The sequence below is a fragment of the Micromonospora sp. CB01531 genome (genome assembly GCF_001905095.1).
Taxonomy (GTDB): domain Bacteria; phylum Actinomycetota; class Actinomycetes; order Mycobacteriales; family Micromonosporaceae; genus Micromonospora.
In genome coordinates this window covers 1-57,671 of sequence record NZ_LWLS01000056.1, presented here as the reverse complement: position 1 = coordinate 57,671, position 57,671 = coordinate 1, and the positions used below count along the sequence as shown (strand labels likewise).

At 70.9% G+C, this 57,671-nt stretch carries 42 protein-coding genes and 3 pseudogenes; 35 read left to right on the top strand and 10 right to left on the bottom strand.

Annotated elements, in window-relative coordinates; genetic code table 11:
- The first annotated feature begins 132 nt into the window (after positions 1-132).
- From A6A27_RS08540 to A6A27_RS08500, 9 genes are read left to right on the top strand one after another with little or no spacing between them, the layout of a single operon-like run.
- Entirely contained in the window at positions 133-1,497 is a 1,365-nt protein-coding gene (locus tag A6A27_RS08540) for an alpha/beta fold hydrolase (RefSeq protein ID WP_083672501.1), read from the top strand.
- On the top strand, positions 1,418-2,815 hold the full coding sequence (locus A6A27_RS08535) for an aminopeptidase P family protein (protein ID WP_198940240.1): 1,398 nt from the start codon (positions 1,418-1,420) through the stop codon (positions 2,813-2,815). Before A6A27_RS08540 ends, A6A27_RS08535 begins: the two co-directional genes overlap by 80 nt.
- Positions 2,816-2,862: 47 nt before the next feature.
- Entirely contained in the window at positions 2,863-3,768 is a 906-nt protein-coding gene (locus tag A6A27_RS08530; protein WP_073833999.1) for a dihydrodipicolinate synthase family protein, read from the top strand.
- Complete coding sequence (locus A6A27_RS08525) at positions 3,765-4,766, top strand: proline racemase family protein (RefSeq protein ID WP_073833998.1); 1,002 nt, start codon at positions 3,765-3,767, stop codon at positions 4,764-4,766. The genes A6A27_RS08530 and A6A27_RS08525 overlap by 4 nt, the downstream gene beginning before the upstream one ends.
- Positions 4,763-5,446 (top strand): GntR family transcriptional regulator, encoded by a 684-nt coding sequence (locus A6A27_RS08520; protein ID WP_073833997.1) that lies wholly within the window; start codon positions 4,763-4,765, stop codon positions 5,444-5,446. The genes A6A27_RS08525 and A6A27_RS08520 overlap by 4 nt, the downstream gene beginning before the upstream one ends.
- Positions 5,443-6,603 (top strand): NAD(P)/FAD-dependent oxidoreductase, encoded by a 1,161-nt coding sequence (locus tag A6A27_RS08515; RefSeq protein ID WP_073833996.1) that lies wholly within the window; start codon positions 5,443-5,445, stop codon positions 6,601-6,603. Before A6A27_RS08520 ends, A6A27_RS08515 begins: the two co-directional genes overlap by 4 nt.
- Positions 6,600-6,905 (top strand): (2Fe-2S)-binding protein, encoded by a 306-nt coding sequence (locus tag A6A27_RS08510; protein ID WP_073833995.1) that lies wholly within the window; start codon positions 6,600-6,602, stop codon positions 6,903-6,905. Before A6A27_RS08515 ends, A6A27_RS08510 begins: the two co-directional genes overlap by 4 nt.
- Positions 6,889-8,382, top strand: coding sequence for an FAD/NAD(P)-dependent oxidoreductase (locus A6A27_RS08505; protein WP_073833994.1), 1,494 nt, complete (start codon positions 6,889-6,891; stop codon positions 8,380-8,382). The genes A6A27_RS08510 and A6A27_RS08505 overlap by 17 nt, the downstream gene beginning before the upstream one ends.
- Positions 8,375-9,904: an aldehyde dehydrogenase (NADP(+)) gene (locus A6A27_RS08500; protein WP_241825159.1), complete on the top strand. Its 1,530-nt coding sequence runs from the start codon at positions 8,375-8,377 to the stop codon at positions 9,902-9,904. The genes A6A27_RS08505 and A6A27_RS08500 overlap by 8 nt, the downstream gene beginning before the upstream one ends.
- 75 nt (positions 9,905-9,979) lie before the next feature.
- Here the strand turns inward: A6A27_RS08500 and A6A27_RS08495 are convergent, their stop codons facing one another.
- Positions 9,980-11,350 carry a CBM96 family carbohydrate-binding protein gene (locus tag A6A27_RS08495; RefSeq protein ID WP_073833993.1) on the bottom strand — a complete coding sequence of 457 codons (1,371 nt, stop codon included), beginning with the start codon at positions 11,348-11,350 and terminating at the stop codon, positions 9,980-9,982.
- Positions 11,351-11,690: 340 nt separating this feature from the next.
- Here A6A27_RS08495 and A6A27_RS08490 point away from each other — a divergent pair, with 340 nt between their 5' ends.
- Together A6A27_RS08490 and A6A27_RS08485 are read left to right on the top strand one after the other, a co-directional pair.
- A complete protein-coding gene (locus A6A27_RS08490) occupies positions 11,691-12,536 on the top strand; it encodes an SGNH/GDSL hydrolase family protein (protein WP_073833992.1) in 846 nt (281 codons plus the stop codon).
- A gap of 299 nt (positions 12,537-12,835) precedes the next feature.
- Positions 12,836-13,714 (top strand): serine hydrolase, encoded by an 879-nt coding sequence (locus tag A6A27_RS08485; RefSeq protein ID WP_241825158.1) that lies wholly within the window; start codon positions 12,836-12,838, stop codon positions 13,712-13,714.
- 53 nt (positions 13,715-13,767) lie between these two features.
- On the opposite strand, the gene A6A27_RS08480 is transcribed toward A6A27_RS08485, so the two are convergent.
- Positions 13,768-14,940, bottom strand: a complete 1,173-nt coding sequence (locus A6A27_RS08480; protein WP_073833990.1) for an ROK family transcriptional regulator — start codon at positions 14,938-14,940, stop codon at positions 13,768-13,770.
- Positions 14,941-15,072: 132 nt separating this feature from the next.
- Between A6A27_RS08480 and A6A27_RS08475 the strand changes: the two genes are divergently transcribed.
- The 7 genes from A6A27_RS08475 to A6A27_RS08445 all read left to right on the top strand — a co-directional run bounded on the left by A6A27_RS08475 (position 15,073) and on the right by A6A27_RS08445 (position 27,902).
- Positions 15,073-16,203, top strand: coding sequence for a Gfo/Idh/MocA family protein (locus tag A6A27_RS08475; RefSeq protein ID WP_073833989.1), 1,131 nt, complete (start codon positions 15,073-15,075; stop codon positions 16,201-16,203).
- A complete protein-coding gene (locus A6A27_RS08470) occupies positions 16,200-17,702 on the top strand; it encodes a sugar ABC transporter ATP-binding protein (protein WP_073833988.1) in 1,503 nt (500 codons plus the stop codon). The genes A6A27_RS08475 and A6A27_RS08470 overlap by 4 nt, the downstream gene beginning before the upstream one ends.
- Positions 17,699-18,724, top strand: a complete 1,026-nt coding sequence (locus tag A6A27_RS08465) for an ABC transporter permease (RefSeq protein ID WP_241825157.1) — start codon at positions 17,699-17,701, stop codon at positions 18,722-18,724. Before A6A27_RS08470 ends, A6A27_RS08465 begins: the two co-directional genes overlap by 4 nt.
- Positions 18,721-19,734, top strand: coding sequence for an ABC transporter permease (locus A6A27_RS08460; protein WP_073833987.1), 1,014 nt, complete (start codon positions 18,721-18,723; stop codon positions 19,732-19,734). Before A6A27_RS08465 ends, A6A27_RS08460 begins: the two co-directional genes overlap by 4 nt.
- A gap of 32 nt (positions 19,735-19,766) precedes the next feature.
- Complete coding sequence (locus tag A6A27_RS08455; RefSeq protein WP_073833986.1) at positions 19,767-20,942, top strand: substrate-binding domain-containing protein; 1,176 nt, start codon at positions 19,767-19,769, stop codon at positions 20,940-20,942.
- Complete coding sequence (locus tag A6A27_RS08450) at positions 20,939-21,790, top strand: sugar phosphate isomerase/epimerase family protein (protein WP_241825155.1); 852 nt, start codon at positions 20,939-20,941, stop codon at positions 21,788-21,790. The genes A6A27_RS08455 and A6A27_RS08450 overlap by 4 nt, the downstream gene beginning before the upstream one ends.
- A gap of 100 nt (positions 21,791-21,890) precedes the next feature.
- Positions 21,891-27,902, top strand: a complete 6,012-nt coding sequence (locus tag A6A27_RS08445; RefSeq protein WP_083672499.1) for a ThuA domain-containing protein — start codon at positions 21,891-21,893, stop codon at positions 27,900-27,902.
- An 80-nt stretch (positions 27,903-27,982) separates the two neighbouring features.
- Here A6A27_RS08445 and A6A27_RS08440 read toward each other — a convergent pair whose 3' ends face one another.
- Together A6A27_RS08440 and A6A27_RS08435 are read right to left on the bottom strand one after the other, a co-directional pair.
- Positions 27,983-28,342, bottom strand: a complete 360-nt coding sequence (locus A6A27_RS08440) for a VOC family protein (RefSeq protein WP_073833984.1) — start codon at positions 28,340-28,342, stop codon at positions 27,983-27,985.
- A gap of 63 nt (positions 28,343-28,405) precedes the next feature.
- A complete protein-coding gene (locus A6A27_RS08435) occupies positions 28,406-29,440 on the bottom strand; it encodes a sigma-70 family RNA polymerase sigma factor (protein ID WP_241825154.1) in 1,035 nt (344 codons plus the stop codon).
- A gap of 117 nt (positions 29,441-29,557) precedes the next feature.
- Between A6A27_RS08435 and A6A27_RS08430 the strand changes: the two genes are divergently transcribed.
- The 4 genes from A6A27_RS08430 to A6A27_RS08415 all read left to right on the top strand — a co-directional run bounded on the left by A6A27_RS08430 (position 29,558) and on the right by A6A27_RS08415 (position 34,279).
- On the top strand, positions 29,558-30,178 hold the full coding sequence (locus tag A6A27_RS08430) for a maleylpyruvate isomerase family mycothiol-dependent enzyme (protein WP_073833982.1): 621 nt from the start codon (positions 29,558-29,560) through the stop codon (positions 30,176-30,178).
- A gap of 110 nt (positions 30,179-30,288) precedes the next feature.
- The gene (locus tag A6A27_RS08425) at positions 30,289-31,407 is read left to right on the top strand and encodes an SPFH domain-containing protein (protein ID WP_241825153.1); all 1,119 of its coding nucleotides are present in this window, start codon (positions 30,289-30,291) and stop codon (positions 31,405-31,407) included.
- A 49-nt stretch (positions 31,408-31,456) separates the two neighbouring features.
- The gene (locus A6A27_RS08420; protein ID WP_073833980.1) at positions 31,457-32,551 is read left to right on the top strand and encodes a hypothetical protein; all 1,095 of its coding nucleotides are present in this window, start codon (positions 31,457-31,459) and stop codon (positions 32,549-32,551) included.
- A 180-nt stretch (positions 32,552-32,731) separates the two neighbouring features.
- Positions 32,732-34,279 carry an alkaline phosphatase D family protein gene (locus A6A27_RS08415; RefSeq protein WP_073833979.1) on the top strand — a complete coding sequence of 516 codons (1,548 nt, stop codon included), beginning with the start codon at positions 32,732-32,734 and terminating at the stop codon, positions 34,277-34,279.
- Between the two features lie 94 nt (positions 34,280-34,373).
- Here A6A27_RS08415 and katG read toward each other — a convergent pair whose 3' ends face one another.
- The 4 genes and pseudogenes from katG to A6A27_RS08395 all read right to left on the bottom strand — a co-directional run bounded on the left by katG (position 34,374) and on the right by A6A27_RS08395 (position 39,373).
- Entirely contained in the window at positions 34,374-36,569 is a 2,196-nt protein-coding gene (gene katG, locus A6A27_RS08410) for a catalase/peroxidase HPI (RefSeq protein ID WP_073833978.1), read from the bottom strand.
- A gap of 90 nt (positions 36,570-36,659) precedes the next feature.
- Positions 36,660-36,854, bottom strand: a pseudogene (locus tag A6A27_RS08405) (transcriptional repressor); the annotation flags it as partial.
- A 103-nt stretch (positions 36,855-36,957) separates the two neighbouring features.
- Positions 36,958-38,463 carry a sugar ABC transporter ATP-binding protein gene (locus tag A6A27_RS08400; protein ID WP_241825152.1) on the bottom strand — a complete coding sequence of 502 codons (1,506 nt, stop codon included), beginning with the start codon at positions 38,461-38,463 and terminating at the stop codon, positions 36,958-36,960.
- Between the two features lie 73 nt (positions 38,464-38,536).
- Positions 38,537-39,373 carry a DeoR/GlpR family DNA-binding transcription regulator gene (locus A6A27_RS08395; RefSeq protein ID WP_073833977.1) on the bottom strand — a complete coding sequence of 279 codons (837 nt, stop codon included), beginning with the start codon at positions 39,371-39,373 and terminating at the stop codon, positions 38,537-38,539.
- A 258-nt stretch (positions 39,374-39,631) separates the two neighbouring features.
- Here A6A27_RS08395 and A6A27_RS08390 point away from each other — a divergent pair, with 258 nt between their 5' ends.
- From A6A27_RS08390 to A6A27_RS43030, 11 genes are all read left to right on the top strand, one after another.
- Complete coding sequence (locus A6A27_RS08390; protein WP_073833976.1) at positions 39,632-42,118, top strand: LamG-like jellyroll fold domain-containing protein; 2,487 nt, start codon at positions 39,632-39,634, stop codon at positions 42,116-42,118.
- Positions 42,119-42,224: 106 nt separating this feature from the next.
- Entirely contained in the window at positions 42,225-43,289 is a 1,065-nt protein-coding gene (locus A6A27_RS08385; RefSeq protein WP_073833975.1) for an ABC transporter substrate-binding protein, read from the top strand.
- The gene (locus A6A27_RS08380; protein ID WP_073833974.1) at positions 43,289-44,815 is read left to right on the top strand and encodes a sugar ABC transporter ATP-binding protein; all 1,527 of its coding nucleotides are present in this window, start codon (positions 43,289-43,291) and stop codon (positions 44,813-44,815) included. The genes A6A27_RS08385 and A6A27_RS08380 overlap by 1 nt, the downstream gene beginning before the upstream one ends.
- Positions 44,808-45,770, top strand: coding sequence for an ABC transporter permease (locus A6A27_RS08375; protein ID WP_073833973.1), 963 nt, complete (start codon positions 44,808-44,810; stop codon positions 45,768-45,770). The genes A6A27_RS08380 and A6A27_RS08375 overlap by 8 nt, the downstream gene beginning before the upstream one ends.
- Entirely contained in the window at positions 45,767-46,780 is a 1,014-nt protein-coding gene (locus tag A6A27_RS08370; RefSeq protein ID WP_073833972.1) for an ABC transporter permease, read from the top strand. The genes A6A27_RS08375 and A6A27_RS08370 overlap by 4 nt, the downstream gene beginning before the upstream one ends.
- A 258-nt stretch (positions 46,781-47,038) precedes the next feature.
- Positions 47,039-49,285, top strand: coding sequence for a penicillin acylase family protein (locus A6A27_RS08365; RefSeq protein WP_083672498.1), 2,247 nt, complete (start codon positions 47,039-47,041; stop codon positions 49,283-49,285).
- 302 nt (positions 49,286-49,587) lie between these two features.
- On the top strand, positions 49,588-50,439 hold the full coding sequence (pdxY, locus tag A6A27_RS08360; RefSeq protein ID WP_073833971.1) for a pyridoxal kinase PdxY: 852 nt from the start codon (positions 49,588-49,590) through the stop codon (positions 50,437-50,439).
- Positions 50,440-50,540: 101 nt separating this feature from the next.
- Positions 50,541-52,049, top strand: a complete 1,509-nt coding sequence (locus A6A27_RS08355; RefSeq protein ID WP_083672497.1) for a pyridoxal phosphate-dependent decarboxylase family protein — start codon at positions 50,541-50,543, stop codon at positions 52,047-52,049.
- 299 nt (positions 52,050-52,348) lie between these two features.
- Complete coding sequence (locus tag A6A27_RS08350) at positions 52,349-53,671, top strand: phospholipase D-like domain-containing protein (protein WP_073833970.1); 1,323 nt, start codon at positions 52,349-52,351, stop codon at positions 53,669-53,671.
- Positions 53,672-54,092: 421 nt separating this feature from the next.
- On the top strand, positions 54,093-54,524 hold the full coding sequence (locus A6A27_RS43035; RefSeq protein ID WP_073833969.1) for an FUSC family protein: 432 nt from the start codon (positions 54,093-54,095) through the stop codon (positions 54,522-54,524).
- Between the two features lie 247 nt (positions 54,525-54,771).
- Complete coding sequence (locus tag A6A27_RS43030) at positions 54,772-55,182, top strand: hypothetical protein (protein ID WP_206745057.1); 411 nt, start codon at positions 54,772-54,774, stop codon at positions 55,180-55,182.
- Between the two features lie 717 nt (positions 55,183-55,899).
- Here A6A27_RS43030 and A6A27_RS08330 read toward each other — a convergent pair.
- Positions 55,900-56,232 (bottom strand): winged helix-turn-helix domain-containing protein, encoded by a 333-nt coding sequence (locus tag A6A27_RS08330; RefSeq protein ID WP_073833966.1) that lies wholly within the window; start codon positions 56,230-56,232, stop codon positions 55,900-55,902.
- A complete protein-coding gene (locus tag A6A27_RS08325) occupies positions 56,232-56,963 on the bottom strand; it encodes a hypothetical protein (RefSeq protein ID WP_143193938.1) in 732 nt (243 codons plus the stop codon). Before A6A27_RS08325 ends, A6A27_RS08330 begins: the two co-directional genes overlap by 1 nt.
- A 183-nt stretch (positions 56,964-57,146) precedes the next feature.
- Between A6A27_RS08325 and A6A27_RS47410 the strand changes: the two are divergent.
- Both A6A27_RS47410 and A6A27_RS47405 read left to right on the top strand, forming a co-directional pair.
- A pseudogene (locus tag A6A27_RS47410) lies at positions 57,147-57,392 on the top strand (transposase); the annotation flags it as partial.
- 64 nt (positions 57,393-57,456) lie between these two features.
- Positions 57,457-57,570: pseudogene (locus A6A27_RS47405) on the top strand (IS5/IS1182 family transposase); the annotation flags it as partial.
- Between the last annotated feature and the right edge of the window lie 101 nt (positions 57,571-57,671).

The window sequence follows — 57,671 nt, the reverse complement described above, 5'->3', positions numbered from 1 at the left end:
TTCCCCGTTGCCCCCTCTATGCAGTGCTCTTGGCTGCGTCTAGGATCAGTGCAATGGCACACCTTACTGGGGGGCGTTGATGGCAGCTGGGTGGCACAGTCCCGAGCGCGTCCGGCAGGAGAAGTGGGCCCGATGACCGTTACCGCGAGTTACACCATCCCCGGCATGCGGGTCCGCGATCACGTGACCGACGTGCCGCTGGACTGGTCTGACCCGGCGCGCGGCACCATCCAGCTCTTCGCCCGTGAGATCGTCGATCCGGTACGGGCCGGTGAGGATCTGCCGTGCCTGGTCTACCTCCAGGGCGGACCGGGCGGGAAGGGCCCGCGCCCGCTCGACCGGTCCGGCTGGCTCGGCCAGGCACTGCGCGACTACCGCGTCGTCCTGGCGGATCAGCGCGGCACCGGCCGCAGCACCCGCGTCGACGGTCGCCGGATGAGCGGGTTCGCGTCGGCCGAGGAGGCCGCCGACTTTCTCGCGTGCTTCCAGGCCGACTCGATCGTCGCCGACCACGAGCACCTGCGGAAGACCGTCTTCGGCGGCCGGCGCTGGTCCACCCTCGGGCAGTCGTACGGCGGCTTCCTCACGCTGACCTACCTGTCGAGGGCCCCGGAAGGCCTGAGTGCCTGCTACGTCACCGGCGGACTGCCCGGGCTCGACCCGTCGGCGGCCGAGGTCTACCGGCGCACCTATCCCCGGGTCGAGGCGAAGAACCGGGCGTTCTACCGGCGCTACCCCCACCAGGTGGCACAGGTGAGCCGGATCGCCGACCGGCTGGCCGAGGGCGATGTGCTGCTGCCCGACGGCGACGTGCTCACGGTCCGGCGGTTGCAGTCGCTCGGCATCGACTTCGGCATGAAACCCGGATACGAACGCATGCACTGGCTGCTCGACGAGGCGTTCACGGGGAGCGAGCTGTCGACGACCTTTCTGCACCAGGTGCTGGCCAGGACCTCGTACAGCGACAACCCCCTGTTCGCGGCCCTGCAGGAGAGCATCTACGGCCACGGCGCCGCCGCCACCGCCTGGGCGGCGCAGGCCGAACGGGTGCGGCACCCGCAGTTCGCCGAGGACGCCAGGCCTCTGCTGTTCACCGGCGAGATGATCTATCCCTGGATGTTCGAGGAGATCGCCGAACTGCGCCCGTTCCGCGGCGCCGTCGAGCTGCTGGCCGCCCGAGCGGAGTGGCCGCAGCTCTACGACCTCGACCGGCTGGCCGGCAACGAGATCCCGGTGGCCGCCGCCGTCTACTACGACGACATGTACGTGGACGCCGGCCTGCAGCTGGACACCGCGGCCCGGGTCGGCAACGTCCAGACCTGGGTCACCAACGAGTACGAGCACGACGGCATCGGCGACGACCGGGTCTTCACCCGGCTGACCGAGCTGGTCCGGGAACTGGGCGGAGGAGTCGCCGATGCGCACGGACCCGCGACCCGAGCCGATGGAGGACCGGGCCGGCCGGTTGGCCAGACAGGAGGAGTCGCAGTTGCGTGAAGGTAAGCCGCCGAAGCTGTCCGAGAACGCGGCGTTCGCGGAATACATGAACACCGGATGGGGCGTGCCGGACCGCACCCCGTCGGTTGTCCCCGGCGCCGCCGACGCAGCCGCCGCCCACCGGGCCCGGCTGGCCGAGGCGCTCCCGGGCCGGACCATCGTGCTGGCGGCGGGAGAGGCGCCCGTGCGCAGCAACGACACGACGTACGACTTCCGCCCGGACAGCGACTTCGCCTGGGTGACCGGCTGCGGGATCGAGCACGCCGTGGTGGTGCTGCGCGACGGCGACGCCACGCTCTACCTGCCACCGCCCGCTGTCCCCGGCGACTCCGGGTTCTGGACCGACGCCCGTTACGGCGAGCTGTGGGTCGGGGCCGCTCCGGGACCGGCCGACTGGGCGCGGGCGCTGGGCGTCGAGGTTCGGCCGCTGGCGGAGCTCACCGAGGACGTGACCCGGGACGAGGAGGTGGCCCGGACCCTCGCCGAACTGCGCATGTACAAGGACGAGTGGGAGATCGGGCAGCTCCGCGAGGCCGTGGACCGCACGGTCGAGGGCTTCGCCGCGGTCGTCCGCGAGATCCCCACCGCGATCGCCGGGCCCGGGGAGCGCTGGCTGCAGGGCACCTTCGACCGGTACGCCAGGGCGTACGGCAACGCCCCCGGCTACGCCACGATCGTCGGCAGTGGCCGCCACGCGCCCACGTTGCACTGGGTGCGCTGCGACGGCCCGGTCCTGCCCGACGAGGTGCTCCTGCTCGACATGGGCGTCGAGGTCAGGAGCTTCTACACCGCCGACGTCACCCGCACGTTCCCCGCCTCCGGCCAGTTCTCTCCGGCGCAGCGGCAGGTGCACGACCTGGTGGAACAGTCCCACCGGGCCGGGCTGGCGGCGGTCGGCCCCGGTCGCCGGTTCACCGACTTCCACCATGCGGCGATGGAGGTGATCGCGCGGGGACTGGCGGACTGGGGGCTGCTGCCGGTCTCCGTGGACGAGGCGCTCTCCGACACCGGCCAGCACCACCGGCGCTATCTGGTGTGCGGCATCGGCCATCACCTGGGGCTGGACGTGCACGACTGCGGCCGAGCCGCGGCGGAGGCCTATCAGGGCGCCGTCATGGCCCCCGGCATGGTGCTCACCGTCGAGCCCGGGCTGTACTTCCACGCGCACGACCTGACCGTGCCTCCGGAGCTGCGCGGGATCGGCGTGCGCATCGAGGACGACCTCCTCGTCACGCCGGACGGCATGGAGGTGCTGTCCCGCGCGTTGCCGCTGGAGGCCGACGGTCTGGAGAAGTGGATGGCGGCTCAGATCATGTGAGGTAGCGCGCTGTCAGACTTCTCGATCCGACCACCAAGGAGACCCCAATGACCACCCCTGCCAAGCCGTGGCGCGGCGTCAACGTCGCGACGGCACTGCCCTTCCATGACGACCTCTCCGTCGACTACGACTCGTTCGCCGAGCACGTGCGGTTCCTCGCCGCCGGCGGCTGCGACGGGGTGACGCCCAACGGCTCGCTCGGCGAATACCAGACGCTGACCCCGGAGGAACGGGCCCGCGTCGTCGAGGTGGCCGTCCAGGCCGCCCCCGCCGGGTTCGGTGTGATGCCGGGCGTCGCCGCCTACGGCGCGCTCGAGGCCCGCCGCTGGACCGAGCAGGCCGCCGCGGCCGGGGCCACCTCCGTCCTGCTGCTGCCGCCGAACGCCTACCGCGCCGACCGGGCGGCCGTCGTCGAGCACTACCGCGAGGTCGCCCGGGCCGGGCTGCCGGTCGTCGCCTACAACAACCCCATCGACACCAAGGTCGACCTCACTCCCTCGCTGCTCGCCGAACTGTTCCACGAGGGCCTGATCGTCGGCGTGAAGGAGTTCACCGGCGACGTCCGCAGGGCGTACCAGATCGCCGAGCTGGCACCTGGCCTGGACCTCCTGGTCGGTGCCGACGACGTGCTGCTCGAGTTGGGCCTCGCCGGAGCCGTCGGCTGGATCGCCGGCTATCCGAACGCGATCCCGGAGAGCACCGTGGAGCTCTACCGGCTGGCCACCTCGGGCGACCCCGCCGACATCGCCAAGGCGGTGCCGATCTACCGCGACCTGCATCCGCTGCTGCGCTGGGACTCCAAGACCGAGTTCGTCCAGTCGATCAAGCTGTCGATGGACATCGCCGGCCGCAAGGGCGGGGTCTGCCGTCCGCCGCGACTGCCGCTTCCGTCCGAGCTGACGGCCCGGATCACCGCCGACACCGAAGCCGTCCTGAGCAAGGGCTACCGATGAGGTCCCGCCGCACGTTCCATGCCGTCGACTCGCACACGGAGGGCATGCCCACCCGAGTCGTCGTCGGCGGCATGGGCACGATCCCCGGGGCGACCATGGCCGAGCGCAGGCTGTGGTTCATGGAGCACAGCGACGACATCCGCACCCTGCTGATGTACGAGCCGCGCGGCCACAGCGCGATGAGCGGGGCGATCCTGCAGCCGCCGACCCGTCCCGACGCCGACTACGGTGTGCTCTTCATCGAGGTCTCCGGGCTGTTGCCGATGTGCGGCCACGGCACCATCGGGGTGGCGACGGTCCTCGTCGAGACCGGGATGGTGCCCGTCGTAGAACCGGTGACCACGATCCGGCTCGACACCCCCGCCGGGCTGGTCGTCGCGTCCGTGGCGGTGCGCAACGGCGCGGCCGAGTCGGTCACCGTCCAGAACGTCCCGTCGTTTTCGTACGCGCTGGACCGGAAGGTGCAGGTGCCGGGCTTCGGGAACGTCGGATACGACATGGCCTTCGGCGGGAACTTCTACGCGATCGTCGAGCTGGCGGAGCTGGGGTTGCCCTTCGACCGGTCCCGCGCCGGTGACCTGCTGGCCGCCGGCTTGGCGATCATGGAGGCGGTGAACGAGCAGGACCCGCCGACCCACCCCGAACGCGACGACATCAGAGGTTGCCACCACGTCTATCTGAAGGCCCCGGGCTCCACCGCCTCGTTGTCCCGGCACGCCATGGCCATCCATCCCGGCTGGTTCGACCGTTCCCCCTGCGGCACGGGCACGAGTGCCCGGATGGCCCAGCTGCATGCGCGCGGCGAACTGGGCCTCGGTGAGGACTTCGTCAACGAGTCGTTCATCGGCACCCGCTTCACCGGCCGGCTGCTCGGCGAGACCACGGTCGGGTCGCTGCCCGCCGTGCTGCCCTCGATCACCGGGCGGGCGTGGATCACCGCGACCGCGCAGTTCCACCTCGACCCCACCGACCCGTTCCCTGCGGGGTTCCTGCTGTGAGCCCCGCGCCCGTCCCGGATCTGCCCGGCGTCGGCCGCAGGGAGAATCTCCGCGACCGGATCAGGGAGGCCCTGCGCGCCGCGATCATCTCCGGCAAGCTCGAGCCCGGCGTGGTCTACTCGGCGCCAGCGCTGGGCGCGCAGCTCGGCGTCTCGCCCACCCCGGTACGGGAGGCGATGCTCGACCTGGTGAAGGGAGGTCTGGTCGTCCCCCACCCGAACAAAGGCTTCCGGATCACCGAGGTGTCCGAGGAGGACCTCGACAACCTGGCCGCCGTGCGGCTGCTCATCGAGCCGCCGACCGTGCGGGACGTGGTGGCGGTGATCCCGAAGGAGGACATCCCCGAACTCCGGACGCTCGCGCAGGCCATCGTCGACGCGGCGGAGCGGGGCGACCTGGTCGGCTACATCGAGGCCGACCACGTCTTCCATCTGACCCTGCTGGGCTACAGCCGCAACCGGTTCCTGGTGGACGTCGTCGCCGACCTGCGCTCGCAGACCCGGCTGCTCGGCCTGACCCCGCTGCTGGAGAGCGGCAGCCTGGGCCGCTCAGCCGCCGAGCACCACGAGATCCTCGACTTCATCGAAGCCCGCGACCCGTCCGGGGCCGAGTTGCTGATGCACCGGCACATCGGCCACGTGCGAGGTCTGTGGGCAGGTGGCGCCAGGGACGCCACATGACCAGCGCGGATCTTGTGGTGGTCGGGGCGGGGGTCGTCGGCGCTGCCAGCGCCTACTTCGCGTCGCTGGCCGGGGTGCGGGTGGTCGTCGTCGATCGCGGCGCGATCGCCGGGGGCACCTCCAGCGCCGGCGAGGGCAACGTGCTGGTGTCCGACAAGGAGGCCGGCCCCGAGCTCGACCTGGCGTTGTACTCGCAGCGGGTCTGGCGCGAGGAGCTCGCGGAACACGCCGACCTGTGGGAGTTCGAGGCCAAGGGCGGCCTGATCATCGCGGCGTCGGAGCAGAGCGTCGCATCGCTGCGCGACCTCGCCGTCCGTCAGCGCCGGTGCGGTGTCGAGGTCCGCGACGTCGCGCGGACCGAGTTGCGCGACTACGAGCCGCACCTCTCCACGGAGCTCGCCGGCGGCGCCTTCTATCCGCAGGACGCCCAGGTTCAGCCCATGCTGGTCGCGGCGCAGCTGCTGCGGCTGGCCCGCGAGCGAGGGGCACAGGTGCGTACCCGCACCGAGGTGACGGGCTTCCTGCGCGACGGCACCCGGGTGACGGGCGTGCGGACCACCGGGGGCGACATCTCCGCCGGGGCGGTGCTCAACGCCGCCGGCACGTGGGCCGGCGGGGTCGCCGGGCTCGCCGGGGTGCGCGTCCCGGTGCTGCCCCGCCGTGGCTTCGTCCTGGTCACCCAGCCGATGCCGCCCCGGACGATCCGCCACAAGGTGTACGCCGCCGAGTACGTCGGCGACGTGGCCAGCTCCGACGCGGCCCTGCAGACCTCGCCCGTCGTCGAGGGGACCGCCAGCGGCACCATCCTCGTCGGCGCGTCGCGCGAGCGCGTCGGGTTCGACCGGACCGTCTCCGTCACCGCGATCAGCACGCTCGCGGCCAAGGCGATCGCGCTGTTTCCGATGCTTCGCGAGGTCCACGCGATGCGCACCTACCTCGGCTTCCGCCCTTACTGCCCAGATCACCTGCCCGTCATCGGTCCCGACCCCCGCGCGCCCGGCCTCTGGCACGCCTGTGGCCACGAGGGCGCCGGCATCGGCCTGTCCGCCGGCACCGGCAGGCTGATCGCCCAGGCGCTCGTGGGGGAGCGGCCGGACCTGGACCTCACGCCGTTCGCCCCGGACCGATTCGCGGACGCCGAGGAGGAACCCCGATGACCCACCAGATGACCTTTCGCGGCGTCACCGTTGCGGCGGAGCCCGGCCAGAGCGTCGCCGCCGCGCTGGTCGCCGCCGGAATCCACGACTGGCGCACCACCCGTAAGGGCGGCCGGCCCCGAGGACTGTTCTGCGGCATCGGCGTCTGCTTCGACTGCCTGATCACCGTCGACGGCGTCCCCGACCAGCGCGCCTGCCTGGTCGCCGCCGCCGAGGGCATGACCCTCGGCGACGAAGCCGAGGCCGGCGCGGACCGCGAGGACGCCGGAGACCGGAGGAACGCCGATGCCGCAGGTGCCTGACGTCGCCGTGGTCGGCGCGGGCCCGGCCGGCCTCGCCGCCGCCGTCGAGGCCGCGGAGGCCGGGCTCGGCGTCGCCCTGATCGACACCGCCGGGCAGCCCGGCGGACAGTACTGGCGACACTACGACGAGAAGCATGCCCGCCCCGACGATTCTGCCGGTCATCACGGCTGGCCGGTCTTCACCCGGCTGCGGGACCGCATGTACGCCCTCCGGGCCGCCGGCCGGATCCGTTACCTCCCCGGCCACCAGGTCTGGCTCGTCACCCGCGACGCCAGCGGCGCGTTCACCCTCCGGATGACGGCCACCACCGCCACGGCCGGCGGGACGGACCGCACACTCGTCACGGGGGCGCTGATCCTGTGCCCCGGGGGATACGACCGGCAGCTGCCCATCCCCGGCTGGGACCTGCCCGGCGTGATGACCGCGGGCGGGGTGCAGGCCCTGCTCAAGGGGCACCGCACCACGGCGGGACGGCGAGCCGTCGTCGCCGGCACCGGCCCGTTCCTACTTCCCGTGGCCACCGGCCTCGCGCGGGCCGGGGTGACCGTCGCGGCCGTCGTCGAGGCCAACGCCACGCTCGGTTGGCTGCGCGACCCGGTCGGCGCGATCTCCGCGCCGGGCAAGGGCGTCGAGGCACTGCAGTACGTGGCACTCATGGCCCGACACCGCATCCCGTACAAGACCAGAACGGTGATCCGCGAGATCCTCGGTACCGACCGGGTCGAGGCGGTCCGGCTCGCCAGGGTGGACTGTGACGGCCGCCCGACCGGGCCGGACGAGGAGCTGCCCGCCGACCTCGTGGCCCTCGGCTGGGGCTTCACCCCGTCGCTCGAGCTGCCGCTCATGCTCGGCGCGCAGACGGCGAAGGATGTCGACGGATCTCTCGTCGTGGCCGTTGACGACCGCCAGCGTAGCAGCGTCGAAGGGCTGTACGTCGCCGGCGAGGCGACCGGCGTGGGCGGCGCGGCCCTGGCTGTCCAGGAAGGACGGTTGGGTGCGTTGGCTCTCGCCGACGCACTGGGCCGTCCGGCCGATCCGGCCGCGATGAGGCGACTCGGCCGCGCCGTCCGGCGCGGGCGCCGCTTCGCCGTTGCCATGCACCGGACCTATCCGGTGCCGCGCGCGTGGCCGCAGTGGCTGTCGGAGACGACCCCGGTCTGCCGCTGTGAGGAGGTCTCGTACGGTGACCTGCGGCGGGCGCACGACGACCTCGGCGCGGAGGATGCGCGCACCTTGAAGATGCTCGCCCGGCCGGGGATGGGCTGGTGCCAGGGGCGGGTGTGCGGCTTCGCCACCGCCGGGATCGCGGCCTGCCTGAGCAGGCGCGAGACCACGCCCGGGGACCTGCGCAGCCTGGCCACGCGCAGCCTCGCCGTACCGGTGCCCCTGGGCGAGCTCGCTGCCCTGACCGAAGACACGACGCCCGTCGCGGCGGCCGGAGAACCGACGGAACAGAGAGGACGAGACGGTGAGTGACGTGCTGAGCATCGACCCGCGTACCGGAGCCCCGCGGGGACGCGTGGCGACCGAGTCGACGGCGGAGGACGTGGACGAGGCGGTGCGGGCCGCCGCCGCGGCCGCCCCGGCACTCAGGGACCCCGCCGCGCGGGCTGACCTGCTACGCACGGCAGCCGCGCTCCTGGAGAAGAACGGTGAGGAGATCATCGCGGCCGCCGATGCGGAGTCGGCGCTCGGCCGGGTACGGCTCACCGGCGAACTCGCCCGCACCTGCTACCAACTCCGCGCGTTCGGGGACGTGGTCGAGGCGGGCGGCTACCTGGACGTGATCATCGACCACGCCGACCCGCAGGCGGCGCCGGCGCCCCGCCCCGACCTGCGGCGCTACAAGGTGCCACTGGGCGTGGTCGCGGTCTTCGCGGCGAGCAACTTCCCGCTGGCCTTCAGCGTGCCGGGCGGCGACACCGCGAGTGCGCTGGCCGCGGGATGTCCGGTCGTGGTCAAGGCGCACCCGGACCATCCGGCCACCTCCGTCCTGTGTGCCCGGATCCTTCGCTCCGCGGCGGCCGAGGTCGGTTTGCCCGAGGACGTTGTCCGCCTGGTCCACGGTTTCGACGCGGGCCCGGAACTCGTCCGCCACCCGCTGACCGCGGCCGTCGGGTTCACCGGCTCGGTGCGCGGCGGCCGCGCGTTGTTCGACATCGCGTCCTCCCGGCCGCGGCCGATCCCGTTCCACGGCGAGTTGGGCAGCCTCAACCCGGTCGTGGTGACCGCACGGGCGGCCGAGACCAGAGCGGACGAGATCGGAGCGGGGCTTGCCGCCTCGTACACCCAGGGTCTGGGCCAGTTCTGCGTCAAGCCGGGCCTCGTCCTGCTCCCGGCGGGACCGGCGGGCGACGCCGTCATCCGGGCGGTCGTCACGGCGACGGTCCCGTCCGGGCCGCTGCTCGACCCGCGCATGCGCGCGGCGTTCCTCGCCGGAGTCCGCTCCCGGGCGGCGCTCCCAGGCGTCGCGGAACCGCTCGGGGCGGGTGAGGCCGGCGACGACGAGACCCCTCTGTCGGTCCGGCCGGGGTTGCTGACCGTCGCGGCGTCGCGGCTCGCCGAGGGCGGGCCGTACCGGGAACTGCTGGAGGAGTGCTTCGGGCCGGTGACCGTGCTGGTCCGCTACGGCTCGACGGTCGAGCGGGACGCGGTGCTCGGCGCCCTACCGGGCAACCTCACCGCGACCGTGCACCTGGCCGCCGACGAGCGGGACGCCGAGGCGGCGGAACTGGTCGCCGGGCTGAGCGGGATCGCGGGCCGGGTCGTCGTGGACGGCTGGCCCACCGGGGTGACGGTCGCCCCCGCCATGCAGCACGGCGGTCCGTACCCCGCGTCCACCAGCGGCTCGACCTCGGTGGGAAGCACAGCGATCGAGCGTTGGCTGCGCCCGGTCTGCTACCAGAACACCCCGGACCCGCTGCTCCCACCGGAGCTGCGCGAGGCCAACCCGCTCGGCCTTCCCCGCCTGGTCGACGGTGTCCCTATGACCTCGTAGCGATTCCTGCGGGTCCCGTGATCCCGCGAGGGCCGCCGGTGACGGACCGCCCTCGCGGGATCGATCGGGATGTTGTCAGTGGCAGTTGTTGGTGCCCCGGTCGGCGTAGCTCTTACCGGCCTCCGGCACGAACTCCCAATCGTAGCTGTTGGTGTGCAGGGTGAACTTCAGCACCCCGTACGTGTCGCTGTTGCGAGTCTCGCTGTTCGGCTGGATGGTGCCGAAGCCGTAGTGGCCGGCGCCGCCCATGCCGGCGACGAACGCCCGGATGCCGCGGGCATTGTCCAGTCCGCCGCTCGGGTTCTGCGGGGCGAACCGCTCGTACTGGTGGTTGTGCCCCCACACCACGACGTCGGCGTTGTGGTCGTACAGGGCCTGGTAGAGCGGCCGGGTCGAGGTGGACGGGCCGTGGTTGGCGCCCGAGGTGAACAGCGGGTGGTGCCAGTACGCGAGGGTGCACGGCTTCGTGCTGGCCGCCAGGTCCGTCCGCAGCCATTGCTCCTGTGCGGAGCCGGCGGACATGCTGACGTTGGAGTTCAGCGACACCACGTGCCAGTTGCCCACGTCGTAGGAGTAGTAGCCCCGCCCGGACGGGCCGGCGTTGGTGCCGAAGTAGCCGTAGTAGCCGGTGGCGCCGCCGGTGTTGTAGTCGTGGTTGCCCGGCGTGGGACGGGTGCGGGCCTTGTGCCGGCCCCAGGTCGGCTCGTAGTACGTGTTGAACTCGGCCGCCGTGCCATTTGTGTAGACGTTGTCGCCGGTGGTGAAGACGGTTCCGGAGATGTTGTCCAGCAGGGCGGCGGTGGCGGTGTCTCCCGAGCCGGAATCCGCGATGTCGCCCGCGCCCACCAGCACCGGATCGCTGCTCGACGTGCCGGTGGTCACGACCAACTGGGGTGCCGTGGCACCGGACTCGCGGGAGTCGTAGTCGGCACCGTCGCTGTTCGACGAGGTCACCCCGATGCTGACGGTGCCGTTGCCGGTGACCAGCCGGGTCACGTCCACCTCGTACCACGTGTTCCGGGCGACGCTGCCGAGGGAACCGAGGGTCACCCCGTCGATGGCGGGCTGGTTGTTCCAGGTGACCCCGGTCTCCGACCAGGTGGTGTTGGTCATGGCCTTGAAGGTGCCGCCGCTGGGGCTCTCGGCACCTGCCACGTCGTCGGTGTGGATGCGGAGCCGGGCGCTGCTCACCGGCGCGGTCAGGCCGTTGACCGAGAAGCGCAGGAACATCCGCTTGATCGGCGAGTTGTCGATGCCGAGCTGCGTCCTCGTGCCGTAGTTGGTCGAGGTGGCGCTGTTGTCCACATAGGTGTCGGCGACGGAGGTGAAGGTGGCAGTGGCGGCCATTGCCGGGCCGGCCACGGTCACCACCGCCCCGGTGGTGACTGTGGTCAGCGCGGCCATCGTTGCGACGGCCGTGGCAAGCCGGATTCGGCGGATACCCATGGTGATCCCTTCTCCCCGGGGCGGCTGTCCCGGGGTCATTGATCGACGAATGTAAGGATCCGCCGAAACGGCAGGGGCACGGCTGGGTGAACGGTGAGCATGCCGAGGGTTAGCTCTTTCGTCCGGGCGCCGGACATGCCGCCGGCTTCGTCGCCGGGTGCCTTCCGGTCCGAGGGTCGCCTCCGGCTTCGTGCCAAGTGGCCACTGCCCACTTGTTCGATTGAAGGAAACTTCCGCTCGATCTCTTGCGCGTGTCAGTGCTTGCCGCCGACAGTCTGGATCACCACCAGCCGTCGACTTCCGTCGATGCGCTCTCCCGGTGGGCAGCTGAGGAGGAAGCATGGCACCCGTCGCCCCCCGCCACAGAAGCCGCCTCGTCACACTCGCGGTCGCCGTCCTCGCCGGCCTGGCGCCGGCCGTGCTGTGGGCGCTGCCCGCGCAGGCGGCCGCGCCGCTCTACACCGCCCTCGGCGACTCGTACGCCTCCGGCGTCGGCACCCGCTCGTACTACTCCGACGGCACCAGTTGCTCCCGCTCGCCGTACGCGTACCCCGTCCTCGACGCGAACCAGATCGGCGCCAGCCTCACGTTCGCCGCCTGCTCCGGCGCGAAGGTCGCCGACGTGTCCAACAACCAACTCGGCAGCCTCAGCTCGTCGACCAGCTACGTCACGCTGACCGTCGGCGGCAACGACGCCGGATTCTCCTCCGTCATCACGCAGTGCGCCAAGCCGTGGCCGTACACCTGCTGGGGTGACATCGACAAGGCCAACACCTACATCCGGAACACCCTGTCCGGCACCCTGGACGCGCTCTACAACAAGATCCGCTCAAAGGCACCGTCCGCCCGGGTGGTGATCGTCGGGTATCCGCGCCTGTCCAACGAGAGCGACTGCCAGTCGCTGTCCCGGATCAGCCCGGGGGAGCAGGCGGCGCTGAACGACACCGCCGATCTGCTGAACGAGACGATCAAGGCCCGGGCGGTCGCGCACTCGTTCCCGTTCGTGGACCCCCGCGCCGCCTTCACCGGGCACGCCGTCTGCGACGCCGTCGAGTGGATCAACGGCCTGTCGAACCCGACCTCCGAGTCGTACCACCCGAACCGCACCGGCCAGTCGGGCGGATACGCGCCGCTGGTAAAGAGCGCCATGGCCGGCACCACGACGGCGGCCGCCGGCAAGGCGTAGTCACCGTCGGCGGTGCCGGCCGGTGCAGGCGGTGCCAAGGGCAGCGCGGCGCCTCGGGTTCGCCTAGGGTGGTCGGGCGGGATCGGTGATCACTTTCGGTCCCGCGCCGGCCATCTGCCGGTGGCCGCCGACGGTTCACGTTGGACGGGAGTAGAGGCGTGGCGAGCAGAGTGAATCGTAGGACCGCGCTGGGCGTCGGCACCATGGCCACCGCCGGTGCGGTACTCGGGCTGGCGAGCCCGGCCGCGGGGGCGTCGCGCGGTGCGTCCACTTCGCACGGCGGAGAAGGCGGATCCCCGGTGAACCACGTGGCGGCGGCCTACCAGCGGGAGCGGACCCGGGCTGGCGGAAACTGGTACTCGTACCTCAGCGTCGCCGGTGCCGGCGGCGCGCCCCGGGTCGCGGTGCAGGAGAACGCCGACACGGTGGTCGAGGCCTACAGCGTCAACAAGGTCGCGGTGGCCGTGGCGGTGCTGGACAAGGTCGACCGGGGCCTGCTCACCCTGGACCAGCGGGTGGAGGTCACGGCGGCGATCGTGGTGCCGGGCGGTGACGGCATCTTCGGCCTCGACACGGGATACCCCAGCTCGGTGACCCTGGGTCATGCGCTCGCCGCGCTGCTGACGGTCTCGGACGACACCGCTGTGCGGCTCTGTGGGCTGGTCTGCCCGGCCGCCGAGCTCAACCAGATCCTGATCGCCAAGGGGTTCCCCCACACGCAGGTTCAACCGGTCGCCAATCCGAACCGGTTCTTTCTCGGCACCAGCACCGCTCGTGAGACGCACGATCTGCTGCAGGCGCTGGTCGCCGGCACGCTGCTCTCGCCCGCCTCGACCACCTTCCTGATCAATCTGCTGCGTTCCCCGATCGCCTTCACCGACGGGATCCGGCGCACCATGTCCTCGGCGGAGCGGGCCCGGGTGGCCACGAAGGCGGGCTGGTTCGCCGACGCCCGCCACGAGGCGGGGATCGTCTTCGACGCGGCCGGCGCCCCAGTGCTGACCTACGTGCTGTTCGCCGACGGGCAGGCGGATTCCGACAACTTCGGCGCCACCCATCCCGCGGTGCAGGCCCGGGCAGCGATGGGCCCGAAGTTCCTGGCGGCGGTCAGTGGGGTGACCAATCCGGCCGCACCCGCCCGCCGACCGCGTACCTACCGGCCGACCAACGGCGGCTGACCCGGCCCGGCCCGTGCAGCCGCACCGACCGGTAGGGGTTCGCCCGGCGTGGATCAGGCCAGCTCGCGGTCGAGCACGGTGGGGGAGAGGACATGCTGGACGACCATCGCCGCGGCGCCGACCACGCCCGCGTTCGCGCCGGCCTGTGAGGTGACGATGCGCAGGCGCTCGGTGGCCAGCGGCAGCGAACGGCGGTAGATCGACTCCCGGACTCCCGCCAGCAGCATCTCGCCGGCCTGCGCGACCGCCCCGCCGATCACGATCAGCGACGGGTTGAACAGGCTGACTCCGGCGGCCAGCACCTCGCCGATGTCCCGGCCGGCCTGCCGTACAGCTTGGCCGGCGATCGGGCTGCCGGCCTGCACGAGGGCCACGACGTCGGCGTTGTTCGTCGCGTCGAGCCCGGCGGCGCGGAGCTTCGCGGCGATGGCGGGGCCGCTGGCCACGGCCTCCAGGCACCCGCTGTTGCCGCAGCGGCATTGCACGTCGTCCGCGTGTGGGGCCAGGATATGTCCGAGGTCGCCGGCCGCGCCGACGTCGCCGCGGTGCAGTTGGCCGTTGCTGATGAGACCGGAGCCGATGCCGGTCGCGACCTTGACGAAGATCATGTGCGCCTCGTCCGGGAAGCAGCGGACGTGCTCCCCGAGCGCCATCAGGTTGACCTCGTTGTCCACCAGGACCGGCACGGCGAAGTCAACCGCGATCCGCGCGGGCACGTCGTATCCGTTCCATCCGGGCATGATCGGCGGGTGGGTCGGCTTGCCGGTCGAGTGCTCGACCGGGCCGGGCAGTCCGATGCCGACGCCGGCGATGGGGGCGGCGGGGTCGTGGTTGGCGCACAGCCGTCGCCAGGTGTCGATGAGCAGGCTGAGCACCGCGTCGGGCCCGTCGGCGATGTCCAGGGTGAGCCTCTCGACGGCCAGCGGCTCACCGGTCAGGTCGGCGATGGCGACGGTGGCGTGGGTGGCCCCGACGTCGGCTGCCAGCACCGCCCGGCCGCGGGCGTTGAACACGAACCTGCTGGCGGGCCGGCCGCCGGTGACGGCGTCGCTGCCCCAGTCGGTCACCAGTCCGGCATCCGTGAGCGCGTCGAGGCGCAGGCGCACGGTCGACCGGGCCAGTCCGGTCTCGGTTGCCAGCTCGGCTCGGGTGCGTGCCTGCCCGTCGCGCAGCAGCTGAAGCAAGTCGCCGGGCGATGTCGGGGCGGCGCTGTGCCCATTGTTCATCCCCTAATTAAACCGAAGTGGCCGCGTTACGTCGGCTGGCGCGAGGGTTCGAGATGTTGATCATCTAAGTATGGTCGATGTAGATACATCTTTTGATTGACGATCGTCATAAGTGGACGTTACCGTCGTCACATGTCTGTGACCGATGTCATTACGGCGTCTGGTGGTGGCCTCGAATCCGACCAGCAGACGCTACGCGTGGCGGTGGTCGGCGCGGGGTTCATGGGCCAGGTGCACGCGGAGGCGGCCCGGCGCGCCGGAGCGACCGTCGTGGCGGCGGTGGCGTCGCGCCCCGAGGGCGCCGCCGCTGCGGCTCGCGCCGTCGGCGCGGACGAGGGCTACCCGAACCTGGCGGCCCTGCTCGACAATGCCGAGATCGACGTGCTGCACGTGTGCACGCCCAACGCGTCGCACGCCCCCGTGGCCGCCGCCGCGCTCGCCGCCGGCGTGCACGTCATCTGCGAAAAGCCCCTCGCCACGGGCAGCGTCGAGGCCACGGCGCTGATGGCGGCGGCCGGCGATCGGGTAGCCACGGTGCCGTTCGTCTACCGCTTCCACCCCATGGTGCGCGAGTTGCGCGCCCGGCTGGCCGCCGGAGAGGCGGGCGTCGTCGCCAGCGTGACCGGCGGCTACCTCCAGGACTGGCTGTCCCGCCCGTCCGACGACGACTGGCGGGTCGATGCCGCGGTCGGCGGGCCGTCGCGAGCGTTCGCCGACATCGGCTCGCACTGGTGCGACCTGTTCGAGTTCGTCACGGGCGACCGGATCGCCCGGCTGTCCGCGCGCACCGCGGTCGTGCACGAGCGCGCCCGCAGAGCCGGGGAGCCCACCGAGGACCTGGCCACCGTGCACTTCACCACGGCCGCCGGCATGGTTGGCACGCTGGTGGTGTCGCAGGTCGCCGCAGGCCGCAAGAACCGGCTGCACCTGGAGCTTTCCGGCACCGAGGCGAGCTTCGGCTTCGACCAGGAGGACCCGGAGCGGCTGTGGGTCGGCCGGCGCGAGGGCGGCCAGACGCTGCTGCGTGACCCTGGCACGCTGCACCCCTCCGCCGCGCGCTACGTCCGGCTGCCCGCCGGGCATGCGCAGGGCTACCAGGACTGCTTCGACGCGTTCGTCGCCGACACCTACCGGGCGGTGCGTGGCGCGGACGTCCCGGACGGGCTGCCCACGTTCGCGGACGGCCTGCGCGCCGTCCGGATCACCGACGCGGTGCTGGCCTCCGCGGCGGCGGACGGCGCGTGGACAGAGGTGCCGGCATGACGCCCGGCCCAACGACGAGCGCGCGGCTGACCGGGATCACCAAGTCCTTCCTCGGCGTGCCGGTGCTGCGCGGGGTGGACCTGGAGCTGCGGGGCGGCGAGGTGCACGCCGTGATGGGCGAGAACGGTGCGGGCAAGTCCACGCTGCTCAAGGTGCTGGCCGGGGTGCACCGGCCGGACGGCGGCACCATCGAGGTCGACGGCGCCGAAATGTCGTTCGCCGGTCCCACCGACGCGCAGCGGGCCGGCATCGCCATCATCCACCAGGAATTCACCCTGCTGCCGCACCGCAGCGTTGCCGAGAACGTCTACCTCGGCCGCGAGCCGGTGCGGCGGATGCAGGTCGACCGCCGGCGCATGATGGCCGACACCCGCGAGCTGCTGGACTGGCTCGGCGAGGACGGGATCGATCCGGCCGACACCGTGTCGTCACTGTCGGTGGCCCAACGACAGGTCGTGGAGATCGTCAAGGCGCTGTCGACCGACGCGCGGGTGCTGGGCATGGACGAGCCGACCGCCGCGCTCGCCGATCACGAGGTCGAGCTGCTCTACGACCTGGTGCGGCGGCTGCGCGAGCGGGGCATCGCGATCCTCTACGTCTCGCACCGGATGCGCGAGGTGTTCGACCTCTCCGACCGGATCACCGTGCTCAAGGACGGCCAGTTCGTGACCTGCGCCCCGACCAGCGAGCTGACCTCGGAGGACCTGGTCCGCCACATGGTGGGCCGTGACCTGGGCGAGTACTACCCGGACCGGGCGGTCCCCGACGACCTCGGGGCGGTCCGCCTCGCGCTGCGCGGCGCCGGCAACGACCGCCTCCGCGGCCTGAACCTCGAGGTACGTGCCGGGGAGATCGTCGGGCTGGCCGGGCTGCAAGGGTCTGGCCGCTCGGCGGTCGCGCGCGCCGTGTTCGGCGTCGAGCCGTTCACCCGCGGCTCGTTGGAGGTCGACGGAGCGACCCGGCGGGTGACCCGGCCCCGCACCGCCGTGCGCCTCGGGATCGCGCTGGTCACCGAGGACCGCAAGGGGGACGGGCTGGCGCTTGGGCAGTCCGTGCGGGACAACACGCTGCTGGTGCGCCGCGCCGCGCTGCGCGGCGGGCGCTCCCGCGAGAAGTCGGATGTGGCGGAGCTGCTCGACCTGGTGACCGTGGTGGCCCGCGGGGAGCACCAGGAGGTGCGCTTCCTGTCCGGCGGCAACCAGCAGAAGGTCGTGCTCGCCAAGTGGCTGGCGGTCGCGCCGAGGGTGCTGGTGGTCGACGAGCCGACGCGCGGCATCGACGTCGGCGCGAAGCGGGCCGTGCACGAGTTGCTGCGCGACCTCGCGCGGCGCGGGGTGGCGGTGCTGATGATCTCCTCGGAGCTTCCCGAGCTGATCGGGATGAGTGACCGGATCCTCGTCATGCACGACGGCGCGCTGGCCGGTGAGCTGCCTGCCGGCGCGAGTGAGGGGGCTGTGATGGCGCTGGCCACCGGACACGGGATCGGTGAGGTGGCGTGAGCATTCTTCGGGAGAACACGGTTCCGGTCGAGCAGAAGGCCATGGGGCCGGTGGTGCGTCGGCGGCTCACCCCGACCGTCATCGTCTACCTCGCTCTCGTCGCGCTGCTGGTCGTCGGCAGCGTGCTCGTCGGGCTGCGCGGCGAGGTCCTGCTCGACCAGGGCGGCATCCTCAACATCCTCACCCGGGCCACCGCACTCGGTCTGGTGGCGATAGGACAGACGATGGTGATCCTCACCGGATCCCTCGACCTGTCCGTCGCCTACCTGGTCGGCCTCACCTCACTGATCGCCGCGGAGACGATGGCCGGGCGGGACGGCATGCTCGTGCCCGGCGTGCTGCTGGCGCTCGCGGTCGCCGCCGGCGTCGGCCTGGTCAACGGGCTGGTCATCACCGTCCTCAAGGCCAACGCGTTCATCGCCACGCTCGGTGTGGCGCTGATCCTGCGCGGCTATCTCGAGGACAACTACACCGGCCCGGCCGGCGACGTACCGCGCGGCTTCCAGCACCTCGGCTACGACCGGATCGGCCCGATACCGGTCGCGGCGCTGCTCATGCTGGCCGCCGCCGCACTGGCCTGGTGGTACCTGTCGCGGACCCGCCCCGGCTACCACATGTACGCCGTCGGCGGCGACATCGAGGTGGCCCGGCTGTCCGGGGTGCCCACCCGCCGGGTCATCGTCACCGCGCACGTGCTGTGCTCGCTCGCCGCCGGTCTCACCGGGATCTACCTCGCCAGCCGGCTCGGGTCGGGGGCACCGTACGTCGGCACCGACGCCGGGTACGACCTGGAGTCCATCGCCGCCGTCGTGCTCGGCGGGACGCTGCTCGCCGGTGGCCGGGGCGGCGTCGTCGGCACGATCGGCGGCGTTCTCATCCTCGCCACCCTGGACACCATCTTCGACGACCTCGAGGTCGATCCGTTCTTCAAGGACGTGGTGCGCGGCGTCGTACTCGTGACCGCGGTCGCGCTCTACGCCCGCCGCATGATCGCCAGCCGCGGCCGTGGGAGGTTGGCATGACCTGGCGTCCCCGCCTTGCCGAGGGCACCGCGCCGGTGCTCGTCGTCCTGTTCGTGCTGCTGCTCGGGCTCGCGATCGCCGGACCGGCCTACGCCGAGCCGTCCGGCTACCTGGCGCTGCTCAAGCGGGCCGCGCCGCTGATGATCCTCGCGATCGGGCAGTACTTCGTCATCGTCTCCGGCGGGTTCGACCTGTCGGTTGGCGCGCTGGTGACCGCCGGGGTGGTCATCGCGGCCCGGCTGATCAACGGCAGCGAGTCCGCGACGGCGCGGGTGATCCTGCTCGTGCTCGGGTTCGGCCTGCTGGTCGGCCTGGTCAACGGGCTGGTCACGACAAAGCTCCTGGTGCCGTCGTTCATCGTCACGCTCGGCATGCTGCTGGTGCTCGACGGCGCGATCTTCCTGTGGACCGGGGGTGCCCCACGCGGCGCGCTGTCGGCCGGGTTCCGGATGTTCGGGCGCGGTGCCGTGGAGGTCCCCGTGCTCGGCGAGGTTCCCTGGTCGGTGCTCATCCTGCTGGCGATCCTGGTGGCCGCGGCGCTGTTCATGCGCGGCGGCACCGGCCGGGCGCTGGTCGCGGTCGGCGACAACGAGGCCGCCGTGCGGCTGTCCGGCGGCCAGGTCGACCGGCTCCGGTTGCTCGCGTTCGTCCTGTCCGGGCTGCTCGCGGCGGTCGCCGCGATCCTGCTGGGCGGGTTCGCCGGCGTCTCGGCGCAGGTCGGCGACGGCCTGGAGTTCCGGGCGATCACCGCCGTCGTGCTGGGCGGCGTGCTGCTCGGCGGCGGACGCGGGTCGGTGGTCGCGGCCGCCGCCGGCGCGCTCTCGCTGGAGTCCCTGTTCACGCTGCTGAACCTGCTCGGCGTGAGCGGCGCCCTCGAGTCGGCCGTGCAGGGCGTGATCATCATCGCCGCCGTCGCCTACGCCTCCCTCGGCAGCGGCGTGCGGCAGCGGCTGCGGTGGTGGCCGAAACAGCGGAGCAGCGCGGCACCCGCGCAACCTGCCTCCTCCTGAAGTCCCCAAGGTTAGTAAGGAGATCGACGATAATGACCAAGAAATGGGCCACGGTGGTCGTGGCGGGCGCACTGGCGCTCGCCGGATGCTCGAGCGACCTGCCCGACGACACGGCCACTGCCGGCGGATCACCCAGTTCCGACGCGAACAAGTCGAAGTTCTTCGACCAGGCGGAGTACGACCGCCAGTTGGCGTTCCGCGGCGCCACGCCGCAGGGCCCGGACGGCAAGCCGTGGGAGCAGATGCTCGAGCCGGAAATGGTGGACACCGCAAAGTTCGCCAAGCCCGGCGGGAAATACACCCTCTGCTTCTCCAACGCCGCGGTGAACAACCCCTGGCGACAGGTGGGCTTCAAGACCATGCAGCAGGAGGTGAAGCAGCACCCGGAGATCACCACGTTCACCGTGCTGGATGCGGAGGCCAAGGACGACAAGCAGATCAGCGACATCCAGTCGCTGTCCGGCAAGAACTGCTCCGCGATCATCATCTCGCCGAACACCACCGCCACACTGACGCCGGCGGTGGAGCAGGCGTGCCAGACCGGCGTGCCGGTGATCGTGTTCGACCGGGGCGTCAACACCAGCTGCCCGGTCACCTTCATCCACCCCATCGGCGGCTTCGCCTTCGGTGCGGACGGCGCGGAGTTCCTGAAGGAGAAGGTCAAGCCGGGCGGCAAGGTTCTCGCTCTGCGCATCCTGCCCGGTGTGGACGTGCTCGAGCAGCGCTGGGCGGCCGCCAACGAGATCTTCGGCGGCAGCGAGCTGAAGGTGGTCGGTGTGGAGTTCACCGACGGCGACGCGGCGAAGACCAAGAGCATCGTGGCCGACTACATCCAGCGCGAGGGCCGGATCGACGGCGTGTGGATGGATGCCGGCGCGACCGCCGTCGCCGCGGCCGAGGCCTTCCAGGACGCCGGGGTCGACGTCCCGGCCATCGTCGGCGAGGACCAGCAGGACTTCCTGCGGCTGTGGGTCGACGAGGGCCTCACTGCGGTCGCGCCGACCTATCCGACCTACCAGTGGCGCACGCCGATCATCGCCGCGCTGAAGATCCTCAAGGGCGAGCAGGTGCCGAAGGAGTGGGTGCTGCCGCAGCCGCGGATCACCGGCGACAACGTCAAGGACTACGTGAAGCAGGACATGCCGCCACTGCACTACGCAATGTGCGGCTGCGAGGGCATGCCGGGCTACCCGGGGCCGTGGCGGTGATCGGTCATCCGCTCGGGGTCAACACCTGGGTGTGGGCCTCGCCGCTGACCGACGCGACCTTGGCCGCCCTCGCGGCCAGGGTCGCGGGGTGGGGCTTCGACGTGCTCGAGCTTCCGGTGGAGAACCCGGACGACTGGGAGCCGGGGCGGGCTGCCCAGGTGCTCGCCGACCACGGCCTGGGCGCCACCGTGTGCCTCGTGATGCCCCCTGGTCGTGAGCTGGTCGCGGCGGACCCGGCCACCATCCGGTCCACACAGGATTACCTGTTCCGCGTGGTCGACGCCGCCGCGACCGTCGGCTCGCCGGTGATCGCCGGACCGGCATACGCCTCGGTCGGCCGGACCTGGCGGCTGTCACCGGCCGAGCGGGCCGCGGCGTACGCGCAACTTCGGGAGAGCCTCGCCCCCGTCGTCGAGTACGCGGGCGCGGCCGGCGTCACGGTGGCCGTCGAGCCGCTCAACCGCTACGAGACGAGCCTGCTCAACACCGTCGGCCAGACCCTCGAGGCGATCGGCGACCTGCCGCACTGCGGCGTCGCGCTCGACCTCTACCACCAGAACATCGAGGAGACGAACATCCCGGCGGCCATCCGCTCGGCCGCCGGCCGGGTGGCACACGTCCAGGTGTGCGGCAACGACCGCGGCACGCCCGGCGCCGATCACCTGGACTGGCCGGCGATCCTCGCCTCGATCGACGCGGCGGGCTACGGCGGCCCCCTGTGCATCGAGTCGTTCACTGCGGAGAACGCGACGATCGCGACCGCCGCCTCCATCTGGCGCCCGCTCGCCGCGAGCCAGGACGCGATCGCCATCGACGGCCTGAAGTTCCTGCGGGCGGTGATGCCCTAGCACCGACGGCCAGCTCCACCCCCACTCCGACGGCGCCGGCACGCCGCACGGTCATGACCACACCAGTAGTTCCTCGCGTCCCAGAGAGGTACCGCATCTCATGAACGTGACCTGGCGTCCCCGGTGGGGACGACTGTTAGCGATACCCGTCGTCGGCGCGCTCGCGCTGTCCATGATCAGCCCAGCGCCGGCGGTCGCCCACCCGGGCGACCATGGCCAAGCGCACGTGCTGATCTTCACCAAGACCACTCAGTTCCGGCACACCGAGGCGATCGAGCAGGGCGTTCCCGTGCTGCAGGCCGCCTTCGCCAACGCCGGGATCACCTCGCAGCACACCGAGGACTCGTCGATTTTCAACGACGAGGACCTCGCGCACTTCGACGCCCTGGTGATGTTCCAGGCTTCCGGCGACCCGTGGACCGCCGACCAGAAGGCGGCGATGGAGCGCTACATGAAGGCCGGGCACGGCATCGTCGCCATCCACAACGCCACCGACATGCGCGGGAACTACGCGTGGTGGGACAACATGATCGGCTCGCTGATGCCCGGCCACGCCGCCACCGGCACCAGCCCCGGCCTGCCCGGCACTGTCCGCGTCGAGGACCACAGCCACCCGTCGACCGCGCACCTGCCGCAGCGGTGGGAGCGCGCCGACGAGTGGTACAACTACGCGCTCAACGTCCGCGGCAACGCGCACGTACTCGCCACGATGGACGAGACGACGTACAACCCGGGCAACAACGCCATGGGCTACGACCACCCGATCTCGTGGTGCAAGCCGTACGACGGCGGCCGTGCCTGGATGACCGGCATGGGCCACTTCGGCGCGCACTACACCGGCGAGCCGGGGCTGGTGCAGCACATCGTCGGCGGCGTGAAGTGGGCGGCCGGCATGGTCGAGGGCGACTGCGGCGGCACGGTGTGGGACCAGTTCGAACGGGTCCCGCTGGACCAGAACACCAGCGCCCCGTTCGCCATGGACGTCGCACCGGACGGCCGGGTGTTCTTCACCGAGCTGGTACGCGGCCAGATCCGGGTGTACGACCCGCGGACGAAGACCACCTCCACCGCGATCACGATCCCCGTGTACTCCGGCGGTGAGGACGGCCTGCTCGGCATCGCGCTCGATCCGAAGTTCGCCCAGAACGGCTACCTCTACATCTACTACGCGCCGGCGAGCACGAACGACAGCGACCCGGCGAACTTCGTCAGCCGCCTGTCCCGGCTCACCGTCGGGCCGGGCTCGCAGATCGACCGGGCCACGGAGAAGGTCCTGCTCGAGGTGCCGGCGCGCCGGCTCCCGGACGAGCCCGGGCACACCGGCGGCGGCCTCGCGTTCGGCCCGGACGGAAACCTCTACCTGAGCGTCGGCGACGACGTGAACCCGCACTCCGAGCCGTCCGGCGGCTACGCGCCGCTGTCCGAGCGGGACGGCACGTTCCACGACGCGCGGGCGACCTCGGCCAACACCAACGACCTGCGCGGCAAGCTGCTGCGGATCCGCCCCGAGGCGGACGGCAGCTACTCCATTCCCGCAGGCAACATGTTCCCGCCGGGCACGGCGAAGACCCGGCCGGAGATCTACGCGATGGGCTTCCGCAACCCGTTCCGGTTCTCGATCGACCCGCAGACCGGGGCCATCGGGCTGGCGGACTACTCGCCGGACAACAGCAACGACAACCCGGACCGCGGACCCGCCGGCATCGCCGAGTGGAACCTCATCACCGAGCCCGGCTTCTACGGCTGGCCGCTGTGCATGGGCAACAACGAGCCGTTCCGGGACGTGGACTACCGGACGAACCCGGTGACGGTCGGGGCGTACTTCGACTGCGCCCGCCCGATCAACGACTCGGTGCGCAACACCGGCCTGACCGAGCTGCCGCCCGCCAAGCCGGCCAAGATGTGGTACGGCTACAAGCGTTCCTCGGTGCCGTCGGTCATCCCGCAGGGTGGCGGCCTGGCTCCGATGGGCGGCCCGTTCTACAAGTACGACCCGAACCTGCAGTCCGACACCAAGTTCCCGGCGTCCTACGACGGCAAGCCGTTCTTCTACGAGTGGTCGCGGAACAAGATGTACTCGATCATCCCGAACGGGCAAGGCGGGGTCGAGAAGGTCAACCCGTTCCTGCCGCAGCAGCAGTTCCTCGCCCCGATCGACTCCAAGTTCGGTCCCGATGGCTCGATGTACGTGCTGGACTGGGGCGGCGGCTTCGGCCGCGACAACCCGAACTCGGGGCTGTACCGGGTCGACTACATCTCCGGCTCGCGCTCGCCGACGGCGAAGATCAGCGCCTCGCCCGACTCCGGCCAGGCGCCGCTGCAGGTCCGCTTCGACGGCTCGGGCAGCACCGACCCGGAGAACGAGCAGCTGCGCTACGAGTGGGACTTCACCGGTGACGGCTCCGCCGACTCCACCGAGCCGAAGCCGACCTTCACCTACACCGCGAACGGCGTCTACAACGCCCGCCTCACGGTGACCGACCCGGCCGGCAAGACCGGGACGACGACGGTGCCGATCACGGTCGGCAACACCCGGCCGAAGGTGAAGTTCAACCAGCCGCCCAACGGCGCGTTCTTCGACTTCGGCGACGAGGTGAGCTGGGACCTGTCGGTCAGCGACGCCGAGGACACCCAGATCGACGACGCCGACGTGGTGATCCAGCCGGCGATGGGCCACGACGAGCACGCGCACCCGGCCGAACCGTTGCACGGGCGTACCGGCAAGGTGGTCGCCGACCTCGGCGGCGGACACGGCGAGGACATGAACGTCTTCTACGCGATCGACGGCCGCTACGCCGACTCCGGTGGCGCGGGTGGCATCCCGAGCCTGACCGGTTCGGACACCACCCTGATGTTCCCGAAGCAGCGGGAGGCGGAGTTCTTCGACAACTCGTCGAACGTGACGGTCGGCTCGTCGCGGGACGTCGAGGGCCACGGGAACTCCATCGCCGGCCAGAACGGCGCCTGGGCGTCGTACGACCCGGTCAACCTGCACAACGTCGACCGGTTGATCCTGCGGGCGTCGGCCGCCAGTGCGGGCAGGATCGAGCTCCGGCGGGGCGCGCCGGACGGCGCGCTGCTGGGCACCGCGCAGGTGCCGGCGACCAGCGGCGGCGGCTACGTGGACGTCCCGGTCGAGGTGCCCGACCCCGGCGAGACGTTCACCCTGTACGCGGTGTTCCCGGGTGCCGGTGAGCGGCGCCTGAACTTCATCGAGGCCGACGGCAAGGGCGTCTCGCCGACGAGCAAGCCGAAGGTCGCGGTGACCTCCCCGACGCCGACCGACGAGCTGGAGCCGGGCGAGATCCAGGTGACCGCAGCCGCGAGCGACGCGGAGAACACGATCACCAAGGTCGAGTTCTTCGTCGACGGCACGTCGATCGGCGTCGACACCACGGCGCCGTACTCGATGAAGTGGAACGCGTCCACCCAGAAGCGCTACCAGCTGACCGCGGTCGCGACCAACAACAAGGGCTACCACGCCAAGTCCCGCGTCGTGCAGGTCGAGGTCGGTGACCTCTACGGAGCCTGGCAGACCTACAGCAACACCACCGCCGCGTTCGACCGGCCGGACCAGGACACCTGGATCATCAACGCCGGCGGCGAGAACATGTGGCAGGGCACCGACCAGTACGGCTCGGTGTATCTGCCGGCGGCGGCCGGCAACACCTGGACCGCCACGGTGAAGATCGAGAGCCAGACGAACACGAATAACTCCGCCAAGGCCGGCCTGATCGTCCGGAACGACGTCACCCAGCCCGGCAGGTCGCCCGGGTACGCGGCGATGACGATGCGGGCGGGCCTCGGGTTCGAGTGGCTGCGCGACACCGACGGCAACGGCCAGCTCGACGCCAGTACCGGCGCCAGCAACACCAGCTACCCGTCCTGGGTGCGGATCGTGCGCGACGGCGGGAAGTACTACGGGTACTGGAGCAAGGACGGGAAGTCGTTCACCCTGGTCGGCGACCCGGTGACGCTGCCCGGCGCGGCCAGCCCGCAGGACATCGGCCTCGCGGTCACCGCGCACAACACGTCGGCCACCAGCGAAGTGAAGTTCACGGGCTTCACCCTGGTCGACAAGGCCATCCACCCGGCACCGCCGGAGACCACTCCGGGCTGCGCGATCCGCGGCTCGGACACCTTCGACGGTGACACGCTGAACACCAACCGGTGGACCACCGTGCGCAACGCCCCGAACCTGCCGGTGCGGGTCACCAACGGCGGGCTGGTGCTGCCGGTCACCAACGGCGACATCAACGAGGCGAACACCGGACCGATCAGCTACGCCGGCCAGCGCGCCAAGGTCGGACCGTGGACGATCACCACGAAGGTGACCATCCCGCACGACCGCGAGTGGCAGCACGCCGGCCTGCTCATGCACGGCACCGACAACGACTATGTCAAACTGGCGTTCACCCGCTCCTCGTCCGGCGGTCGGATCATGGAGTTCCAGACCGAGGCCGGCGGGACGCGGACCTGGCACGCCAACGTGGGTCTGCCGGCGGACTTCCCGGCCACCGCGCACCTGCGACTGGTCAGCGACGGTCAGAAGCTGACCGCGGCGTACTCCGCCGACGGTCAGAGCTGGACGGCGCTCGCCGGCTCCGCGACCGTCATCCCGAACGCGACCGTCGGCCCCATGGCCGCCGGGGACACCGGGGCGGCACGGGTCAACGCGGTGTTCGACCACTTCACCATCACGCCGGACGGCACGGACGACGGGGTCCGCGCGCCCAGCGACGAGTTCGACGGCAGCACGCTCGACGGCTGCCGGTGGAACTCGGTGGTGCGGTACGACTCGACCAAGGCCGCGGTGAGCGGCGGTGCGCTGCGCATCGAGACCCAGCCGGGCGACATCAACGGCACCAACAACGACTCGCCGCGGAACTTCATCCTGCAGAAGATCCCCGCGGACGTCGCCGCCGGTAACTGGACGATCGAGACCAGGCTGACGCCGACGATGCTGCACAAGTGGCAGCTGGCCGGCTTCCTGGTCTACAACAACGACGACAACTACGTGAAGTTCGACGTGGTGGCGAACAACAACGCCGGAACGCCGACGAACCTGCGCGCCGAGCTCGTCTCGGAACGCAACGCGCAGTTCGGCAACGGCGGCAACCGGTCGATCGACATCGCCGACTCGTCCGAGAGCGGCTGGTACTACCTGCGGCTGAGCCGGAGTGGGAACACCTACTCGGCCCAGATCAGCGACGGCGGGGTCAACTGGACCTCCCTCGGCCAGCCGGTCACCAACGACGCCGTGATGACCTCGTTCGGTCTGATGGCGCTCGGTCCGGAGCAGGCGCAGCCGGTCACGGTCGGCTTCGACTACTTCCGGATTCTCGACACGACGGCGCCGAGCCTGACCGTGGCGGTCGACCCGGCGCAGCCGAACGGCAAGCGCGGTTGGTACACCTCGCCGGTGACGGTCACCGCCTCGGCGAGCGATGACCGCGGCGGGCCGGTACGCATCGAGTTCGTCGAGGGCGACGGCGCCTGGACCGAGTACCGCGAGCCGATCAAGGTGACCGAGGACGGCCGGTGGGAGCTGCGGCTCCGGGCGATCGACGAGGCCGGCAACATCTCCGCGCTGAAGGCGGTGTCCCTGGCCGTGGACACCACGGACCCGGTCGTGACCGTCGACGGCGTGGCGAACGGCGGCAAGTACGACCTCGGCAGGTCACTGCCGATCGCCGCCACGGCCCGCGACGCCGCGTCGGGCGTCGACTCGGTGGCCCTCCGCCTGGACGGGGTGGCGATCGAGAGCGGCGCGGGTGTCCAGCCCACGGCCGGCGGCCACGAACTGACCGTCGTGGCGACCGACCTGGCCGGCAACACCACGGAGGTGACCGTCTCGTTCGAGATCGTCGCCACCTACGACAACGCCCAGGCGCTGGTGCGGCGATACCAGGCGGACGGCCTGATCAGCGAGGATCTGGCCGACCACCTGTTCGGCCAGCTCCAGGCGGCCAAGAGCACGGCGGCGGCGGGCCAGAAGGACCCGGCCAAGGCCGCGCTGGACCGGTTCGCGGCGGCGGCCAGGACCGCCACCGACGAGTCGGCCCGCACGCAACTGCTCGCGGCCGGCGCCTACCTGAAGGCCCGTCTGTGAGGAGATGACGGCGAGCCGGTGCCGGCCGGCTCCCCGACCGGTGCCGGAGCACGCCACGCGTGCTCCGGCACCTGGTCTTCTCAGATCACCTGGGTCAGGTTGATCAGGTTGCCGTCAGGGTCGTGCACATGCGCCACCCGCTGGCCCCACGGCATGTCGTTGGGTGGGCCGAGCACCCGCCCGCCGGCTGCCACCACCTCGTCCAGCAGCGCGTCCACGTCCTCGACGTCCACGCTGAGCAGGATCCGCGGCGGCGTGGACAGGTCGGTGTCGGGTTGGCTGACCAGGCCGACCTCCGAGTCGCCCAGCATGAGGCCGACGAAGAACGGCGGGCCGTCAGCTGGGAACCGTCGCACCTGCACGGCGTTGAACAAGCGTGCGTAGAACGCCTGCAGGCGGCCCAGGTCGGGCGTGCTGATGACGGGCTGGACCGTTGTCATTGATTGCGCCTCCGATCGGCGTGGCTGTCACCCACCGGGGAATACGTACCGGAGCCGTCGGACTCATCGGTGCGCCGCGCGGCGGCTCGCGAACGGCCCGGCGACCCGTGGCGGGCCGGCCGGCAAGGCCCCGACCGGCTGCCAAGGCTCGGCCGGCGGGCCGAACAGTTGGACCAGCCGGCCGGGGTCGAGGTAGGTGGTGCTGCCGGTGACCAGACCCTGCCACACGTCGAGGACGACCAGCCCGAACGGCACGTGCACGCCGTCCTGATCCGGCCGGGTCTGCCAGTACGCCGGCGATCCGTTCGCCGCCACCGGCACCAGCCGGGCTCCTTCGCACGTTCCCGGTGCCAGCAGAGCCTGTCGGATCTCCGTCCGGCCGCGGATCCACCAGCGGAACGGTGGCATCGACATGGTGGCGTCCTCGTGCAGCAGCGCCACCAGCGCGGTCACGTCGTGTCGCTCGAACGCGTCGCAGTATCGGGCGAGCAGGTCGCGTTGGGCCCGGTCGTCCGGCCGCAGTGGCTCGCCCGGCGTCACCCCGGCGGCCTTGAGCGTCGTTCTGGCTCGTTGCAGGGCGCTGGTCACCGCCGCCACCGTGGTGTCCAGCAGATCCGCGACCTCCTCGGCCCGCCAGCACAGCACGTCGCGCAGGATCAGCACGGCCCGCTGGCGGGGCGGCAGATGCTGGAGGACGGCGACGAACGCCAGCCGGATCGTTTCCCGGCGCACGGCCTGTTCCTCCGGGCCGCCGTCCGCCGGCAGCACCAGATCATCCGGCACGGGCTGCACCCAGGCTCGTTCGGTGGCCGGCGCGCCGATCTCCGCACCAGCCCTCGACGGGCCGCTGAGATCCATCGCGAGGGCACGGCGCCGCGCGCCGCGCAGCATGTCGACACAGACGTTCGTCGCGATGCGGTACAGCCAGGTCCGCAGCGAGGCCCGCCGTTCGTCGTACCGGTCGAGCGACCGCCAGCCGCGCAGCAGGGTTTCCTGCACCGCGTCCTCGGCTTCGAACCCGGACCCGAGCATCCGGTAGCAGTAGCCGGTCAGCTCCACCCGGTACGGCTCCAGCCGGTCCACCGTCGTGTCCACCACGCCCCCGACCATACGGAAACCGGCCGACGTACGGCGGCAGCGATGAGTTCGGAACGCCTCCGTCGTATCCCCTGGTGCGGATCCGGACGGGTCCGCGCAATGGACGGGAGACGGACGATGGAAGATCGGCTCCGAGCCGCGGTGGCGGCGGAACGGCGCGAGTTGGCGGACCTGCTCGCCGCCCTGCCGGCGGAGCGATGGGATTCGCTCACCCTGTGTGACGGCTGGCGGGTGCGGGAGGTCGTCGCGCACATTACGATGCCGTTCCGGACCTCCCTCCGGCGGATCCTCATCGACCTGATGAAGGCGCGCGGCAGCTTTGATCGGATGGCCGACCGCGCCGCCCGCCGCGACGCGGCAGGCATGCCGACCGAGCGGCTGATCGCGGCGCTGCGGGACAACATCGACCACCCCTGGACGCCGCCCGGCGGCGGGGTCGCCGGAGCGCTGTCGCACGACGTCATCCACGGCCTCGACATCACCGTGGGCCTCGGGCTGCCTCGCAGCATCCCGCCGGACCGGGTGGCGCTGGTGCTGGCCGGCATGCGGCCACGGAACGTCACGTACTTCGGTACCGACCTCACCGGGGTCAGCCTGCAGGCGACCGACCTCGACTGGGCGTACGGATCAGGAGCACCCCTGCGTGGACTCGCTCAGGACCTGCTGCTCGTGATCTGCGGTCGCCGCCTACCCCCGGGGCATCTCGACGGTGAGCCCGCGGCACGGTTCTCTCGGTGATCGGGGGGAGGGGGACCGGCGCGGCGGCCGCGGGTGGCGGGCACTTGTTATCGTCGCCGCGACGCCGATGACCTCGGCAGCGACAGGGGGAGGGGGCCGCGGTGGGCCTGATGGACAAGCTCCGGGGCGAGTTCGTCGACATCGTGGAATGGCTGGACGACAGCCGGGACACGATCGTCTGGCGCTTTCCCCGTTACCAGAACGAGATCAAGATGGGCGCCCAGCTGGTCGTCCGGGAGTCCCAGACGGCGGTGTTCGTCAACGAGGGGCAGATCGCCGACGCGTTCCCACCCGGCGGGTACACGCTGGAGACCCGGAACCTGCCCATCCTGTCCACCCTCAAGGGCTGGAAGTACGGCTTCAACTCGCCGTTCAAGGCCGAGGTGTACTTCGTCAACACCCGGCAGTTCACCGACATGAAGTGGGGCACCCAGAACCCGGTGATCCTGCGGGACGCCGAGTTCGGTGTGGTCCGGCTGCGGGCGTTCGGCGCGTACGCGGCGCGGGTGGTGGACGCACAGCAGCTCCTGCGGGAGCTGGTCGGCACGGATCCGCAGTTCCGCACCGAGGAGGTGCAGGAGTACCTGCGCCAGCTCATCGTGGGGCGGCTCGGCGGCGCGCTGGCCACGGCGGGGGTGCCGCTGCTGGACCTGGCGGCGCACCAGGACGCGATCGGCCGGCGGCTGGCCGCCGTGCTGACCGAGGAACTGGCCGAGGTCGGCATCGCCATCCCCAAGTTCGTCATCGAGAACGTCTCCGTGCCGCCGGAGGTCGAGCGGGCGCTGGACAAGCGGACCGGCATGGGCGCGGTCGGGGACCTGGACCGGTTCACCCGCTACCAGGCGGCCACCGCGCTGGAGGACGCGGCGAAGAACCCGGGCGGTGGCGCCGGGGCCGGCCTCGGGCTGGGCCTGGGCATGGCGGTGGGGCAGCAGGTGGCCAGGTCCATGTCAGGCGGCGCGGGGACGCAGCCGGCGCCGGTGCCCGCGCCGCCGGGCGGCGCCGAGCCGCCGCCGCTGCCGAACCAGACGCAGTGGTACATCGGCGTCGCCGGGCAGCGACAGGGCCCGTTCGACCTCGGTGGGCTGGCCGAGCAGGTGGGCGCGGGCACGCTGGGCCCGGACACGCTGGTCTGGCGGGCCGGCATGGCGCAGTGGCAGCCGGCGGGGCAGCTGCCGGAGCTCGCGTCGGTGCTGGCCAGCGTCCCACCGCCGCTGCCGCCGCAGTGAGCGCGGTATCGGAGGGGGTCGCGATGAGCGAGCGTCAGCGAGTGCCGGCATGAGCGACACGGCCGTCTCCCCGCCGTCGTACCAGTGCGGCGGCTGCGGTGCCCGGGTGGAGTACGCGCCGGGCACGGCGGTGCTGCGCTGCCCGTACTGCGGGCACCGGCAGCAGATCGCCGGTGCCGGCCGGGAGGTTCGCGAGCACGCGTACGCGGAGCTGGCAACCCTGCCGCGCAAGCCGGCGGCCAGCGTGGGCGCGTACACGTTCGTCTGCCCGGGTTGCGGCGCCCGGACCGAGAGCGACGCGCTCGCCCAGCGCTGCCAGTTCTGCGTCACGCCGCTGGTGGTGGACGCCGCGGCGGTCGAGCTGATCGCGCCGGAGGCGGTGCTGCCGTTCGCGGTGGACCAGGCGGGTGTGCGCGCCGCCCTGGGCCAGTGGTGCCGCAGCCGGTGGTTCGCGCCGAACAGCCTGAAGAAGGTCAGCGAGGCGGAGACGCTCAAGGGCACCTACCTGCCGCACTGGACGTTCGACGCGCGGACCGTCTCGGACTACCGGGGCCAGCGCGGCGAGTACTACTACGTCACCGAGACGTACACGGTGACGGTGGACGGCAGGCAGGAGACGCGCACCCGGCAGGTGCGGCACACCCGGTGGTATCCGGCGAGCGGCATCGTCCGCCGGGACTTCGACGACGTGCTGGTGCCTGCCACGACCCACCTGCCGGAGAAGCAGCTGGACGAGCTGACCCCGTGGCCGCTGGCCGAGGCGGTCGCCTACCACGGGGACTACCTGGCCGGGTATCACGCGCTGCGGTACGACACCGAGCCCGAGGCGGGGCTGGCGGCGGCGAAGGCCCGGATGGCGCCGGTCATCGAGCGGGACTGCCGGTCGGACATCGGCGGCGACGAGCAGCGGGTCACCTCCGTGCGCACCAGCTACTCGGCCGTCACGTACAAGCTGCTCCTACTGCCGTTGTGGATCGCCGCGTACCTGCACGCCGGCCGGTCGTACCAGGTCCTGGTCAACGCCCGGACCGGCGAGGTCATCGGCGAGCGTCCGTACAGCGCCGCCAAGATCACCGCCGCGGTGCTGGCCGCGCTGGCGCTGGTCGCGGCGATCGTGGTGGCGTACCTGATGACCCGCCAGTAGTGGTCGCTGCGGAGTCCGGTACACAGATCGCCACGGCCTGCCCGGCTCGACGCTGGCCTGCGATACGAGGCGTCTGATGTCCACGGAGGCGTCCGGCCGCGGCCTTCGTAAGGCCATTCGCCGGCAATGTCGGTCCCAAGAATCGGTGGTGATCATCTACCACCTCTGGAGGGACGTCGAATGCCTCAACTCCACCGGCGTGCATTCCTCGGGCTGGCCGGCGCGGCCGGAGCGGGTGCCGCCGCCGCCATCGCCGGCTTCTCCGCAGCACCGGCGTGGGCCGACCCCACCTTCGCCGACAACCCGTTCACCCTGGGCGTCGCCTCTGGCGACCCGTATCCCGACGGCGTCGTCCTGTGGACCCGCCTGGCACCGGACCCGCTCGCCGTCGACGGGATGGGCGGAATGCCGCCGCGGGTCGTCCCGGTGGCCTGGCAGATCGCCGAGGACGAGCACTTCCGGCAGGTGGTCCGCGCCGGCGCGGAGCGGGCCACGCCGGAGCTTGGTCACTCGGTACACGCCGAGGTGACCGGACTGCGCCCCGACCGCGAGTACTACTACCAGTTCCGGGTGGGCACGCACCTCAGCCCCGTCGGGCGGACCCGGACGGCACCCGCGTACGACGCGGACCGGCGGCGTCTCGCCTTCGGCTTCGTGTCCTGCCAGAACCTGCCCGCAGGGCACTTCACCGCCTATCGGCACCTGGCGGAGGAGGACCTGGACCTGGTCCTGCACCTGGGCGACTACATCTACGAGGGCCCGGGCGCCGGCTCGATCGGTCGCCCGCACCTGCCCGCCACCGAGATCTTCTCGCTCAGCGACTACCGGATCCGGCACGCCCAGTACAAGACGGACCCGGACCTTCAGCTCGCGCACGCCCGGTTCCCGTGGGCGGTCACGTGGGATGACCACGAGGTGGAGAACAACTACGCCGACGGGACCTCCGAGGATCCGAAGCAGTCGCAGGAGAGCTTCCGCCAGCGCCGGGCGCTTGCCTACCAGGCGTACTACGAGCACATGCCGCTGCGCCGGCTCAGCATCCCGCAGGGACCGGACATGCGGTTGTACCGGCGGCTCCGTTACGGCAACCTCGCCGAGTTCAACATCCTCGACGGCCGGCAGTACCGCTCGGACCAGGTGCCGGCCGGGATGGACGACCCGTCGCGGACAATGCTCGGCAGCGCCCAGGAGCAGTGGCTGCTCGACGGCCTGGCCGACTCGACCGCCCGGTGGAACGTGCTGGGCAACCAGACTGTGATCGCCCAGGCCGACCGGGACCCCGGTCCCGGCAAGCGGCTGTCGGACGACAACTGGAACGGCTACGCGGCGGCCCGGCAGCGCATCTTCGACGGGGTGGTCGAGCGTGGCGTGGAGAACATGGTGGTGGTCACCGGCGACGCGCACTGCAGCATGGTCGCCGACCTGAAGCAGAACTTCGACGACCAGTCGTCCCGTACAGTCGGCGTCGAGTTCCTCGGCACCTCGATCACCTCCGGCGGCAACGGCGCGGAGATGGACGCCCGGGGTACCGAATGGCTGGCCAGTAACCCGCACATGCGGTTCTACAACGGCCGGCGAGGGTACGTCCGCTGCCAGCTCGACGAGCAGCAGTGGCGCACCGACTACCGCGTCCTGCCGTACGTCACCGAGCCCGGAGCCCCGGTGTCCACCAGGGCCAGCTTCGTGGTGGAGAGCGGCCGGCCGGGCGCCCAGGTGGACGTCGCCTGACGAGCTCCGACGCCGCCCCGGGCCGCGCGAGCGCCGTGCTGCCTCGACGGCGACGGGCCCCGGTCACCGTTCTCGGCGACCGGGGCCCGTCGGGTCAGGCGAGGTCGTACCGGTCCAGGTTCATGACCTTGACCCACGCCGTGACGAAGTCCTGGACGAACTTCTCCTGCGCGTCGCGGCTGCCGTAGACCTCGGCGATCGCTCGGAGCTGGGAGTTCGAGCCGAAGACGAGGTCAACCGCGGTGGCGGTCCATTTGACCTCGCCCGTGGCGCGATCCCGGCCCTCGAACACGTTCTCGGTCGAGGTGGCAGCCGTCCACTCCGTGCCGATGTCGAGCAGGTTCACGAAGAAGTCAATCGTCAACGCCTCGGGCCGGTCGGTGAGCACGCCGTGTCGTGCGTTCCCGGTGTTGGCCTGCAGGGCCCGCATGCCGCCGAGCAGGACCGTCATCTCGGGAGCGGTCAGCGTCAGCAGGTTGGCCCGGTCCAGCAGCAGCGTCTCCGGCGGCAACTTCTGTCCGGCTCGCAGGTAGTTGCGGAATCCGTCCGCCCTCGGCTCGAGCACGGCGAACGACGCCACGTCGGTCTGCTCCTGCGAGGCGTCCGTACGGCCCGGCCGGAACGGCACGGTGATCTCGTGGCCGGCGTTCCTCGCCGCCTGCTCGACCGACGCGCATCCGCCGAGGACGATCAGGTCGGCAAGCGACACCTTCGTGCCGCCGGACTGGGTGTTGTTGAACTCCTGCTGGATCTGCTCCAGGGCCCGCAGCACCGTGGCCAGTTCGGCCGGGTTGTTGACCTCCCAGTTCCGCTGCGGCTCGAGGCGGATCCGGGCCCCGTTTGCGCCGCCACGCATGTCGGTGCCGCGGAAGCTCGCCGCCGACGCCCAGGCGGCGCGGACCAGTTGAGCGATGGACAGTCCGGATTCCAGGATCATGCCCTTGAGGGCGGCGATGTGCTCAGCCCCGATGAGCTGGTGGTCGACCGCGGGGACGGGATCCTGCCACAGTTGCGGCTCGGGAACCCACGGGCCCAGGTAGCGCGAGACGGGTCCCATGTCGCGGTGCAGCAACTTGTACCACGCCTTGGCGAACGCGTCCGCGAGCTGATCCGGGTTCTCCAGGAAACGCCGCGAGATCGGCTCGTAGATCGGGTCCACGCGCAGCGCGAGGTCGGTCGTCGCCATCATCGGGGCGTGCCTGACCGCCGGGTCGTGCGCGTCGGGCACGGCGTCGGCTCCGGCGCCGCCCTTCGGCTTCCACTGCTTCGCGCCGGCCGGGCTCTCGGTCACCTCCCACTCGTAACCGAAGAGGGTCTCGAAGAAGCTGTTGTCCCACGTGATCGGGGTGGGCGTCCACGCACCCTCGAGCCCGCTGGTGATCGTGTCCCGGCCCTTGCCGCTACCGAAGGTGTTCTTCCAGCCAAGGCCCTGGCCCTCGACGGGAGCGCCCTCGGGCTCCGGGCCGACGTATTCGGCGGAGGCGGCACCATGGGTCTTGCCAAACGTGTGGCCGCCGGCGATCAGCGCCACCGTCTCCTCGTCGTTCATGGCCATGCGGCGGAAGGTCTCGCGGATGTCGCGGGCAGCGGCCAGCGGATCCGGGTTGCCGTTGGGGCCCTCCGGATTCACGTAGATGAGCCCCATCTGCACGGCGCCGAGCGGGCCGGCGAGCTCCCGGTCACCGCTGTAACGCTCGTCCCCGAGCCAGGTGTCCTCCGGCCCCCAGAAGATCTCCTCGGGCTCCCAGACGTCCTCCCGCCCGAAGCCGAAGCCGAAGGTCCTGAAGCCCATCGACTCCAAGGCGACGTTGCCGGTGAAGACCAGGAGGTCGGCCCACGAGATCTTCCGCCCGTACTTCTGCTTGACCGGCCACAGCAGCCGGCGGGCCTTGTCGAGGTTCGCGTTGTCGGGCCAGCTGTTGAGCGGAGCGAATCGCTGGGCACCGTCGCCGGCACCGCCACGGCCGTCCTCGATGCGGTACGTGCCGGCGGCGTGCCAGCTCATCCGGATGAAGAGCGGTCCGTAGTGGCCGTAGTCGGCCGGCCACCGGTCCTGCGACGCCGTCATCACGTCGAGGACGTCCTGCTTGAGTTCGTCCACGTTGAGGGTCTTGAACTCCTCGGCGTAGTCGAATCCCGCGCCCATCGGATTGGCTCGCGGCGAGTGCTGGTGCAGAACCTGCAGGTTCAGCTGATTCGGCCACCAGTCCTGGTTGGTCCGGGGCCGGTGCGGGGTCGGAGTGGGGGATGGGATTACCGGGTTTTCACTCTCGCTGCCGCGCTCAGACACGTCGCTCCTTCTCCTGTCGTGATTCTCGTTCGTTCAACTGTTGGCGATTGCCGCGAGACGCTCGCGGCAAACGTCCCAGTGGATGACGTCGGTCAGCGCGCGCAGCACGTCATACCCGGCCTGGTGGGACACCTCGGGCAGTTCGCTACGCACGGCACCGAAGATCGAGACGGTGTCGGCGTGCGGATGCGCGTGCGCCGCGGCCAGCACCGCCCGCCGCGGACGGGTCACGCGGAGCGCGGCACCGTGCAGCCTGCGCTCGAAGTCCGAGGGTCGTGACCACAGTGCGCAGTATGCTCCATTTTATTCTTGAATGCACCAAATACGGCGGCGCACGGCGGGAGCCTGAGCCGGCCCGGCTGATCCAGGTGCGGCGGCGTCGCGGTGGTCAACTCGCCGCGAGCAACGCCATGATGTTCTTCTCGGTGACGCTGGGGCCGGTCAGCTGCCCCGCGACGGCGCCGTCGCGCAGCACCAGGACGCGGTCGCAGGATCCGACGAGTTCCTCCAGATCGGAGGAGATCAACATGACTGCCAGCCCGTCCACCGCGAGATCGTCGATGAGGGCCTGCACCTCGGACTTGGTGCCGATGTCGATGCCGCGGGTGGGCTCGTCGAGCATCAGCACCCGCGGGTGAGTGGCGAGCCAGCGGGCCAGCAGCACCTTCTGCTGGTTGCCGCCGGAGAGTTCCCCGACCGGTTGGTGCGGGCCGGTTGCCTTGATCCGGAGCCGGCGCACGAAGGTCTCGACGATCCGGTCGAGGCGGGCCTCGGAGACGATGCCGGCGCGGGAGAGCCGGGGGAGCGCGGCGAGCGCGATGTTGTCGCGCACCGACAGCGAGGCGATGATGCCCTCGGTCGTACGGTTCTGTGGCAGCAGTCCCACGCCGGCCCGGACGGCGCCGGCAATCGAGCGCCGGCGCAGGCGGGCACCGGAGACGATCACCTGCCCGGCGTCCAGCGGCATGGCGCCGGCGATCGCCTTCGCCGTCTCGCTCCGGCCTGCACCCAACAGCCCGCTGAGGCCGACGACCTCGCCCGGCCGGAGGTTGATCGACACGCCGCCGAGAACGTGGCGGCGGGTGAGTCCGGTGGCCTGCAGGATCGGTGGGTCGGCGGGCTCTGCGGCCACACCTCCGAGGGCCCGCGTCCCGAGCGCCACCCGCCGGCCGAGCATCAGCGACACGAGCCGCATCCGGTCGAGGCCGGCGAGCGGACCCGTGTGCACCAGCCGGCCGTCGCGCAGCACGGTGGCCCGGTCGCAGATCCGCTCGATCTCGGCGAGGCGGTGACTGACGTAGACGATCGACCGGCCCTGCGCCCGCAGCGCGTCGAGCATGGCGAGCAGTCGTTCGACCTGATCGTCGTCCAGGCCGGCCGTAGGCTCGTCGAGGACGATCACCGAGGTGCCGATGGCGACCGCGCGGGCCACCGCGACCAACTGCTGGATCCCGGCGTCGAACGACTCGACGGGCTGGCGTACGTCGATCCGTAGGCCGAAGTCGGCCATCATGTCGCTCGCCCGGGTGTTCATCGCCGCGACGTTGATGAGGCCGAGCCGGTGGCGCGGTTCGCGGCCCAGGAACAGGTTGCGGGCGACGCTCATCTGGGGAACGAGGTTGGCCTCCTGGTGGACGGCGCCAATCCCGGCGCGCTCGGCGTCGCGCGACGAGGAGAACCCCACCGGCGTGCCGTGCAGCCGCAGCACGCCCGCGTCCGGCCGGTCGATGCCGCAGAGCACCTTGACCAGCGTCGACTTGCCGGCGCCGTTCTCGCCGAGGATGGCGTGCACCTCGCCGTGTCCGAGGGTGAAGGAGACGTGGTCGAGCGCGCGGGTGCCGGGGAAGTTCCGGACCACGCCGGCGGCTTCGATCACGGTGCTGCTGCCTACCACGGTGCCTCCTCGCAGCGGCCGGCGAGCCGGCTGAGGCGAATGATCGCGCACGGCGGGTGGAAAGGTAAAGACGTCAGGGCCGGGCGACGTGCAGCCGGACGGCCCGGTTGGCCAGTTCGTCGAGCACGTCGCGGGGGGCGGCGTCGTCGGTCACGAGGTGGTCGATCTCGTCAGTGGGGATGGTCTGCACCATGGTGTCGACTCCGATCTTGGTGTGGTCGGCGAGTACGACGATCTCCTCGGCCGCCGCGGCGAGCGCCCGGTCGACGCTGGCGACCTGCATGTTCGGCGTGGAGACGCCGCGTTCGGCGGTGAGGCCGTTGCCCGAGATGAAGGCCCGGCGGACCCGCAGACCCGCGAGCGAGCGTTCGGCGGCGCTGCCGACCAGCGCGAGGATGGCGCCGCGCAGCGTACCGCCGGTGAGGACGACCTCGACCCGCGGCGCGTTGGCGAGCGCCTGGGCGACCAGCAGCGAGTTGGTCACGACGGCGAGTTCGGCATACCGAGTGAGCTGTTGGGCGAAGAGTTGGGTGGTGGTACCGGCGCCGATGACGATGGCGTCGCCGTCCTCGACGAGCGATGCCGCGAGCTCGGCGATGGCGGCCTTCTCGGCGGCGGCGACCTGCGCCTTCTGGGCGTACGTGGGTTCCCGGGACAACGCGCCGGGCAGGGTGGCCAGCGCGCCGGGCAGGGTGGCGCCGCCGTGATGGCGGTTGAGCAGCCCGTCGGCCTCCAGGATCCGCAGGTCACGTCGGACGGTGACCTCGGAGGACTGCACGGCCTGGGCGATGTCCCGCAGCGAGACCGCGCCGTTGGCGTGCATCAGTTCGAGGATGCGTTGCCGGCGCTCGGCGGCGAACATGGTCCGCCGGCCCTCGGTCGCCGTCCGGGAGTCGTCGCCAGGTGCCACGTTGTCCTCTCTTCGTGAACGGGTCGGTCTGGTTCTGATCGTACTCTGCAGCCCCGGGGCCCTGGTGAGAGCGCTCCCGGATCGTTTCTGATCGGATCTGATCGAATCCTATTGACTTGGGATCGTGACGATGATTGATTGTTTCCCAACGATTTCAGGCAGGTCTACACCCGGCCCGGCCGGCTCAGCTCCGGCCCGCTGCCCGGGCGCTCCGGCCTGCCCTCGCACGCCACGCTCGTGAGAAAGGGGCCCTGAACGATGAGAAGAGCAGCCACCGTGCTGATCGCCGTGGCCTGCGTGCTCGGCGGCGTGCCAGCGGTCGCGCGCGCCGAGGCGACCTGGCATCCGGGCACACCACCGATCGCCACGCCGTGGACCGGCCAGGTGTCGCCGGACAACGCGCTTCCCGACTACCCCCGTCCGCAGTTGGTCCGTAAGAGGTGGGAGAGCCTCAACGGGGTCTGGCAGTTCGCGGGGGCGCAGGAAGGCGAAGCTCCGCCGATCGGCGAGCAGCTCAGCGAGCGGGTGCTCGTGCCGTACCCGATCGAGTCGGCGCTGTCCGGCATCCAGCGGCACGAGGACCGGATGTGGTACCGGCGCACGTTCGGCGTGCCGGCGAACTGGCGGATCGGCGGCGACGAGCGGCTGCGGCTCAACTTCGGCGCCGTCGACTACGACGCCACGGTCTGGGTCAACGGCGTGAAGGTCGCCACCCATCGCGGCGGCTACGACGGCTTCAGCGTCGATGTCACCGACGCCCTGCACGGCCGGGGAGCCCAGGAGTTGGTGGTCGGCGTCGAGGACCGCACCGACCAGACCTGGCAGCCGGTCGGCAAGCAGCGCAACCGGCCCGACCGCGGCATCTTCTACACCTCGTCGTCCGGCATCTGGCAGAGCGTGTGGATGGAGCCGGTGTCGGCGAGCCACGTCGAGCGGCTGCGGATGACCCCGGACGTCGACGACGCCAGCCTCCGGCTCACCGCGCAGGTCGCCGGCGGCAGCGGGCGCACGGTCGAGGCCGTCGCCTACGCCGGCAACAAGGTCGTCGGCCGCGCGTCCGGGCCGGCCGGCGCCGAGCTGCGCGTCCCGGTGCCGAACCCGCAGCTGTGGTCGCCCGACTCGCCGTACCTCTACGACCTGCGGGTGCGGGTGCTGGACGGCCGGAAGGAGGCCGATCGGGTCGAGTCCTACTTCGGCATGCGCGAGGTGAGCAAGGTCAAGGGCGCCGACGGCAAGCTGCATCTGGCCCTCAACGGCAAGATCCTGTTCAACATGTCCACCCTGGACCAAGGCTTCTGGCCGGACGGCATCTACACGGCGCCGACGGACGAGGCGCTGCGCTTCGACATCGCCGAGACCAAGCGGCTCGGCTTCAACACGATCCGCAAGCACATCAAGGTGGAGCCGGACCGCTGGTACTACTGGGCCGACCGGCTGGGCCTCATGGTGTGGCAGGACATGCCGGCCATGCGTACCGGGGGGATCCCGCCGGTTGACGCGCAGCAGGAGTTCGAGCGGCAGCTGAAGGAGATCGTCGTCGAGCACCAGAGCTGGACCTCGATCACGGTCTGGGTACCGTTCAACGAGGGCTGGGGCGAGTGGGACCGCGCGGCGACCGGGCGGATCGCCGACGAGCTGCGGGCCCAGGACCCGAGCCGGATGGTCAACGCGCACAGTGGCGTGAACTGCTGCGACTCCAAGGGTGATTCGGGGCGCGGCGACATCATCGACTTCCACCAGTACGTCGGACCAGCCTCGCCAGTGCCCGGCGGGGACCGGGTCGCCGTGGACGGCGAGCACGGCGGCTTCGGTCTGAAGGTCGATGGCCACATGTGGTTCGGCGACGGCCACGCCTATGAGATGACACCGGACAGCGCCACTCTCACCCGACGCTACGTCGAGAACCAACGTGACCTGCTGACCGTGGCCAACCGGTGCGGGCTCTCCGGCGCCGTCTACACCCAGACCACCGACGTGGAGCACGAGGTCAACGGCTTCTACACCTATGACCGCCAGGTCCAGAAGATGGACTTCGACCGCGTCCGGGACGTCAACCGGGCCATCGTCCGCTCGGCCGACGGCACCGGCGCGAACGCCCCGCAGTTGCCGCCGGGCACGCCCGGGCTGACCGGGGTGGGCTGGTGGCCGCTGGACGAGGGCGCCGGCACGGTGACCGACGACAAGGCCGGCAACCACGACGGGACGTTGGTGAACGGCGCGACCTGGACCACCGGCCACTCCGGCGCCGCGGTGCAGCTCAACGGCGTGAACCAGTACGTCGACACGGGCGCCGCGATTCTCGACACCACCGGCAACTACTCCGCGTCGGCGTGGGTCAAGCTGGACAGCCGCGGCGGGTTCGCCACCGCGGTCAGCCAGGACGGCGGCAGCCACAGCGCCTTCTTCCTGCAGTACTCAGGCGCGGACAACCGGTTCGCGTTCAGCTTCGCCGGGGTCCGGGCGCTCGCTCCGGCCGCACCCGAGACCGGCCGCTGGTACCACCTGGTCGGGGTGCGGGATGCCGCCGCCGGCACGTTGACGCTCTACGTCGACGGTCAGCAGGCTGGCACGGCCAGCTCCTGCCTGGGCGAGGCGTCCAACGGACCGACCGTCATCGGGCGGGCCAGGTTCAACGGCGGCCCGGTCGACTACTGGCGCGGCGCGATCGACCAGGTGCGGATCTACGACCGCGCGCTGTCCGCCACCGAGGTCGGTCAGCTGTACGTCTCCGGAGGCCTGCGGTGAGGCGAATCCGCCTCCTCGCCGTCGCCGCCGCGGTGCCCACCGCGGCGGCGGCGGCCCCCGACCCCATCCCCGCTGAGTAAGAACCGCCTCGGGAAAGGAAGCCCTCATGTCCAGGACATCCGGATTGGTGGCGGTCGCGCTGGCCGCCCTGCTCGCCACCGCGGCGTGCGCCAAGGGCGAGGACAGCGGCGAGACGCCCGCACCGGCCGGCAGCGCAGGTCAGCAGGTCGTGCAGAGCCAGGGTGCCGCCGGCCCGACCTGCACCCTGCAGAGCTTCGGCGGGCAGAAGTTCGACCTCAAGAAGGACGTGGTCGGCTTCTCCCAGTCGGAGAAGGAAGCCAACCCGTTCCGGATCGCCGAGACCAGGTCCATCAAGGACGAGGCCGCCAAGCTCGGCATCGCCAACCTGCGGGTCACCAACGCGCAGTCGCAGTTCTCCAAGCAGATCTCGGACGTGCAGCAGCTCATCGCCCAGGGCGCCAAGCTGCTGATCATCGCGCCGTTGAACTCCGACGGCTGGGAGCCGGTGCTGAGGCAGGCGGCGGAGAAGAAGGTCCCGATCATCACCATCGACCGCAAGATCAACGCTCAGCCGTGCACCGACTACCTCACCTTCATCGGGTCGGACTTCTATCAGCAGGGCGAGCGGGCGGCCGACCAGATGATCCAGGCCCTCGGCGGTCAGGGTGAGGTCGCCATCCTGCTCGGCGCGCCCGGCAACAACGTCACCACCGACCGGACCAAGGGCTTCAAGGACCGGATCCAGGAGAAGGCACCGGGCATCACCATCTCCTTCGAGCAGACCGGCGAGTTCACCCGGGAGAAGGGCCAGCAGGTCACCGAGCAGCTGATCCAGTCCCGGCCCGGCACCGAGGGCATCTACGCCGAGAACGACGAGATGGCGCTCGGGGCGGTGACGGCGCTCAAGGGCGCGGGGAAGTCGCCCGGCCAGGTCAAGATCGTGTCGGTGGACGGCACCCGCGCCGCCGTGCAGGGCATCGTCGACGGCTGGCTGTCCGCGGTCGTCGAGTCGAACCCGCGCTTCGGGCCGCTCGCCTTCTCCACCACCCAGAAGTTCCTGGACGGGGAGGGGATCCCGGCCACGGTGATCATCAGCGACCAGGAGTACACGACGGCGAATGCCAAGGAGAGCCTGGGAAACGCGTACTGATGGCGACCGCGGTTCTGGAGGCCCGGGGAATCTCGAAGGGATTCCCCGGGGTCCTCGCCCTGGACGACGTGTCCTTCCGGCTCGATGCGGGGCAGGTACATGCCCTGGTCGGCGAGAACGGCGCCGGCAAGTCGACTCTCATCAAGGTCCTAACCGGCGTGTACCGGCCGGACCGGGGGACGCTCCTGCTGCGCGGCGAGCCGGTCACCTTCGACCACCCCCTCGCCGCCCAACGGGCCGGGATCTCGACCATCTACCAGGAGGTCAACCTTGTCCCGCAGATGAGCCTCGCGCACAACCTGCTGCTCGGGCGGGAACCGCGCAGCCGGCTCGGGGTCATCGACATGACGCAGCTGTACGCCGAGGCCGAGCGCGTGATGACCCGGTACGGCATCCGCACCGACGTGCGCCGGCCGCTTCGCTCGCTCGGCATGGGCACCCAGCAGATGGTGGCGCTCGCCCGCGCGGTCTCCATCGATGCCCGCGTGGTGATCATGGACGAACCAACCTCGGCCCTGGAACCGCGGGAGGTGGACACCCTCTTCGGCGTCATCGCCGACCTGCGGGCGCAGGGCATCTCGCTGATCTACGTGAGCCACCGCCTCGACGAGCTGTACCGGATCTGCGACCGGGTCACCGTGCTGCGCGACGGCAGGGTGGCGCACGGCGGACCGCTCGACGAGCTGCCGCGGGTGGATCTCGTCGCGCTGATGCTCGGCCGCGACCCCGCTGAGATCCGGCGGGAGGGGGCGACGAAGTTCTCCGGCGAGCACACCGCCGCGGCCAGCGGGCCGCTGGTGGAGGCCCGATCGCTGTCCCGCCGGCCTGCCCTGCGTGACGTGTCCGTGCAGGTCCGTCCCGGCGAGGTGGTGGGCCTGGGCGGGCTGCTGGGCGCCGGCCGCAGCGAGACGGCCAAGGCGATCGCGGGTGCCCTTCCGCTCGACGGCGGCACGGTGCTGGTGGCTGGGCAGGAGGTGCGCCGTGGTTCTCCGGCGGCCGCGATCCGCGCCGGCGTCAGCCTCGTCCCCGAGGACCGCAAGGCCGAGGGCATCGTGCCGACCCTGTCGGTAAAGGACAACATCGCGCTGGCCGCCCTGCCCCAGCTGTCCCGGTCCGGAGTGGTGTCCGACGCCCGGGTTGACCGGATCGTCGACAGCTTCATGCGGCGGCTCCGCATCAAGGCCGCCTCCCCCGACCAGAAGGTCGCCGAGCTGTCCGGCGGCAACCAGCAGAAGGTCCTGCTGGCCCGCTCGCTGGCGACCGGCGCGAAGGTGCTGCTGCTCGACGAGCCGACCCGGGGCATCGACGTCGGGGCCAAGGCCGAGGTGCAGGCACTCATCGACGAGTTGGCGGCCGAGGGGCTCGGAGTGCTGCTGATCTCCTCCGACCTGGAGGAACTCGTCGAGGGGGCGGACCGGGTCGTGGTCCTGCGCGACGGCGCGGTCGCGGGCGAGCTGAGCGGGGACCAGGTTACGGAAGAAGCAATCATGGCAACGATTGCCGCGACAGGAGAGACCGATGGCTGACCTCGCGGTCGCGCCGCGCGCCTGGGGCGGGCGGGTACGCCTGCTCGCGTGGCTGCAGGAGTACGGCGTCTACGTGTCGGTGCTCGCGCTCTTGCTCTTCAACGTGGTGTTCACGCCGCACTTCCTCGAGGTGGCGAACTTCCGGACCCAGCTGATCCAGGTGGCGCCCGTCGTGATCACCTCGCTCGGGATGGCGCTGGTGATCGGCACCGAGGGTATCGACCTGTCCGTAGGTTCGGTGATGGCGCTCGCCTCGGCGGTGGTGGTGCTCTACCTCGGGTACGGCGCTCCGGTCGCGATCGTCGCGGCCCTGATCGCCGGCGCCGCCGTCGGCGCCGGCGGCGGCGCGCTGGTGGCGTACGTGGGGGTGCAGCCCATCGTGGCGACGCTGGCACTGCTGGTGGGCGTACGCGGCCTGGCGAACGTGCTGGTGCCGCAGCTCACCGAGTTCCGCAACCCCACGCTGATCACCCTCGGCAGCCGGTCCGTGCTCGGCCTGCCGCTGGTGGTCATCATCGCGGCGGCGCTCACCGTGCTGGTCGCGTTCCTGGTCAAGCGCACCACCTTCGGCCGCCAGCTGGTCGCCGTAGGTGGCAACCGGGCCGCGAGCCGGCTGTCCGGCCTGCCGGTACGACGCGTCCTGGTCACCGTCTACCTCATCTCCGGCCTACTCGCCGCGGTGGCGGGAGTGCTGGCCACGTCCCGGCTGCAGGCCAGCGACCCCACCTCGCTGGGCCTGCTCATGGAACTGTCCGCGATCACCGCCGTGGTCGTCGGCGGGACCCCGCTCACCGGCGGCCGGGTCCGGGTGCTCGGCACCGTGCTGGGCGCCCTGCTCATCCAGCTCCTCCAGGCCACGCTCATCAAGCACAACCTGCCGCAGTCCTGGACCCAGATGGTCCAGGCGGTCATCATCCTGGCCGCTGTCTACGCCGCCCGAGGGAGGCGCGCATGACCACCACCATCGCCGACGCGGACGCCGGCGCCGAGGCGCGGTGCCGACCGGGCGCACTGCGCCGGGAACGGGTCGGTCACCTCCTCCAGCATCACGGCGCGCTCATGGTTCTGGCGGTCACCGTCGTGGTCGGGGCCGTCGCCTTCGACTCGTTCGCCACCCCACAGAACGCCGCGAACATCGTGGTGTCGTCGTCGTTCCTGGCGATCGTCGCGATCGGGATGACCTTCGTCATCATCAGCGGCGGCATCGACCTCTCCGTCGGCTCGTCCTTCGTGCTCGCCGGGGTGCTGGCCGCCTACGGCTCCCGGTATGGGCTGCTCGTCGCGTTGCTGCTGCCGCTCGCGGTGTGTGGCGCGATCGGGCTCGTGCAAGGGCTGATCGTGGCGCGCACCGGCATGGCGCCGTTCATCGTGACCCTGGCGGGCCTGCTCGGCATGCGTGGCCTCATGCTCGCGGTTTCCGACGAGGGGGCGAACACCTACCTGGTGCAGAACGACGCCTTCAGCGCGCTGGGCCAGACGTCCGTCCTCGGCCTCACCGCGCCGGTCTGGATCACGCTGGGTCTGGTCCTGCTCGGCGGCGTGCTGCTGCAGCGCACCGGCTTCGGGCAACAGGTGTATGCGATCGGCGGCAGCGAGGAGGCCGCCGTGCTCATGGGCGTGCCGGTCGCCCGGGTCAAGGTCCTCGTCTATCTCATCTCCGGACTGCTGTCCGGGTTGGCGGGCGCCCTCAACGCCGCCCGCCTGTCCTCCGGCGTCACCATCCTCGGCGCGGGCATGGAACTCGACGTCATCGCCGCCGTGGTGATCGGCGGCACGCTGCTCACCGGCGGCGCCGGCGGGCTCACCGGGACGATGGCCGGCGTGCTGCTGCTCGGCGTGATCCAGAGCCTGATCAATCAGATCGGCGTGCTCACCTCGTCGTTCCAACAGGTCGTCAGCGGTGCGTTCCTCGCTCTGGTGGTGGTCCTGCAGCGGATCCTGCACCGGGCGCAGCGGCTGTCCTGAGGGCCGTACCCGTCGCCAGTCCACTCGCGGACCGGCCGCCACTCCACTCGCGATCGACCGCGACTCCACTCGCGACGGACCTCGATTGTCACGAGCATGTCTCGCAGGTCAAATAGCTCTTGATCTCTATTGCCACGCCGCCCGAGCGAATGGTACGCAGTTTGGGCCAGGTTGATCCCCAAGCGGTCAGGAGGCGGCGATGACCGTTGTCCTTCCCTGGCCGAAGGGCGGCTGCTGCCCAGAAAGGTGGACCCATTCATGAACCACGCGCAGAACGAAGGGCTGAGCCGGCGCCGCATCCTGGGCGGGGCTGCCGGGCTGGCCGCGGGAGCCGCGGCCGTCGCGGCGGGGCTGCCATCCGGCAGCGCGTCCGCCGCCCCCGCGCAGCACGCGCCCGACCTCGCCCGCTGGCGTAGGCAGGCTGCGCACGTGACGATCACCCGTGACGACTGGGGCGTCCCGCACGTGGTGGGCAAGACCGACGCCGATGCCGTGTTCGGGATGATGTACGCCCAGGCCGAGGACGACTTCAACCGGATCGAACGCAACTACCTGGTGAGCCTCGGCCGCCTCGCCGAGGCCGAGGGCGAGAGCGCGATCTGGCAGGACCTGCGCCAGCGGCTGTTCATCGACCCCGAGGTGTTGAAGGGGGACTACGCGAAGAGCCCGGCCTGGTTACGCGAGCTGATGCAGGCCTGGGCGGACGGCCTGAACTACTACCTCGCGACCCACCCCGAGGTGCAGCCACGGGTGATCAGCCGGTTCGAGCCGTGGATGCCGCTGAGCTTCTCCGAAGGCAGCATCGGCGGCGACATCGAGCGGGTGCCACTCACCCAGCTCGAAGCCTTCTACGGCAGGCGCGCGGTGCCGATGACCGATGAGGAGCGCGGGCTGCTGTTCCGCGAACCGAGCGGCTCGAACGGCATGGCGATCGCGCCGAGCCACACCCGAGACGGCCATGCGCTGCTGCTGATCAACCCGCACACCAGCTTCTTCTTCCGCTCGGAGCAACATGTGACGAGCGGCGCCGGGCTCAATGTCTACGGCGCCGCCACCTGGGGGCAGTTCTTCATCTACCAGGGCTTCAACGCGAACACGGGCTGGATGCACACGTCGAGCGGCGTCGACAACGTCGACGAGTTCGCCGAGACGATCGTGACCGGAGCGGACGGCAGCCGCTCCTACCGCTACGGCAACGAGCTGCGGCCGGTGACGACGAAGACGATCACGCTGTCGTACCGCACCGCGGAGGGCGGGCGGGCCCAGCGCAGCTTCACCACCTTCGCCACCCACCACGGCCCGATCGTGCGTGAGGCGGACGGCAAGTGGATCGCGTTCGCGCTGATGAACAAGCCCGTCGAGGCGCTGCAACAGAGCTTCCTGCGCACCAAAACGCGGGATTACGAGGACTTCATCCAGGTGGCGGGCCTCAAGGCCAACAGCTCGAACAACACGCTCTTCGCGGACTCGACGGGCGAGATCGCCTTCCTGGTGCCGCAGTTCATGCCGGTCCGGGACGATCGCTTCGACTACCGCAAGCCCGTCGACGGCAGCGATCCGGCAACCGACTGGCGCGGGCTGCACAGCCTCGGCAGCCTGCCGCAGGCGGTGAATCCGGAGAATGGCTGGGCGTTCAACACGAACAACTGGCCCTGGACCGCGGCCGGCGCGGACAGCCCCAAGGCCGCCGACTATCCGCGCTACTTCGACCAGGCCGGCGAGAACCCGCGTGGCCCGCAGGCCATCCGGGTGCTGAGTGCGCGGCGGGACTTCACCCCGCAGACGCTGATCGCAGCCGCCTTCGACACGTACCTCACCGCGTTCGCCCGACTGGTGCCGGGGCTCGCCGCGGCGTGGGACAAGCTGCCCGAGGGCGACCAGCAGAAGGCGAGACTCGCCGGGCCGATCGGCCTGCTGCGCGGCTGGGACTATCGCTGGGGTGCGCAGTCAACCGCGACGTCGTTGGCCGTGTTCTGGGCAGAGGCGCTCTGGGCGCCCCTGGCCCAGGCGGCGCGAGATGCCGGCATGTCGATGTGGGACTACCTCGCCGAGCGCGCCACCGATGCGCAGCGGCTCGCAGCGCTTGATGCGGCGGTGGAGCGGCTGACCCAGGATTTCGGCAACTGGCAGGTGCCCTGGGGCGAGATCAACCGGTTCCAGCGCAACGACGGGGCGATCGTCCAGACGTTCGACGACGCCAAGCCGAGCAGCCCGGTGCCCTTCACCTCCGCGCAGTGGGGGTCCCTCGCCTCGTTCGGGGCTCGGCGCTACCCGGGCACGAAGCGCTACTACGGCACCAGCGGCAACAGCTTCATGGCGGTCGTGGAGTTCGGGCCGCGGCTGCGTGCCTGGGCGGTGACGGCGGGGGGCGCGAGCGGGCATCCCGACTCGCCGCACTTCAACGACCAGGCCGAACGGTACGCGAGTGGCGACCTCCGGCCCGTCTACTTCTATCCCGAGGAGCTCAAGGGGCATGTCGAGCGGACCTACAAGCCGGGCAAGTAATCAGGCACCAGCGAGGCGTTGATCGGCGCACGGCTCCGCTGCGCTGACCCGCCCCGATGGTCTTCGTCGATGCCGATGCGCGTGCTGGCCACCCGTCCGTGCGCGCGTCGGCGTCGGCGCTGATCCGGGCCACGATCGTGGCGAGGGCCATGTCGTCCGGGCGCCACGGCTCGCCGCGCCGACCTGCTCGGCCTCGGAGACGTCACGCACCGGCGCGGTCTGGTCGGCGGCCCGGAGTGGGTCAGCCGACAGAAAGCCCGGGTAGCACGTAGCGGACCGGCGGGAACCGCCATGATGAGCAGGTGAAGATCCTCTCCATCCAGTCGTCGGTCGCCTACGGCCACGTCGGCAACTCGGCGGCCGTCTTCCCCCTTCAGCGGCTCGGGCACGAGGTCTGGCCGGTACTGACCGTCCACTTCTCCAACCACACCGGGTACGGCGCGTGGCGCGGGCCGCTGCTCGCGCCGGTCGACGTGGCCGAGGTGATCGCGGGCATCGCCGATCGCGGGGTCCTCGGCAGCGCCGACGCGGTGCTGTCGGGCTACCAGGGCGACCCGGCGATGGGCGCGGTGATCCTCGACGCGGTGGACAAGGTCAAGGCGGCCAACCCGGACGCGGTCTACTGCTGCGACCCGGTGATGGGCGACGTCGGCCGCGGCCTGTTCGTCCGGCCGGGCATCCCGGAGTACCTGCGGGACGTGGTCGTCCCACGCGCGGACATCATCACCCCGAACCAGTTCGAGTTGGACTTCCTCGCCAGCCGGAGGACGAACTCGCTCACCGAGTTGCTGGCGGCGGTCGACGTGGTCCGCGAAACGGGGCCACGGCACGTCCTGGTCACCAGCGTGCTCCACGGCGACGTGCCGGCGGGGTCGCTGGAGGTGGTGGCCGTCTCCGACGAGGGCGCCTGGGCGGTGACCACGCCGCTGCTGCCGATCAACCCGAACGGCGGCGGCGACGTCACCGCGGCGCTGTACCTGGCGCATCTGTGGACGACGGGCTCGCCCGCGACGGCACTGGAACGCACCATCGCCTCCGTCTTCGCCGTACTCGAGGCGACCCTCGCGGCGGGCACCCGGGAGCTCCAGCTGATCGCCGCCCAGGACGCGATCGCCGAGTCGCCAACCACGTTCACCGCCCGGCGGCTGCGCTGACGACGTCCATCGGCGCCACGGGTGCCGTGCGGCGCGGTCACGGCTCTCGCGCTCCGGAGCGGGCGACCGCTAGGAGGTTGATCCGAACTATTCTCCAGCCCATGACTTCGATCTCACCGGACAGGCGCGGCGTCGACTCCGCCCTGGACCCCTCGGCGGAGCAGATCCGGGACATGGGTGCGCGCGCCGTCGAGTGGATCGCCGCCCACCACGACTCGATCCGGGACCTGCCCATCGCCCCGCGCACCTCCGCCGCCGCGCTGAAGGAGCTGCTCGTCGAGCCGCTGCCCGTCGAGGGTCGGGACTTCACCGACCTGCTCACCGTCTTCCGTGAGGTGGTCGTCCCCGGCAGCCGACACAACGGGCATCCCCGCTTCTTCGGGTATGTCTCGGCACCGGGCACCGCGGTCGCCGCAGTGGCCGACCTCCTCGCGTCGGCGCTGAACCCGAACCTCACCGCGTGGCGGTCGGCACCGGCTCCCGTCGAGCTGGAGCACGTGGCCATCGACTGGATCAAGGAGGCCCTGGGCTGCGACCCCGGAGCCGGGGGCCTGTTCATGAGCGGCGGCTCGATGGCCAACTTCACCGCGCTCGCCGCCGCACGACACCGGCACTGCGGCGACGCGGTCGCCACCCACGGCGCGGCCGCCCACCCCGCGCCGCTGCGCATCTACACCTCCACCGAGACCCACCACTCGATCCACAAGGCCGCCGCGCTGCTCGGCATCGGCCGCGCGAACGTCCGCGAGATCCCGGTGGACGCCCGCTTCCGGATGGACGTCGACGCGCTGGTCCGCGCCATCGAGGAGGACCAGGCCGCCGGGGCGGAACCACTCTGCGTGGTGGCGAACGCCGGCACCGTCGTCACCGGCGCGGTCGACCCGCTCGCCGAGATCGCGGCGGTCGCCCGGCAGCACCGGCTGTGGATGCACGTCGACGCGTGCTACGGCGGATTCGCGCGGCTCGCTCCCTCGGCCCGCCCCCTCTTCGACGGCATGTCGGAGGCCGACTCGATCGCCCTCGACCCGCACAAGTGGCTCTACCTCCCCGCCGACTGCGGCTGCCTCATCTACCGCGACCCGGAGGGGGCGCGGCCCGCCTTCAGCCTGGACGCCGACTACACCCGCGTCATGCAGACCGAGCCCGCCGAGGCCTTCGCCTTCTGGGACTACGGACCCGACCTGTCCCGGCGATTCCGGGCGCTCAAGGTCTGGATGGCGCTGGCGCACGCCGGTTCGCGAGCTGTCGGTGACGCGATCGAGGGCAACCTCGACTGCGTCCGCCACCTGTCCGACCTTGTCGACGCCAGCGCCGACTTCGAGCTGCTCGCCCCGGTCGAGCTCTCCATCTTCTGCTTCCGCTACCTGCCGCGCACCGCACCTGCCGGCCCACGGTCCGAGGCCGACGAGGAGGAACTCGACCGCCTCAACGAACGGATCATGGTGACGCTGCAGCAGGCCGGCAGCTCGTACCTGTCCAACGCGACTATCAACGGCCGCTTCGCGCTGCGCGGCTGCGTGCTCAACTACCGCACCACCCGCCGCGACATGGAGATCCTGCTCGACGACGTACGCCGCGCTGCCGAGCAGGTGATCGAGGAGACACGCTGACGAATCGACCGGAGTTGCCGGCGGCGTGACGGTTCGCCACTCTCGCCGAGGCCTCCGGTGCCGCCGCGCAGATCACCGATCGTGCCGGCGACTCCCGCACCTTTTCACGCTCCTTCCACAGTGCTTCCACCACCCGCCGGCACATTCGAAGTCAGTCAATGTCAACGGCCGTTGCCGGCGGCGAAGTGACCGGGTCCCGGTGGCAGGTCCTGCCCGCCGCGACCCCTGGATCACGGGGAAGGACTGATCACCGTGCAATCGACATCGTGCATGGCCCGGACGAGGGAGTTGAGCGCCGCATGACCAGAAAACCGTATCTGCGCGGCCTCGCCATGGCCGCCGCCGTGCTGACGGCGGTCTCGCTGCCCGCGACCCCGGTCGCGGCGGGAACCGCCGCCGAGGCGGCCGCTCCCGCCGCGGCGGTGGTCCCCATCGCCGTCGGCGAGGTCCACAACTACGCCTGGTTCAACAGCAAGCAGGAATTCCCCGACATGCACAAGGGGATCGGCGCCCACGTTGCCAGGCTCATCAACGCGACGCCGACCGGGGCGACCCTCTCACTCACCCTCTACTTCTTCAACCGTCAGGAGGTCCTCGACGCGCTCAAGGCCGCCGCAGCGCGTGGGGTGCGGGTACGCATCGCCATCAACGGCAGCCAGGTCTGGGCCGGAGACGCCTTCTACCAGGCCCTCAAGGCGACCCCGTCGATAACGGTCGTGGAGTGTGGCACGAGGCGCCCCGACAAGCAGTCGACCCGCGGCTGCATGACCGACCGTACGGGGTCCCCGTTGAACAACCCGCCGCTGCTGCACGACAAGTTCATGACAATCTCCAGCGTGCGGCTGGCGGGAGGTGGAACGGCGAGGAACGTCCTCTACGTCTCGTCGGCCAACCTCGACTACTACGCGGCGTACGAGGATGCCATCACCATCAGCCACGCCGGCCTGTACGCGGACTACCTGCGGTACTTCAATGACCTGATGGCGCACGGCAGGTCAGGGGCGAGCGACGACAACGCGGGCCGGACCTACGCCGCCGACGCACACCGCCTCTACACCTTCCCCCGCCGGGAGGCCGCCGGCACCACCCCGCGCAGCGGGAGCAACGACCCGGTCGTACGCATTCTCAAGGGCCTCACCTGCTCAAGTTCGACCAAGGTCGACCTGGCGAACTTCCGGATCCAGCGCCGGGCCGTGGTGAACGAACTCATCGCCGCACGCAAGCGCGGGTGCCAGGTCCGGATCGTCACCGGAGCCAAATCCGGCGCCCCGCACGACAAGGGCACACCCATGCCCGCGCTGGTGGACCTCGCCAGGGCCATGCCCGTCCACCTCTGCGGCTACACGGAGAACGCGAACGGCGAACAGCAGGGCATCCCGATGCACGAGAAGTTCATGATCATCCGTCAGGGTACCCAGTCGACGCTCTACCTGGGCAGCCACAACCTGACGTACCGGGCGCTGCGGCAGAACGACGAGAACATCCTGGCGCTGCGTAACCACCCGCTCGCCACGCCGTTCCAGCAGCGGTTCGAGTCCCACCACCGCACCTGCTGGGTCTACAACCCGCCGGCGGGCGTCGCCACGACGTCGAGCGACGCCGACGACGAAGCCACCGCCTGAACACGACGAGCCGGCGGCTGAAGCCCTGATGCCCACTCCGCCGGCACCGCCGCGCCAGGGCCGACCCGTCCGCGGTCGGCCCTGGCGCCGCTGACCGCTGATCGTTCCCCGGACGACGTTGTCGGTCGGCACCTTTGGGCGGTGACCGTCGGCGCGGCGCATGTGGGCGTCAAGCTCTGGCTGCCGGACTCGGCTGACCGTCACGGGCGCCGATCCGCATCATGTCGAGGAGGTGAGACCCGCACGCGGGCGGCCTTCACGGTTGGCCGGATTCCTCCACGTGGGCGTGATACGAGTGCTCAGTGAGTGCTGACGACCGCCGGCCGGGCGTCGACCGGTCACGGCGTGATCGTGTGGATGAGAACGTGAAGGCCACTGCGCCAGGATTCGAGGTCGCAGTGGCCGGGCGGGTCGGCTACGCATGCATCAGCTTGAAGTTGCTGTCGTGATTTCCCTGCAGGCTGGACTTGCCGCAGCTCTGGCCTGGTCGATCGGACACGACGTGCTGGGCAACCCCTCGCCGGTCTTCGCGCCCTCCGCGGCGGTGGGCACGATCGTCGCCGCGCTCGGCCAGCGTGCCCGCCGCACCGCCGAACTGCTCCTCGGAGTCGGACTGGGTATCGCCACCACCGACTTCCTGCTGACGTTCCTGGGCACCGGCTTCTGGCAGACCGGATTCATCGTCGGGTTTGCCATCCTGGCCACGCTTGTGCTGTTTGGCCGCAGCGGGCAGCGGTGGGACAGGCCGGCGGCACGGCGGTGCTGCTCGCAACCCTGGCTCCGGCCCAGAAGGACCTTGAGTGGCCGCGGATCGTTGAGGCGACAGTCGGCGGTGTCGTCGGCCTCGTGGTAGTGGCGCTGCTGCTACCGATCAACCCGATGCGGATCCTCGACCGCGACGCAGCTCCCATCTACCAGTGCCTCGCCGGTCAGTTGAGAGAGGTCTCCGCAGCGCTGACGACACGCGATCAGCAACGCGCGGTACGAGCGCTGGACACGCTACGCAACCTGGGGCCCGCCCTCGACCGGATGCACCAAGCGCTCAGCGGCGCCGAGGAGGTCGTCAGCCTGGCGCCTGCCCGATGGCGCGCCGCCAGGACGTGGAACGCTTCGCCCATGCGACCGTGCAGTTGGAACGAGTCATCGAACACAGCCGAGGGCTGGCCCGCCGGTCAGCGATGGCGCTGCAGTACAACGAGCCGATTCCCCCGGACCTGTCCGTCGGCGTTGGCCATCTCGCCGATGCGGTCGAGCTCCTGCGCCATGAGCATCGCGCCGGGCGCCCGACCGAACGAACCCATCAGAAAATACGTGACGCCGTGCAGAAGGCGGGCCGAGCCCGGGCGCTCGGCGTCAACGACTTCGGAGATGCGGTGGTGACCCAGCTACGCACCGCCGCGAGCGACCTGCTCAGAGCTATCGGCTGCAACCCGACGTCGGCGAATCAGGAGGTACGGCGCGCGATGCGAGACGGCGAGGAATCCGCCCAGGCAGAAGACAGGCCAGACTGAGTCGACGGCGTCTTCAGTCCGCACTACCCGGTATGGCCGGTCACGCCGCCGGCCGGAGTCGGCGGTGAGCCGGGTTCGAGATGATCCCGGTGGTGCTCTAACAGGCCGCACTATCTGCGCGACCCCGGGGCGGCAGCGGAGTGCAGCGGGAGCCGGGTGGTACGTGGCTGAGCAGTTGTCCGACCGCGGCGGCGTACAGCCGCCAGATGCCCCGCAGTGGCTGGTCGGCGAGGCGGCACAGCCGGCCGCCGGTGAGGTAACCGGCGGCCAGGCCGATGAGGACGGGCCGACAAGAAGCACGGACATCGGATTGTCCGCCCTCTTCGAGAGGTGCGCGCCGAGGGTGTGCGGCTCAGTGGTGAGGGCGCCGAGCAGCAGCTGACGAGATCTCGTTCTCGAGCCGGGTCAGCCGCCGTGGTTGTATGGTGCGCCGACGGTGTAGAGCAGGGTGGCGAGTGCGGCCAACGCAAGAGCGATTCTCAGCCTCATGGCACTCGATGCTATGGACTGGCGAACGTCAACTGATTCGGTGGTATCGGTGGCAATCTGAGGCTGGTCGTACGTAAATGTCGGACGATCAGCCAGGCTCCGTCTTGCGGATCATGAAGCTCGTTCACTCGACAGGTATGGCCCGTGGGAATGAACCTCACTGAGCCGTGGGCGGACCGGATCCGGTGTGGCGCAGGGTCGGGTCCGCGCGCGTTGGCTGCCCGCCGTTCACCGGTCGGCGGTCGGGAGGGTTTCCGCTTGTTCGACCTGCTGGATGAGTTGCTTGAGGTGGGCGATCTCGTCGCGCAGGGCGGCCTGACCGGCGGCGGTAAGGGTGACCCAGGTGCGTGGGCGTTTGCCCTCGTAGCCCTTCTCGATCTGGATTAGCTCGGCCTTCTCCAGGACGGTCAGGTGCTGCCCGAGGTTACCGGCGGTCAGCTGCAGGGTGGTACGGAGGAAGCCGAACTCGACCTGGCGGGCCTGGTGGGCGATGGCCATGATGCCGAGCCGGACGCGCTGGTGGACGACGTCGTCGAGGCCGTTGGCGGGGTGATCGGTCATCACGCGCGAACCTCGGCCGTCGGCCGGAACAGGGCGAAGGCGGTGGCGCCCAGTAGCAGCACCGCCGCCGGGACGAGCAGGTGCGGCAGGAAGAACCAAGGCGACGACGAGTGAATGACCTGGTTGCCCTGCACCATCCCGATCGCCAGGTAGACGAGGGTGTACGCCAGCAGCGCCCAGTGGCGTTCGACCCAGGCGAGCACCAGCAGCGCCAGCCCGATCGCCGCCAGGGGACTGGCCAGCCCGTTAACGAGCCACCCGGCCGGCCCGACCTCGATCTGCACCGGGTCGGTGGAGAAGGGATCGGCGGGCTGGGGAAGGAGCGGGTGGAACGTCAACCAGATCGACACGGCCGTCATCAGGACGGCCAACGCGACGCCGACGACGACGTAGGGGCGGATGGGGGTGCCCACGCCGCGCCGTCGGGACTGCCTGACATAGAAGGCTGCGATCGCCGCGTAGGCGAGCAGCAGCGCGACTGTCCAGTACCCGAGCTCCGCCGGGTTGGGTGCCATGCAGACCGTGTGCTGCGGGCGGGATCGGCAGGTGCCGAAGACGTCGAGGTAGGGGGCGTACCGATAGACGGGTATCGCTACCAGGGTGATCGTCGCGAAGACCAGCAGCGGGAACCAGGTGCCGCGCTGGGCGACACGGACCCGGCGCGTAAGGGCACGCACGGCGGACAGCAGCTCGTGAGGGCCGTCCGTCTGGGGAACAGGTTCGTCTGTCATGAAGTTAGCTTTGCATTACAGACTTTGCTGCGCAAGAGAACGTATGACACTTCTTCCTGGTCCGTGCCGTGACGGGATACGGCACGGCACCAGCACGCCGCCGGTGCCCGCCATGAGCCGCCGAAAGAGCTGGCCGGAGATGCCGGAGGCTGCAAAGGGGGCGGCCGGCACCGAACGAATCGGGTGACCGTGAAGCGCTCGGTCGATCCCGGGGGCGGGCTGAGCGCGAAGCTGCACCTGGCCGCCGACCGCCGGTGCCGGCCGGTCAGCCAGACCCTGACCGCCGAGCAGTGCCACGACAGCGTCGGGTTCACCGAGGTCATGGACGGTATCCGCATTCGCCGTCGGTCCAGGCGACCGCGGACCCGGCCCGGTCGGGTGCTGGCCGATAAGGCGTACACGAACAAGAAGATCCGCGCCGAGCTGCGACGCCGCCGGATCACGGCGCCCGGAGAAGAAGGACCAGTTGGCCGCACGAGCGGCCAAGGGCAGCCGCGGCGGCCGGCCACCGGCCTTCGACCGGGACCTGTACAAACAGCGCAACGTCGTCGAGCGGGCGATCAACAAGCCCAAGCGGTTCCGGGCTGTGGCGACGCGCTACGACAAGAGAGAGTGCATGTACCAGGCCGCCGTCGACTCGCTACGCGACCTCACACGAGATCCAAGAGACACGACCGGGCTAGATCCTTGGGTTCGAGAATCTGAACA

Bases quoted from the DNA above. Each gene is read 5' to 3' on its own strand.
- A6A27_RS08540 (WP_083672501.1), top strand. From the start codon at position 133: ATGACCGTTACCGCGAGTTACACCATCCCCGGCATGCGGGTCCGCGAT.
- A6A27_RS08535 (WP_198940240.1), top strand. From the start codon at position 1,418: ATGCGCACGGACCCGCGACCCGAGCCGATGGAGGACCGGGCCGGCCGG.
- A6A27_RS08530 (WP_073833999.1), top strand. From the start codon at position 2,863: ATGACCACCCCTGCCAAGCCGTGGCGCGGCGTCAACGTCGCGACGGCA.
- A6A27_RS08525 (WP_073833998.1), top strand. From the start codon at position 3,765: ATGAGGTCCCGCCGCACGTTCCATGCCGTCGACTCGCACACGGAGGGC.
- A6A27_RS08515 (WP_073833996.1), top strand. From the start codon at position 5,443: ATGACCAGCGCGGATCTTGTGGTGGTCGGGGCGGGGGTCGTCGGCGCT.
- A6A27_RS08510 (WP_073833995.1), top strand. From the start codon at position 6,600: ATGACCCACCAGATGACCTTTCGCGGCGTCACCGTTGCGGCGGAGCCC.
- A6A27_RS08505 (WP_073833994.1), top strand. From the start codon at position 6,889: ATGCCGCAGGTGCCTGACGTCGCCGTGGTCGGCGCGGGCCCGGCCGGC.
- A6A27_RS08495 (WP_073833993.1), bottom strand. From the start codon at position 11,350: ATGGGTATCCGCCGAATCCGGCTTGCCACGGCCGTCGCAACGATGGCC.
- A6A27_RS08490 (WP_073833992.1), top strand. From the start codon at position 11,691: ATGGCACCCGTCGCCCCCCGCCACAGAAGCCGCCTCGTCACACTCGCG.
- A6A27_RS08480 (WP_073833990.1), bottom strand. From the start codon at position 14,940: ATGAACAATGGGCACAGCGCCGCCCCGACATCGCCCGGCGACTTGCTT.
- A6A27_RS08475 (WP_073833989.1), top strand. From the start codon at position 15,073: ATGTCTGTGACCGATGTCATTACGGCGTCTGGTGGTGGCCTCGAATCC.
- A6A27_RS08470 (WP_073833988.1), top strand. From the start codon at position 16,200: ATGACGCCCGGCCCAACGACGAGCGCGCGGCTGACCGGGATCACCAAG.
- A6A27_RS08460 (WP_073833987.1), top strand. From the start codon at position 18,721: ATGACCTGGCGTCCCCGCCTTGCCGAGGGCACCGCGCCGGTGCTCGTC.
- A6A27_RS08455 (WP_073833986.1), top strand. From the start codon at position 19,767: ATGACCAAGAAATGGGCCACGGTGGTCGTGGCGGGCGCACTGGCGCTC.
- A6A27_RS08445 (WP_083672499.1), top strand. From the start codon at position 21,891: ATGAACGTGACCTGGCGTCCCCGGTGGGGACGACTGTTAGCGATACCC.
- A6A27_RS08440 (WP_073833984.1), bottom strand. From the start codon at position 28,342: ATGACAACGGTCCAGCCCGTCATCAGCACGCCCGACCTGGGCCGCCTG.
- A6A27_RS08430 (WP_073833982.1), top strand. From the start codon at position 29,558: ATGGAAGATCGGCTCCGAGCCGCGGTGGCGGCGGAACGGCGCGAGTTG.
- A6A27_RS08425 (WP_241825153.1), top strand. From the start codon at position 30,289: ATGGACAAGCTCCGGGGCGAGTTCGTCGACATCGTGGAATGGCTGGAC.
- A6A27_RS08420 (WP_073833980.1), top strand. From the start codon at position 31,457: ATGAGCGACACGGCCGTCTCCCCGCCGTCGTACCAGTGCGGCGGCTGC.
- A6A27_RS08415 (WP_073833979.1), top strand. From the start codon at position 32,732: ATGCCTCAACTCCACCGGCGTGCATTCCTCGGGCTGGCCGGCGCGGCC.
- A6A27_RS08390 (WP_073833976.1), top strand. From the start codon at position 39,632: ATGAGAAGAGCAGCCACCGTGCTGATCGCCGTGGCCTGCGTGCTCGGC.
- A6A27_RS08385 (WP_073833975.1), top strand. From the start codon at position 42,225: ATGTCCAGGACATCCGGATTGGTGGCGGTCGCGCTGGCCGCCCTGCTC.
- A6A27_RS08380 (WP_073833974.1), top strand. From the start codon at position 43,289: ATGGCGACCGCGGTTCTGGAGGCCCGGGGAATCTCGAAGGGATTCCCC.
- A6A27_RS08375 (WP_073833973.1), top strand. From the start codon at position 44,808: ATGGCTGACCTCGCGGTCGCGCCGCGCGCCTGGGGCGGGCGGGTACGC.
- A6A27_RS08370 (WP_073833972.1), top strand. From the start codon at position 45,767: ATGACCACCACCATCGCCGACGCGGACGCCGGCGCCGAGGCGCGGTGC.
- A6A27_RS08365 (WP_083672498.1), top strand. From the start codon at position 47,039: ATGAACCACGCGCAGAACGAAGGGCTGAGCCGGCGCCGCATCCTGGGC.
- A6A27_RS08355 (WP_083672497.1), top strand. From the start codon at position 50,541: ATGACTTCGATCTCACCGGACAGGCGCGGCGTCGACTCCGCCCTGGAC.
- A6A27_RS08350 (WP_073833970.1), top strand. From the start codon at position 52,349: ATGACCAGAAAACCGTATCTGCGCGGCCTCGCCATGGCCGCCGCCGTG.
- A6A27_RS43035 (WP_073833969.1), top strand. From the start codon at position 54,093: ATGCATCAGCTTGAAGTTGCTGTCGTGATTTCCCTGCAGGCTGGACTT.
- A6A27_RS08330 (WP_073833966.1), bottom strand. From the start codon at position 56,232: ATGACCGATCACCCCGCCAACGGCCTCGACGACGTCGTCCACCAGCGC.
- A6A27_RS08325 (WP_143193938.1), bottom strand. From the start codon at position 56,963: ATGACAGACGAACCTGTTCCCCAGACGGACGGCCCTCACGAGCTGCTG.